We start from the raw sequence: 43,712 nt of genomic DNA, 5'->3' as shown, positions 1-43,712 counted from the left end.
ACGAACGGCAAAGAGCTATTGGAAGATTCCTCGCCTTCAGCTCGGAATGACAAAGTCACACACCATGTTAAAGGACCACGACCATGCAAAAATCGCCTCTCGTGCTACGTCCACGATACAACCCGTTAATTGGTTCATTCTTAAACAACGAAGCGCTCATTTCACAAATCGTATTAGCATGTGGCAGTCCAACAAGCGTGCTATTTCCACAAGCAATAGAAGCAAATGTGAAAGCGTTTCAGTCCGTGCTGGACGAATACACACTCAACAGCTCACTCTTCTTTGCGCACAAAGCCAACCAGTCAGACTCCTTGCTGAAGCAACTAGCCGTCTCCGGCGTCAATTGCGATGTAGCATCGGTCGGCGAACTAAAGCACGCGCTCGCAAGTGGATTTAGCGGCAACCGCCTGCAAGCAACAGGACCCAAAGATGTAGACTTCTTGCATCTATGCTTACTGCACGACGTTGCCATCAATGTTGACTGCGTTCAAGAGCTTAAGGACATCTTGTCGGTCAAGGAAGCTCTCGGCATTGCACGCAAGGCTCGAATTCTCTTGCGTCTGAGCAATTTTAAGTTCGGCGATGTCTTTGGTCTTCCTCCTGTTAAGCTAAGCCGCTTCGGCATACACTTTGCACAAATTGCAGAAGTACTAAGCTCCGTCATTGCTCCGCATCGAGATAATCTAGCATTGCTCGGTTTTTCATTCCATTTGGACAGCACCAGCGTTGAAGAACGATCGGAAGCAATTCGCTATTGCTTTGAAGCATTTGAGAAGGCCATTGCGTTAGATCTGACACCACATGTCATCAACATTGGCGGTGGATTTGGCATCAATTATCTCGCTCACGAAGAAGATTGGAGCCGCTATGTGGCAGCACTGAAAGAAGCGGCGCTGACAAGCCAGACAGGTGCACCATCGGCGATCACGTGGAACCACAACTTTTTCGGTCTATCTGCTGAAGGAGGGGCCTTGCGTGGATCTCTCAACGCCTACAGCTTCTTCAACCCCTTGCCTGGCAGCACCTTTCTCAAGGAGCTTCTAGCAAGCAAGTTGCAACCATTCGACAAATGCGCACTTGGAGACATGCTGCGAAACAACGAAATTGCGCTCTGGCTGGAGCCGGGAAGGGCACTTCTTGACCTGGCCGGTGTCACCCTTGCTCGCGTCAACTCGCTCAAGGGACCAAACAACGACATTGTCGGACTTGATATGAAACGCCAGGATCTGGCATTTCTAGATCAAGAAATATTTGTCGATCCCATTCAGATAAGAACTCTCGGCAAATCCGACAAGCGTCAACACAAAGGGTACTTCCTGTCCGGCAACCTCTGCTTGGAAAGCGATTTGATATTCAGGCGTAAAGTGTTCCTGCCGGAGTTACCGCGCAAGGGAGACATCTTCGCCTTTATCAACACGGCTGCATACATGATGGACTTCAGCGTCACTAATTCCATTATGCAGCCGACAGCGCGTCGCGCAGCAGTGGTTGAAGGAAAAGGCAAAGCTCTTATATGGATGCTCGATGAACAATACTCGCCAGTTTGGAAATTGCACTGAGGTACAACCATGCTCATCAAATCAATCACAGCGCTTATCGGGCAAACTCCCTTATTGGAGATTGACCCGAAAGTTCACGGTCTTAAAAACATCAATCTATACGCCAAACTTGAGCACTTGAATCCATTCGGGTCTCTCAAAGATCGTCCAGCGGGTGAAATCCTTGCAGAGGAATTCGAAGACATTGAAGCGTCCAAGCAGACGGTCATTGAATCATCAAGTGGCAATATGGCCAAAGCAATGCAAGTGCTTTGCTCAATGCGCGGGATTCCCTTTCGCGTTGTCGCTAACCGTTTTCCCGTGCCAGAAGTTAAGCACATCTTGCAAGTACTTGGTGCACAAATAAGCGAATTTCCAGCGATGTCATCTTGTCCCGATCCTAATGATCCCAACAACCCCATTGCTTACATTGAAAGGGAAATGAACGGCAAGCCTGGCAAGTACTTCCATACTTCTCAGTTCACTAACGAGAAAAACATGCGCGCTCACTTTTTTGGAACAGGATATGAAATCATAAGAGATCTACGCGCGCCTGTTGATTATTTCATCACCGGACTAGGAACCACCGGATCTTCACGCGGAGCCGGCGAGCATTTGAAATCAGTCAATACCAAATTGCAATTAGTTGGCGTTGTAGCGCGACCCGGACAATCCATTCCAGGCATTCGCAATTCCGACGAGCTGTTTGAGGTAGGACTCTTCAAGAAAGATGTCTACTCACGCATTGTAGAAACAAGCATCAACGAATCCATAGACGGAATGCTAATCCTTGCCCGCCAGCTAGGCGTCCTAGCTGGTCCGACAAGCGGTGCTTCGTATATCGCGGCACTTAAACACTTAAGGACAATTGATAAAAGGCTAAAACAAAAACGGAACGCCGTATTCATCGTCTGTGACAGGCTCGAATGGTATCTATCCTATTTGCAAAAGTATCGCCCGGAACTATTCGGTTACGCGACACGCAAGGACACACCACGAAATCTACCAGAAGATGTTTGCTCACAAGCGCCGCAAGTCAATGTGGAACAAGCACTGACATTGCTGTCTGCTAATCCCCACTGCCTAGTTGTAGATCTTCGTGGCAGTCTTGCCTTCAAATCCGGTCACATCGAGGGCGCGATCAACATGCCGTCTGATGTGCTGGAAGACCTTTGCGAAATGGGCGTGCCCTTTTCCAAGAAGCACCATGTCCTCTTCGTTTGCCCACAAGGAGACGATTCCCGCAAGTTCGCCGCATTTCTCACACAACACGGTATAACAAGCGCAAGTCTCTCCGGCGGCTTCGTCGCCTGGCGCGACGCTGGGATGCCAATTTTCAGGCCAATGTTACAACAGTAAACACCTATGTCATTTCGAGCGAAGGATGCATAGCATCCGTAGTCGAGAAATCTGCTGCATGGATTCGAAGTTGCTCGCGATCACGGGTAACTTCGGTTCGGTCTAGCAGATGTCTCGACTCGCCTTCGGCTCGGTCGACATGACAGTAAAACACGAGGTTCCTCATGCTAAACACAGACCAAATTCGCTCCCAATTCCCCATCTTCGCTCAACATCCGGACACCATCTTCTTCGACAATGCCGCAACCGCGCAAAAGCCTCAGACAGTAATCGACACCATCAATGCGTTTTACACCGAAAATTGCGCGAACGCCGGGCGAAGCATGTACAAAATGAGCACATTGCTCAAGACTCGTATCGAAGAAGCGCGCACTCGAGTTGCTACTTTCATCGGCGCCAACCCCGAAGACATCTGCTTCACCAGCGGCGCAACGGAAAGTCTCAATATCATTTCTCTAGCTTGGGGTTTAAACAATCTAAAGACAGGCGATGAGGTGATGCTTTGCTTGGAAGATCATGAATCAGCAGTTCTACCATGGTTTCACTTAAGAGACCAATTGCGCGCATTCGGAATAAAGATAAAGCTCATACCCATTCGCATGCACGAACATGGAGACTATGCGCTTAAACACATTGCCGCCTCGAAAACCGCACGTACGAGAATCATGGCAATGTCACACATCCACCATCTCTATGGCTTGGATATGGAAGTCAAAGAAGTTAGACAAATCCTCGGCAAAAACGTCCTAATTGCACTGGACGCCAGTCAAAGCGTTGGTCATTGCACAGTTGATGTCAACGAACTGCCGGTGGATTTCCTCGTATTTGGTGGCCATAAGATGTTCGCCGCCAATGGTGTCGGTATCCTTTGGGTGTCGCCCAAGCTACGCAAGAAACTCAATCCAGTAATAGTAGGCGGCGGCATGAGGATTGATCCATCCGGCAAAAAGCTAAAAATCCAGTCGAATACGCTTGCCAATGTTCTGGAGTCCGGCACACAGAATACTCCGTCAATTTTGTCTCTCGTTCCGGCTATTGATTTTATCGAAAGCATCGGAATCAATAATATCGAGCAGACAATCGACAGGCTTACCAAAAGCCTGTACTTTCAACTCAAACAACTTCCCGGCATTGAATTTTCGCCGGGCGTAGACCGTTGTAATTGCGCGCACGGCTACGGTGTCATTTCCTTCCGGTTTGCACAAGCAGCAACCGCAGATGTATCTGCCTTACTTTCCAGTCACAACATTCTTGTAAGAGCCAATAGCCATTGCCTTTTCAAGAAAGCCACGGGCGACAACTACCTGCGAATAAGTCTACACGTATACAACACCGAGCAAGAAATCGCACACCTCATAGAGATCCTGCGCAATAACCTGCTGTAAGCGTTTACGAGCTCAAATTTAGGAGAATGCCAATGTTAATGCCAACATTTCCAGTATCACGAAAGGATTTCACGGACCGTGTTTTGAAATCCACACTACCCGTAGTCGTCAAGTTCACATCTGCTAACGATGGTGCATGCCGCATCTTTACTCCTTATGTGAAGAAATTCGCTTCCCAATACAATTTTCAAATCAAGATCTATGAGATGAGTATTGATGTGCCCGAAAATAAGGCTATATTCGAAAGCTTCGCGACCACACAAGACATACCAGCTCTTGTGTTTTTCGACAAAGGCACTGTACTTCATTGCTACCAGGGTTTTGAACCAGGACAGTATGAGAATCTTCGCCAGATATTCGCGTCCTTCGTAAAAACAACGCGGTGCGAACAATACATTCCGCCAAAGAATCTAGAGGAGCGAGAAAAAGAATATCTTGAGCTGGTCAATGCAGCCGAAGCAATCTATCTGTCCGAATCAGCTGCGGCAATTAGAGAGCCTATGGACGCTATCTGGAATCAACTTGGAGCAGCTGAGACATTCCAATCCCTGCGACAAGCCGTCCTAGATGCTACCTCAGCACCAGAGAAGAAACTCATCTCAGCAGTGCATACTGCCGGACACGAATACTCACTAAATGGCACCAGCATCAAGAAGTCCGGATTGCCGCAGAAATTTATCGATGCTCTTCTCGGACTCGGACACCATACTGTCGAATCACTCTATGGAGCAATGATTGCAGCACCAGAGGCTCTGCGTCCGTACCTACAAAAGTTCGGACTAGACTACGACGAAGTCGGCCCCAAGCTGAAAGCAATGATTCCACAAGAAACGCTTGATGAATGGGACAAGTTAAAAGATCTTCCCTGTCCAACCGGGTTGCTTCTCGAAGATGACCCCAGTCGTCGTCGCAAGCGCAGATTCGGCGTGATACGTCGAGACGACGACAAGAAATAACTCTGCTAAAAAGCATAACTGCGCAGCAAGGATGGGGTGTGCTCTTCCCAAGCCACTCCGTCCTAGTCCTGCAGGAGCAGACTTTTTATTTACTAGACAAAGGAGAAAATGACTACGCCAGGAACAGATCCACCAGCACCGCCTTTCAATAAGAACAGCAACATGCTTCGCGAAATTGATTCTAAGATCGCTAACGTTGACGCCTACTTGCGGCTAAAGATAAACGATCCGAGCTATCGTCCAGGACAAAAACAGTACGAGCAGTTGTCTGCATATGAGCAGCAACGGCTATTACAGTTGAGCCGGGATTCTCGCGGCTAGGACAGCGGGCGCATGCAATGCGCCCCTACTTTTTTGGGCTGCTTTACGACGACCACTAGTAGGTGTCTAATGCCAGTTGGGAGATTTGCTGCCGGCTACGTATGTGGATTGTGCGTTTGTACTTGGACCGCGATGCTTGATGAGGACACTTACGGTTTGGGCGCGTACTTCGGGTGACAGTGATTGGTCTTGGAGAATGCCGCGCATTTGTTCTAAGCGGTCGTTGCCGAAGTCTGCGTCGAATATGTCGTCGGAGTCAACTACGCCGCATTGGCGAGCCAGTGAGCGTGTCTCTGGATCGAAGAGTGCGCTGGATACATTGCCGAAGTGTCTTTGATTGACTTGGTCAACAAATCTTTGAGCGGCGCTTGGTCCTGCCGGAATTGTCGGTGGCACAATTGTTGGAGCATGTGCTGCTAGTTGTTCGTCAGCAGGACGATTTGTCACTGGTGGATTTTGCCATTGGGCATGTTGTGTTTGATCAACAACCATCGGCAATTGACGCTTCTGCTTTGTGCGCACGCGCGGGTAGTTAATTGGTTCCACGTCTTGATACTGTTGCATCTGGGCAGGGTAGCGCGTTCCATAATAGTTGTATGGACGATAGCCATAGCCGTTATAGCCGTTGTTGTAGGCGTATGGACTAGCAATAGAATTCGCTGCTGAGTTTATGAAGTAGAGCGGATTGGTTCGATAACCATAGCCGTTGTAATAGTTGCCTTGTCCCCACAGCATGTTCAAGGGCCACATGCGCCACTTGTACCAGGGATATGGCAGTAAGCCCGTGTAATACTGCGCTTGCGCCGGCTGGGCAAGACTTACGCTCAAGGCGAGCACTGTGACGATACCGGCAAAAATCTTCTTGGTATTCAGCATTACCCTTTGATACCAGAAACAGAGCCGTGATCCATTAGACGGCACTAAGAATGACAGAGGGCGCATGCAATGCGCCCCTACAAATCAGGATGATATGACCCGAGGACAATTTAAGGTGGCAGTATATCGAAGCCTTGCTCGCGTGCTGGGTTCTGAACTGACTCCACTTCCACAATCACATCGTCTGTGAATGTGATAAGCGCTTCCTGCACTTCCGGAAAACAATCGTGCCAGCTCATGCAATTTAGATTGTCGCAATTGTAATAACCGATGGTTTTGAAATTACCGCCCTCGGGTTTTTCCTCCGGTCGGCAATTACCACCTTCCCAGCTCAGCTTGTCGCCCATGCGATAGCTGGCTTGCTTCAGCGCACCTGCGCGAAAGCCGATGCCTGAGTCTACTGCGCTGCCGCAGTAGGGACACTTAAGAGCGTGATAGAGCGTGTTAAAGCCGACGGTGTTCATTACCTACGACTTTACAGCAAGACGACCTTGTTTGGCATCAATCAAGCGTTGTTCAGCAACACGATCAGCTGCAACGTGAGGCGGAATGCCTTCGTCTTTCGAGCGTGTGAGAATCGAAGTGATTGTGTTGTAGATCTGGCTTACTTTGCCCAAGACAACTTCTTTGTTGTAGCCATCGAGTTCGGCGGCAACGTTAATTAAGCCACCTGCGTTGATTGCATAGTCAGGAGCGTAAACAACGCCACGCTTGAACAATTCAAAGCCATTGGATTCTGTTTCCAATTGGTTGTTTGCGCAACCGGCAATTACTTTAGCTTTCAATTGCGGGATTGTTTTAGCGTTCAAGATTGCACCCAAAGCGCATGGAGCGAATATTTCGCAGTCAACGCCATAGATTTCATCCGGTCCAACTGGTGTGGCACCGAATTCAGTGACTACTCTTTCAATTTGGTTTGGATAGATGTCTGTTACGTACAGCTTTGCGCCGGCATTGTGAAGGTAGCTGCTCAAGTGATAGCCAACGTTACCTACACCTTGAATGGCAACTTTGATGCCTTCAAAACTTTCGCCCAGTCCAGCAAATTTCAATGCAGCCTTCATACCTTGGAAGGTACCGAAAGCAGTCATGATAGATGGATCGCCGCTACCACCCTCGTTGCTGCCGCCGACTGCGTGCTTTGTCTGTGTACGGATGGTGTCGATATCATCAACCTTCATGCCGACATCTTCAGCAGTGATATAACGACCGCCTAATGAATCAACACAACGTCCAAATGCTTTTAACAGCTGCGGTGTCTTTTGGGTACGCGAGTCACCGATGATGACTGCCTTACCGCCGCCCAATTTCAAGCCTGCGACAGCCGCTTTGTAAGTCATGCCGCGAGCCAGACGGAGAACATCTCTAAGAGCCGCAGCTTCATCTGTATAAGGCCACATGCGGCAACCGCCCAATGCTGGTCCTAATACCGTGCTGTGAATACCAATGATGGTCTTCAAACCTGATTCTTTGTCCTGGAAGCAGGCGACTTGCTCGTGCCCGTAGTTTTCCAGTTCCGTAAAGATACCTACCATGCGGATCTCCTAATAATGCGGCTTATGGCGCCTAAGGATATTTTACGGTCATTCTACTGTCAATGTATAACTCCTGCTATAAGTGCGGCAAACCGTAAAACTGTTCTAACTCAGACCCGCTTTTCTTAAGCTTTCATTACGATGCTTCGACTTTCCTTCCCGAAATATGTTTTCGTTTAGCACTACTATTAGCAAATAGACTTGCGTTTAGTATGCGTCAACAGATATCTGTGGTGAAGAGAACTTGGGTGTGACAGCCGACGTGAATCCTTTGCCGTTCGCTTACGAAAGAAAAGGGCGCATGCAATGCGCCCCTACGATTCAGAACTAAACTTTGGAACTACTTGCGCAGCGGCAAAACGCGCATGCGTTTGATGCCGGCGCCGGCGGCGGCGTCCATGACGGCTACGACGTATTTTTGTAGAGCGTCGGCGTCGGAAGAGAGATTAAGTGGGAGATCTTCTGTGCCGGCTTTTTGTTGTTCGGCTTGAATGACTTGTTGCACGTGTTGCGTATCAACAGGAGCTACGTTTTGTCCGTTGACTGTGACGGTACCTGCAGCTGAAACGTTAACGTCAATTTTTGGACCTTTATCCGGCTCGGCTGGTCTTGAGCTGCTCGCGACCGGTGGGTCAACTTTGAGGACCGACATATTAACCAACGGCGCAACAAGAATCATGATGACCAGAAGCACCAAAAAAACATCCGTCAACGGGGTGACGTTGATATCGGTAAAAATCTCGCCGCTTTTCCCCATTGCCATAGGTCGAAGGTCCTCCAGACAAAAACTACGTATCGTTAATCTTAGCGCCTTTCCTACAGCCCGACTAGCGACAAAACCCTAGAGCGATATCAGCAGAAACATTATCGGACGAGCTAGCGCAAGCTAGCCGATCTGTTGAAAACCTAAAAATGCCCACAGACTGGCGTCTTAAGGATTCTTTCTGCGAAATTTGTTTTCAAGCGGATTTACTTGCCAACAACAAACTTGATAGGTTCAAGGCAAAGAAATTACATTTCCGTACTTATATAAATAGATCTCAACAACAGAACCAAACCTAAAGCCCCGCCAGTAAATAACTCTCTCGCCAAAGCATTGTGCTTTGTCGGGATTTTTGGCCGGCCACAATTTTTCAAGGAGACAACCATGTCCAAGAGAAAATCCAGCGCAAAATCCAAAACACAGAAAAATCTCGCTGCCGCATTTGCCGGCGAATCAATGGCTAATCGCAAGTACTTGTACTTCGCAAAGATTGCCCGCAAATTAGGCAACGAAGAAATCGCCCGGCTTTTTGAAGAAACCGCCAATCAAGAAACCGGTCACGCTTTCATTCATCTCGAGTTGCTTTATCCCGAATCCGAAATGACAGTCGAAAAGCTTTTGGAGATTGCCATTGAAGGTGAGCTGCACGAAACCAACTCGATGTATCCGTCGTTTGAAAAGACGGCGCTCGCCGAGGGTGAAAATGCAGCAGCCGCCGAGTTTGTCGAACAAGCCAAAGAATCACGCGAACACGCAGAAATATTTCAAAAGGCAGCCAAGCGATTCAAAGCATTGGGTCTTGTCGAAGCGTTTCATGCCGGTCGTTACCAAAAGGCACTCGACAAAGTCAAAGGCGCCAAATGAGCGTACAATAGTGAGATCAACTTTCATGACCCCTCTTAGGCGTAAAAGACTCTTGAACAAGCTCCGGAATTACCCAAAGCTGAATATCCACGAACACCTCGATTGTTCCTTAAGGCACAGAACAATTCTGCGTCTCTGGGACAAGAAAAATTTTGTTGGTGAAAGCGATACCACTTTTCCACCAGATGTGCTCGAAGATTGGCGTGAAGCTCAAAAGCTCAAACAATCATCGAACAAATCTGATATCAAGAAGGGCAATGAGCTGGAGGACCAAGCGGTTCATAAGTTCGAGCAATTTACAAAATCATTTGCCAGTCAGTCCCTGGCACAATACGTAGCAGCAATTAACAGCTTTATTCTTCCCGTGATTCAAGACAAGCAAAGCTTGGAGTTGATCACGCGCGAGCGAATTGAAGATGCTGTTGCCGACGGCACAATTGCAATGGAGTTGCGCTATGCGCCGCAACTCAGTACTCGCAATGGGCTCAATCTGCGTGACGTTATGGACTGTATCACCGGCGTGCTCGCCACATCGCCTATCCCGGTGAGTCTCATAGTATGTGCCCTGCGGCATGAAAACGGAGAGATGGCGGAAGAATTGGCCGACCTGGCTATCGAATACAAAAAATTCGGAGTCACGGGCTTTGATCTGGCCGCTGATGAGAAGGCATTCCCCGGTATTCCTGAGTGGTGGCTCAAACAAGCCATACGCACTCAGCAAGCCGGATTGAAAGCAACAATTCATTTGGGTGAAACAAATCCTGTTTCAGAAGAAGAAATTGCAATTCTCGACAAAAACAACATCACACGCGTTGGTCACGGTATCCGCATAGTCGAGCCGATTGACCAAGTATTCGAAGTTTGTTTGACTTCCAACGTAGTAACCGGCCAGGTTAAGAGCCTTGCCGAACACCCCGTCAACAGGCTATACCAAGACGGGAGACGTGTGTGCATCAACACTGATGGTTTGACCTTCACATTGAGCTCGCTAACCAACGAGTACGCACATCTAGTCGAACACTTCAACTGGGGAATGGAAGATTTCTACGCGGTCAATTTGACTGCACTAGAAGCCTCCAACTTCTCGCCCAAAACCAAAGTTGCCTTAAGAACAAAGCTGCGCGCAGCCTACGCACCTCAATCTTAAGCTCACAAGTTTAGACCCGCATATTCCCCACATCCTTTCGAGGACGTGGGGAATTTTTTTACGAGGACACAACTATGAACAAGAATAAGAACACCCGCCTGGATGAACTCTTGAAGGACACTCAAAAGAGATCCACCGAAGGCATTACTTTGATGGTTATCGGTGCCGGATTGATAACCTTGCTTCTGTCCCTGCAGTTGCACTCTGTATTGCCGATTATCGCGGTCGCCGTCGTTGCACTGTTGATGCGGTTTAAATCCGCCGGCAGCAACAAAGCGACGAACGACTGCGAGATCGTCATCAGATACAACGAGAAAGGCACTCCGCCTGAGCACAGAAAAGCCGACGGCTCGCCACTGGTGATCACCCGCAGAATGCAGGACGCGCTCATTTCCGTACCGCTGGGTACGGCAATCGAGTTCACCACAAATGGCATTCCCGCGAAGAAAGTTGTTCTGAAGGACTATGACAACACAGCGTTTGACTACGCTTGGTTGCCTAATGGTTTCCGCCTCACCGTCAAGAAGGACATTCCTGAAGGACGCGCTCGCACTACAGACATCGCTGTGAATGACGAGCCTTTCTGGCTGGAATTCGCCTTCAGTAAAGCCTGCGACTAATAGTTGCAGAGCAAACACTAGATCGAAAGGGGTTGCTTATGCAGCCCCTTTTTCTTTTTTGCGTTGTTCTCCGATGTTTTATAGTAGTACACAAAAAGAAAAAGGCGCATTGCGAAATGCGCCTTTAGTTCATCGGTTCAACTTAGCCTTTACCGTTAGCTTTATGCGAAGTGCTTTAGCAAGAGCCTTGGCCGTGGTAGTCGTCATGCCCATTTCGCGATAGGCACTTACTTCCGCTTCCTTGATGCCGCTCACAAAAGCAGGAACATCAAGCCAGGACAATCCACAATCCCAATAGTCCTGTTTTGTCTTATTCAACGCCAGCAGTTTTTCTTCTTGCAAGCGCTCTGCAAGTCTTTCGTAGGACATTCCTTGGGATTCTCGGACCGACATCAGCATCATTCCCATGCCACCGACTGAGCACCGATTCAGCTCCTGTGCTGCATCAAGTCTTTCAGCAACTACGACTGTCGTAACCGGCAATAGATCAAGCATTGCCTGCATACGTTGCGCTGTTGAGCCATGATATTCATTTTTCTCGTTAGTCCGCACCTTTTGCGCTGTGCAACCCAGCTTTTCGGCAAATTCTTCTTGAGATAACCCGGCGGCTATGCGAAAGCAGATCAGCATACGCGGAAGAGTTCCAACATCAAATGACTCTACTATGTTGCCTGCCTTCAGTTGTTCGTAGAAGGCAATTTCTTCCAAGCACTGTCTTGCGTAGGTTGCAGAAGGAGAGCGTAACTTTTCGCGCACTTCTAGCGATTGGGCTTCGGTGGCCCCTTCGCTTTCGTACCTTGCAAAAAGCTCTTCCCAATTCGACAACATCTTTTTCGCGCACGCATATTCCTCATCAGTAAGTATCAGCGACATACAAGCCTCCTTTTTTTATTTTTGTTTTGTGTTACTTGCACTCCTGCAGCGCTTCTTGCGCAAGGCGAATGTCGCGGCGGATGTTGTCCCAAGCGCTAACTACAGCTTGGAAGTTGCCGGAACGCATTGCGTTGTGAGAGTCGTCCAGATACTTTTCGGCATCGGCGACAAAGATTTGCGCCTTTTCGGACGGCGTCAAGCAAGCACAGTCCTTCTCGGTTTTTTCCTTGACTTTGGCCGCTGCGATTTGCTTTTTCACTTGCGCCAATTCAACCTTCATCTTGCGAGCGCGGTCCGTTGCGCCAAAGGGAATTTCCAACTGTTGAATAATCGGCAGCGGGATGGTCCATGGCGAGACTTCCAATGCTGCGTTAGCGCCGATGAAAGTGTTAACGGCAGTATAAAATGCAAGCACGCCGCTTCCCCACACGCCGGCCGTCTTCAGCAGCGCGAACAATTCTTGTTTGTCGATAACTTTCTTTTCCTTTTCCATTACTTTTTCTCCCTCATCAACAACTCGAACACAAGCATCTGGGCACACAAATAAATGGCCATTGCTTGAAGGATTGGATTCGCCGGGTGTGCAAGTGCTGCATAATTAAAGAGCACTCTGGCTAATTCTCCTAACTGCCCAGCAATCGGATAAAACACCGGAGCGGTGTATTTGATAATCCACACACCGATGTAGTCGGACAGAATCGTCGCCACACGCAGTGCGATCTCGCGCAAATGCACAAACACCAGTGTCAATACCGACACGACTGTGCTGAAATGCGCAACGGTGATCATTGTCGCGCGTTGCTTAGGATCGATGTGGTCCTTAATGGCCTGAAAAAGACGCGATACTTGCAGACCGACCAACACACCCATCACGAGAGCAATAACTGTAACCATGGGGATACCTCTTTTGATTTGGATTAGTAAAGGGCGCATGCAATGCGCCCCTACGAAGGACAGATATGAGCAGTGAAGTATCTCGCCGACATTGAAGTCGTGAGATCCTTCGCTTTGCTCAGGATGACGTGAGCTAAGATCAGCTACTTGATCTCGGAGATGTTAAAGACTGACGCAATTGCCAGCTTGATGATCTCCATGTAATACGGGATATTCAATTTGTCGACCGTATCTTGCATGCTGTGATAGTTGGGATTGAATGCCGTATCCGTGAACTCTTCAGAGAACATCAAAGCCGCATATCCGTGATCCAAAAATCCAGCATGGTCTGAACGACGATTCATTTCATCGTTGTGCGTGTCATAGGGCGTCAAGTCCAATTCGTATTGGTGACAGGCTCGCAGCACATCTTCGTAATACTTGTGTGCACCATTCTTGTTTTCACCATCATGCACATCCATGCGATTGCCTTCTGTGCCGTGATAGGCGACCATATCGAACTGAATCATCAGCACTAGACTTTCGCCTTCGTTTCTCACCTTGTCCGAATAGGCGTAAGAGCCTTCCAGCCCCTGCTCTTCATTGGTGAATATACAAAAGTCTATGTCGTACTTGGACGGCGGCATCTTGCTCAACGCGCGAGCCACTTCCAAAAGCAAGACCATGCCTGAGCCATCGTCGTCTGCGCCTTTGGTCTTCTCGTTTTTCCAGGTGGCGCCGGCAGTAGCATCGCCGTGGGCGCCCAAGATAATTCGCTTTTTGGAACTACCGTCGCCGGCAAGTGTCGCCACCAGATTGTAGTGACCCTTCGCATAGTCGTGATGCTCAGTCGTCAGTCCCAGTGCCTGAAACTGTTCGTCGATGAAGGGCATAGCCAAGTCGTACAGCTCTTTTGAATGTGAGCTGCGCGAAGTAATTGTTCCAGTGACTTTTTGACCATTGCGAGTAACAGTTACGGGAAGTTCTCCTGTGAGCTTTTTCAGGTTCTCCACAATGCGATCACGACTAACTTGGCTAAATGCCGCCAATACGCGTTGGTCTTTTGGTGGCAGATTGGTTAAGTCAACTTCAGGACGCGGCGCAAGGCTCGTACGTCTCTGAGCAGAGCGGTCGTATTTGCAATGACTGGTATCAGCCTTTGGCGGGTGACATTGATCCGGCTTAACTGAATTTGATTTTTCGCTCTTGTTGCGAGCAGACGCCATCAAAACGAGAATGGCGATTGGAACAGTAATTCCGATGAGTAAGACTTCAAACATGATGAGTACCTCCTAATGCACGCGAAGGCGCCAGGCACAAACACGTGCTGGAGCGGTAAATAACGAGGCAGAACAGAGGGCGCATGCAATGCGCCCCTACAACTTCGTGAGTGTGGGAAAAATCAGCAGGCTCTAATCAAAGCCCGCGCATGTAAATTTCAAATGACTGATTGGTTTCTGAGTTAGACCAAATGTGTTTCTGTTTTTCCGAATGAAAAAGTACTTTGACTCTAACAATTACCGAGCTTGCAAAGCAATAAGAAAAAGCCCCGTGCGCCAGCCGCGCCACATCTTATTAATCAGTAATTGCTAATAAAACTAGCTATCGAAATATATTTAGCACTATGGTGTGGAAGTTACGTAGTCACTAACTTCTCACACAAAAGTTCTCAAATTTAGACCCAGAGCACTTTCCACTCTTGTTTATTCCTCCTGCGCTGCAGGACGGATGATCTGGGACTAATAAAAAACACTCTTTAACAACTGGTCCAAATAAGGGCCACAGCCAATCGAAGGTCTGCCGGCGGCAGAGCTTACTCACTCACACGCACGCAATTGGCTGTGGCGCTGCCGCACGCCAAGGAGGAAAACCCATATGCGCAATCCGAATCTCACACCAAAAGACGAGCGCGAACTCCAGCTCCTTCGCGACGAAAAAACTCGGGAAAGACAAAATCTTGCCGAGGAACTTGGTCTTGCCGAATCAGTAAAAATTCACGGCAAACCTGAGCTGGATCTCCGTCCATATCTCAAATACAAACTTGCGGTCGAGCGTCTCGATAAGCTGGTCAAAGAACTCGAAGCCGACTTCGGCTCAGACGGTAACACCCGCACCCTGACATCCCCGATCGACCAGGGTGGTTTGTACAGCAAACCAATGCCTGCTGACGACGAGGGCGGCAAGCGCCAGCAAGCCTGGAATTGCCTGCGTAGTCTCGGAATTCGTGACACCATCCCAATTGACAAAGTGCATTTGAGAAACGCCGGAACCGAAGAGTACACGCAAGTCGTTGATGGCCCAAATGGCGAAAAGATCGAAGAAAAACGATTCATGGTCAAACTTCGTCAAGTCGCCAAAGTCGAAGGTCGCAAACAACCAGTCTGGTATCTCGGTGGTAACGCTGCTGTTCAAGTACACATGAACGAAGTAGGTGTTGTCTACAAAATCGACTCGACTCTTGCCCGTGGTGCACGTCCGCGTACGTTGAACGGCACCATCAGCGCAGAAGAAGCAGTTGATATTGCTAGACAAGCTTTCGCCAGTAAGTGCGAACAGATGGGCAAAGCTCGTCTGCGTTTCCAGAAAGACGGTCATCACTCCGATCTCGTCTATCTGGTCAAGCTGTCCGACAGACGCCTGCGCAGCAAGCGTGATCCGGAATGTCCGGAAGAGCTGAATGCGCGTACGGTCATTTACTTCGTCAATGCGAAAACTGGTGAAGTGAAAGAGCAGCATCAAACACTGCGCTACCACGAGCCGGTAGGACCGGATGGCAAACTTGTTGAAGTGAAGACGAAGTCTTTCGCCACCATTCCTTATGGTCGTCCGGACAAGCAGTCTCCCAACAAGGAGAAAGAGCTGTATGCCGAACTCGACAAGGAAAGCTACGATAGGCTTCTGACTCTTGCATCTATGGACAAGGACGGTAAAATCATTCTCGAGAATGAAACCTGCAAAGTCCACTACAACAAGACAAGTCAGGATCCAACTCGCAAGAAAGCCAAGTCCAAGAAGGCAAATGCCGACAGACCTGTCTGGACAACCAAAGTCGATCCGCTGCAAGATGGCACTTTCAACTACAAGCCCGGTCAGGAAGAATACGATGCAATTCTTATCTTCCTAGCGATCAACTTTGAGATCGAGTATCTCAAAGCGCGTGGTCTGAAGGCGCCGAAAAAGCCAATCACGGTATTCGTTCACGACGAATCAGTGCGCGACAACGCGTACTTCGATCCGGACAAGAATGAAATCCACATTGGCGTCGGCTCCGGCGGCAACTGGGGTCTGTTCAAGAAGATCTGCTTCGACCTTGGTGTAACCTGGCACGAAGCTGGCCACTGGGTTGTCTGGCTGCAGACACCTGGTCAAGATCTTCCTGGCGATGAAGGTGGTGCTATGCACGAATCTACAGGCGACATGATGGACATCATCATGGACCTCCTGTACATCGCCACCTATCTGAGCAAGATCACAGGCGAGAAGTTCACCAAGGATACGATTCGCAAATACCACTGGATCATCGGCTACTACTGCCTTGCTCCCGATGGTATCCGCAATCAGCGCGAACCGAAGAAAGTCTACCCGAAGGATATGGAGAACGAAGTCCACAACGATGGACTCATCTCCGGTCAAGCATGCGTGCAAGTTCTGCTCGACATGTGCGACGCCACCGGCGACGACGTCTCGGCTCTCGATATCCTGGATCACTTCGCCAGAATTTACCTTGGCGCTCTGGCCATCGTGCCTGCCGACAAGGTGAAGTTCGCCGACATGCTGCGCGCCATGATCACTGCCGATAGAGAAATCTTCGGCGGCAGATATCGCGAAAGCATCGAGCACGGCTGGAAAGACCACGGTGTCACGCTGGATTCATCCAGCAAGAGAAAGTTGGCTGCGTAACCAACTACGCAAAGCGGAGGGACTAGCTCTCTCCGCTTTGCACTTACGCTAGGTACACCGTTGGTAGTGGAAAGCCACCGGTCTTCCTCGCGTACTTACCAGTTCTTGATTTTGACAAGGAGATTCCTATGTTTAAGAACTTGTTCAACGCTCTGCGAAATGCACTCGCAGCACTTCGGCGTTTGCTCACTTTTGGTTCACGCAAAGCCGGCAGTCCGGATGAAAATCCCAAGCGCCGCTATGATTTGAACTGGAAACTGACCGGCTATTTCAACAATGCCGATCATCCAGCAATTAGCGCCGACTACGACCGACTTGCCAAAGAAGAAGGCGACGGCAATACCATCACCTGCTTCAACACCGACAAAGACTGGCAATGCAAAATGGGCGGCTGCCACGACCCGGGCACCGAGATAATCGAGCGTCCAGGATGGGAAGACGAAAACCGCACCGTAGCCAGCCGCAAAGGCCCGCCTCATCTAACGCATGCCGAGCGCAAGGCGTGGTACGACGAAGTGAAGGCGAAGCACAGCTAAGCCAAACGCATCAATGCAGAACCGGGAGTGAGGACAGCGGGCGCATGCAATGCGCCCCTACAAAGTACCTCGCAACCAGTTCTGCGTTTTTGCTTTTTTGACTTTTTGTACGATGTGCCGTAGTAGTTGCCACAAGAGCAAATCGCCAGCCGCGCTAGCTTGCTTACGCGTAGAATCCCCCATCTACACGTCCCACAGATCTATCATTCATTACTAACTAATTTGTTATGGTCGAGATAGACCATTTCAAATTCAATTTTGGAAAACAAGCACTTATAGCCTAAAACCCTATTGCTTCTTACATCGCAAACATCTGTCGCCTTACTTATCGCGACGGGTTTTCGGCTGCGCATTGTCTCGCATAACAATCAGAGGTCACCTTATGGACTTAACACAAGTACTCCTGCTCATTCTTGTCGCGCCATTCGGCGCCGGACTTGTTGCCTACAAGCTTTTGTTGTCAATAAAGCTGGCAAACGAAAAACATCAAGACGCTCTTGATCTAGCTATTTCCTTAGCCTGCCAACTCTCCTTTCTCTATCCATTTATCGGCGGAATAATGGGAGTCTTTCTCATCCCGTTTAAATCACCGATGATGCTCGTTTTTCTAGCATCCGTCTCATTTGCGATTGGCTTCTGCTTCGTACGCATAAACGCGGCCGATCGCGCAATAAAAGCACGCGAAAAACGCACAGTGCGCGTTGAGCTGGAGGAAGAAACATTTGACCAATTGAAACAGATCCAAGTCAAGACAGGCGTGTGGGTTGGCGACCAAGTAAAGCAAATCGTCGAAACTTCACTCCGGTGGAAATATCTTGAGACAAGTTCGCACGCCTGGAAAAAGCAGCTCTACGTCAAAGGACGCAAACTCACCGCAGCGACTGTCTGGACGACCATGGGAGCAAACAAGCTCTCAGTCGAGCAAGCCGCCGACAACTGGGACTTGCCGCAAGAAGCCATTGGAGAAATTGTCGCTTACTGCGAAGCGAACAAAACGCTTCTCAAAAAAGAAGCCGCGGAGGAGCTGCGCCTGATGAATGAAAGCCACTGCACCTTTAAGCCAAAGGAGAACTGACGATGACACACGAATCACCACTTACAACTGCAGCCGTTACTGCCGCCAGCGCTCTCAAAATGACCAGATCGGCAGCCTGGCAAACTTTCGCGCATGCGCAGCAAGAAGCCGTCAATGCAAAAGCACTGCTCATCGCACCGTCAGACTTGTTGTGCGGACTGTTGCTCAATGTACAAGCTGTCAACGCCCACGACGCATTGTTGAAGCTTGGTGTACAGCGCATCGACGAAACCCTGGCTGCCATTCGGTCTAATCGCACCATGCCGGCAACGATGAAAGACATCCTGCTCAGTCGTCTCTACGGGCACTACCGAGATGTCGTTGCGCGGTCAGTAAACGAAACAGAGAATCTTCTGGTTGAGAGACTGAAAACTTTACAGATGGACATCTTGCCGGAAATTGAAGAAATGGCTGCACAATCCATCAAGAGCTTTCGCGCATGCAACATAGACGATGATGAAGCAATTGATGCCGTCAGAGAGTTGCGTGAAGCAACCCTCAACGAAATCGCAAACATCCAATCTACCCTTCAGAAAACCAGCGCTTCGATTACTCAACGAGCGCTTAGCATCAACGAACCGGAAAAGCTGCTTTCATCGTGGCATTGGAGCATGAATAAAGGGTTTCCGCCGGCAGTAAATGCAACCGACATCGAGCATGTGTTCTCCAAAGAAAGTCAACACATTCTCTGTCTCGCGCGCGAAGTTGCTTGCGACAGCTGGATAGAAAACATGCACCTGCTGTACGCATTGGCAGCCGATTTCGAAGGACCCGGACAAAAAGCTCTCAAGGCAATCTCTGTTGATCCAACAATGTTGCGCTTACTTATTCAAGAACGCATGGCACCAAGTGAGGTAAACCCATGGAATTCATCACAAGAGAATTTGAGCTAACCCACAGACTCATTTCGATGATCAAGGACGCAGCGACAAAGACTCAACTCAACGAAGCCTGGGTCTTTGCCGCCCTCATAGAAGCCGGATTGAAACGTACAAGCACCGAAGACATTTGGTCGATTGAGACGAAGCGAAAGGGAAATACCTCTCTGCCAAAATACAGTGTTTGCATCAACACTGTACTCAACGACAAAATAAGAAACCTCGCTCGCCTGTGCAGCATCATCACGGATGACGGCGACTCCGACCTTGACGAGACAGCCGCCCGATTGCTCATTCTGGCGCTCACCGATCGAGAATCTGAATTCAAAGACAGCTTAAACCAGGATGACCTCGATCAACTCTTCTTGTCCAATCCGGAGCTGGGACTAAAAATTCGCAGCTAGCCTATTCAAAAGCGGAATCGACTTCATCGTCGATTTCTCTTTTGCTTAATTATCACTATGCTATATAGTTGCTAACCGCAAAAAAGTTCAAGAGCATAGCCAACAACGCTCTTGAACTTAAATTTACTGCAAATGCGCATCCAACCAGAAGTTGAGCACATCAATGATGCCGGGCTCAATCTCGGTTGTTTCCACTAGAAGGTGTCCCTTGTCCTGCAACAAGACTAGGGTCTTGTCCGAATTCAACATATTTCCATATTGCTTGATAGTGGACTTCGGATTGCATAGACGATCCTTCTTGCCGACAACAAAAAGCACCGGCTCATCCGACGGAATTGAAGCAACGCTTTTTCTGCCCTTCATGTTGAAGAAGAGACTTTGAAAAAGGTCGACTATCGATTGATTGTTGCGACTCAACGGGTCGTTGATTTGTGCAAGCGCTTGCTTGCGGTCGTCAGACAAGCGATTCTTCAGGTATGGAGCTACACTCAAACCGCCATGCGGGCTTGTGAGTCCACGCGCAAATGTCACAAGCATGTACGGATGGAAAAACAAATGCGGCTTTACGTAGGGATTAATCAGAACACCACCGGCAACCAAGTCTGGAGCATCAGCCAAAAGCTTTTCAGCCATATTTGCGCCAAGACTTTCGCCAAGCACAAACACCGGTACATTCGGGAAATACTCGTGCAATCTTTGGATGATTGCAACTGAATCGGCTTCGCTCTTGGCGTAATTGAATCGTTTGTCTTCGGATGTACCAAATCCCTCATGCACCCATTTGCCGTAACCACGCATATCCAAGGACACAAGCATGACATTTTTCTCGGCCATGGCCTGTCCCAAAGTACGGAATGAGCGGCCGTGCAGGCAACCACCATGAAGAGCAACTACGATTGCTTTTGGCGATGAATTCGTGAGCATCCAAGTATAGACCGGTAAGTGCATGTCCTGAAAAAGTGTGGAGTCAAAATCCTCAACCACTTGCGACTGAGCAAATCCAGTCTGCGATGAGGCAAACAGAAGAAAAGTAGCGACGAAGAGTGATAAGAGTCTTGCCGAAAATGAGCGGCAAGCAACAACAAGCTGTCTCATGATGACACCTCTGGTAAAAATTTTGGGGCTAGATTCTGGTGAGTTGGCTTTAAAGTGAGCCCACTTTTCGTGGGCTCACTTTAACTACACGCTCTTATGGTGCAATATTGGTCTCAGGATTTGTGTAGGTGTGCGTCATGCCATAACGCAAAAGATCGGCATAACGAATTGCTTCTTGCGTAAGCTTTTCCCTGTCAGGAAAACGGTCACCTCCTTCGCGAGTTCCATAACGCAGAAGCAATGCGTGCAAAGCCACTTGCGCTGAATACACTCTGTCACGCTCAAATCTCTCCTTTTCGGAAATCTTCGCATCATATCTGTTCGACGGATAAGTATTTGGTGCGTAACCATAAGGCGGCGGCATGTCGTTTGACTTTCCATACTGCTGCACATGCTGGCTATAATGCATCAAATACTCAGGCGAAGCTTGCTGAGAGTAATTTTGCACTGGGTAGGGATTTGTTCTTGGTCCATAGCTATAACCATACGTGTTACCGTAATAAGCAGCATTGGGAATATTACCGTCGATGTAATACTCGTTGGGATTTTGCCTTTTCGGTATTGGATAGCCATAGAACTCAGGTCTTTTCGGTCTGAAGTCCTTGTTAGGAAGACCATAAGGAATGCTTACTGTCGCTTTCTTTGTCACCTGCTTTTTGGCAGGTGTTTTCGCTTCCACTGCCTCAACTGCCGCAAAAGCAAAACTAAAAGCCAGCAATGCTCCTAGAATTCGCACTTTTCTTACCATGATTTTTCTCCTTCAAAATTGCTAATGAAGGGAAAACTGAACAGCGGCTGTGTTTCAACAATGCTGTTCAGTTGTTCCGCTCAGTAGCTGATTAGAGACGATGACGTCCCGTGAAGCGGGATTTGTAATCGTCGTTTTCATTCAAGATTTCGCCTCGAACGAATTTTCCTACACCGAATGTTTCGGGTAGGTTCTGCAACTCGAGTTTCTTCTTAGACGTTGCAGTAAAGCTCAACTCAGATTCAGTGATGGCAACGGTCAAACTGCCGGTACCAAACTTGTCTTCAAACGACTGGGCTGTTTTCTCAACCAAAGATTTTGCGTTTCTCACCTTGTCCTTGAGGGTATAGGTGACTCGGTAGTTAGGATTTGCTTTGGGTGGAACCCAGCCTTGTGGAACTAAACTCATATTGCTTTCCTCGCAATTGGGGATGTGCACTGAAACAAGCACCAGAAAAACTAGGCAACACAAACCGCCAGGCACTTGCCTGCGATAAATGTCTTGTGTTCCTAACCTGTACGCTTTTCTAGCCGATCAATGTTCCAATAACTAAATAGTTATATATAGGCCTTGAACCTAACAAAATTGGAACTTCAAATTCAAATTAACGCTTTGTCATTCTCCGCGAAGTACTCCGGCGGTCTGTTGACCGGGTCGTACTGTCTGGCGAGGATTTCGTTTTCCATCTTCGCGAGCATCTTTGGTTGCGCTTTATATTCACGGCCTACAAGGCGACGAAGCGTCCGCCATACGGCGACAACCGACTTCACCAACGAAAGTCTCGGTCTGTAGAAGAAAAGCTTGCCCCAGTGCTTCAGACGGAATCTGAACGACTTCAAATAGAGCAGGTCATACAACATCTTGTCGAACGAATAAAGCAAAACATCGGCATCTGGAAGAGCCTGCTCAAGCGGCTTCAAGTACAAGCGCGCCGGATACTTCGCGGCAAATATTCTGCCGGCTTGTTCATAAAGCGCTACTGTCTTAGCCGCGATTTCCTTACGCTGAAACTCGTCTAACACACGCTTGCGTGCGTTAACCGCAAGTCTGCGACGCTCGTTTTCGTCTTGCAACAACTTCAGCAATGACGCGGCTATTGCATCAGGGTCACGAGGCGGAATAATTATTCCCGACTCACCGGCAACGATGTACTCTTTCGTACCGCCGCCTGACGTGCCAATTACAGGCAATCCGCAAGACATTGCTTCCAAGCAAGTGTACGGCGAATTGTCATAGACAGACGGCACGATAGAAATATCAGCCGATCGATAATACGACGGCAATTCCGCCAAAGGCACACGGTTGATAAATTGCACATGCTGCGTGCAGCCATGCGCCCGCAACGAGTCTTGCAGTTCAGCAAGCACGGATCTCTGTCCTTTTGCGTTGTTGGTGTCATCACCAATAATCACAAAACGCACATTGGAAAACTTCTCTATTACTTTCGGAATAGCATTGACCAGATCACCAATACCCTTGCGTTCTTCCAAGCGTCCTACAAATAGAACAGTCAACTTACCGTCGCTAGCGAGCGATTTCGGACCTTCCGGAGAAAACTTATTTGGATCAATTGGATTTCTGACTATAGTAATTCGCTCGCGCGGATAATGCATGTCTTCAGCGACAAAATCAGCCAAATCTTCACTCGGCGATGTAATTACATCAGCAGAAATCATCGCCATTCTTTCAAGCATGGCGACAAACTGGTGATCAAAATTCGGACTGACATTATGCAGTTTCTCTGCAATAAATTTCGAATGGGGCGTATACAGTCTCACCAACATCGGCACAGCCTTAGTTACCGAAGGCACGAGTCCTTCAGCCAACAACTCCGGCGTATCGACAACATCAAAAGGCTTCTCTTCGTGAAGCTCAATAAATTTCTGCCAAAGCGCAGATGCTACTCGAATTACGTAGCGGCTGTACGGCATGCAAATCGAAACAGCGCCGAGGTCACCATAAATTTGGTGGGGCACAACTCTATGAACTTTTATGCCGTCTTGCTCGACTGTTTTTGCTTCGTCCTTAGCCAGAGCAATAACCACGACTTCGTGCCCGAGCTCTTTCAGCCCCTGGGCCAGGTGGTTGGCAAACGTCGCAATGCCGCCCCAGCCGGTATCAGGCGGATACTCCCGCGATATCAAGCAAATTCTCATGCCGTTATTTTAGATCATAGGAATTCAACCTAATTGAAACCTTTCTCACGGACGGCAGGCCGTTGATTTACTAGTACTTGACAACGCTTGGCGGCTAACTAGATTTGCTATATACAAGGTTCTCTACTTATTGCCGTGATATCATCGAGCACTCTTGATTACGGGGCTTGCCTGGCAAAAGCATGCTGTTTAACAGTTTTACCTATCTCGTATTTTTGCCAATCGTCGTCGCACTTTACTGGGTGTTGCCGCCTGTTTTTCGTCGCACACTTTTACTAATCGCCAGTTATCTCTTCTACATGAATTGGAAGCCTGCTTACGGCTTGCTAATTCTGGCACTGACCGTCGTTAACTATTTCCTTGGCTTAGCGATCCACAAATTTACCGACAAGCGCAAACCAATTCTGACGCTTGGGCTTATCTTCAACTTGGGCTGTCTCTGCTTTTACAAGTACGCGAATTTCTTGCTTGATTCGGCATGGCAATCTGCAACATGGCTACATACCAGCTTGCATTTGCCGATGAATCTTCCGGCAACAAGTCCGGCGCTGGATATTATTCTTCCGTTGGGAATTTCCTTCTTCACTTTTGAATTCATTCATTACATAGTTGATGTCTATCGCGGCAGCAAGCCTGTAACAAACTTCCGCAATTTTGCCTTGTTCGCAGCATTTTTCCCATCACAAATTGCCGGTCCAATTAAGCGCTTTCAAGATTTTGTTGAGCAAATGCTCACAGAGCCTGTGTTTAAACCTGCATATTTTCAATCGGGAATGTTTCTGATTTTCCTCGGACTATTCAAGAAAATCGTCCTTGGTGATAATCTCGGTCGCGTCGTAAATGCCGGATTTGCGCACCCTGAAACATTAGGCACAATGGATGCCTGGATAGCGGTTGCCGGATTTACTTTCCAAATCTTCTTTGATTTCTCAGGCTATACAGATATCGGTCGCGGCTCTGCGTTGTTGTTCGGCTACAAAGTGCCGGAGAATTTCAACTGGCCGTTTCTTGCAGCTAACCTCACCGACTTCTGGCGTCGCTGGCACATTTCCCTTTCAACATGGTTGCGCGACTATCTATTTATTCCTTTAGGTGGATCACGCGTTAGCCCATTACGCCAACAAATAAACGTCATGATCACGATGGTTCTTGGTGGTCTCTGGCACGGCGCTGCCTGGCACTATGTCATCTGGGGTGCATTCCACGGCTCAGGACTTGTGCTCAGTAAAGAATGGCACAATCTGGTAAGCCGTCTGCCTTGGTTGGCGCGTTTCAGACCGCACGCAATTTGGCATTATTCAGGCGTTGCATTCACATGGTTTTTCCTTTTCATGGCCGGCGTTATCTTCCGTGCCGACAATGTGCCGCACGCGTTGAATATGACCAAGCACATGTTCACGCTGGCTCCTTCGTATGCAGTCACTCATCAATTTTTGATGTCAACCTTGCCTATCACCATTTCACTTTATTTGGTATTTCTCTTGCTCTGCGCTTGGCGCGACAGCGTCGCCAGAAAGGGCGAGCACGCCAATGCTTCCGTTAAGAAATTCATGACCAGCACTGCCAACTGGTGGCAAGGTTCATGTCCCGCGCAAATTGCCGTATATGCCGGCATGGCAATAATTATCCTAGGTTTTGCTCCGCGCCAGGTGGCGCCATTCATCTACTTCCAATTCTGAGGAAACATGTCACCTGTAACCACATCACCAACTGTAAAAACACCAGCCGAGAGCCTCAAGAAGCCTCGTTCAAAGTGGCGCATGGCTTTGGAAACCACAGCGTTTCTAGCAGTGAGCGTTGCATTACTCGAATGGTTTCTACCAATTGCTGGTGTTGGACAAGAAGAGTTCTTGCAACCGGATACAAAGCTCGGCTGTCGTCACATTCCAAGCAAATATGTTGTCTGGCGTATGGAAGGTTTTTCCAGAGGACATTTAAACAGCACCGGATTGCGTGATGTTGAACACAATATTGAAAAAAAACCAGGCACAATACGAGTTGCCTTGCTTGGTGATAGCTCCACAGAAGGACTGCAAGTTCCACTAGAGGACACTTACGCAAGAATCGTTGAACAACAACTGAATGCAAACGGCACTCAGAAGTACGAAGTGATCAACTTCGCATGCTCCAGCTATTCAACCGGACAGCAACATGAGCAATTCTTGAACGAAGTGACCACCTACAAACCGGACATCACCGTTTTACTCTACAACCGTGGAGACGCCGTTGAGAATATTCGCAAGCCAGGCAAGTTGAATGTAGAGCCGCGTCCGTATTTCTATCTTGACCAACAAGGCAATCTGCAACCGGATAACTCTGTACTTAACTACAACAAAGCCAAGCTTTCTCCAAACCCGGTTTTTGATTTCTTGAGAGCGCACAGCAGCATCTATGGCGTCTTAAGCTCAACACATCTGGCACTTTGCACCAACGAACCGCTTTACGGCAAACTCAAAAATGCCTTTGATTGGCTTTCCAATTTGGGCAACACTAATAAGAATGTGTCCAATGTTTTGTATCCCGAACAAAACGCCTTTGAAGTAACACGCAGCTTACTCCTGGACTTAAACAAATCCTGCAAAGCAAACAACAGCAAATTCGTACTTTTAGTTTTTCCAAATACTTTAGGTGATCTGGATCTTGCCTACCAGGCTAAGCAGTTGCTCACTTTGAGCAAAGAAGAAAACTTCCCAAGCTTCGATCTGACGCAGTCTTTCTACGACTCGGGAAACCCCGGCGCGCTTTTCCTCGAATACCACTTCTCGTCCGCCGGACACAAAGTCGTCGCTGATCAGCTGACAAAACTTCTTCAGAAAACATAAAACCCTCCGCTAACAGCGCGAGGACTCCTTGGAGCTTTTCTCTTCAAGGTAGTCAACAATTATAGTTTTAAGGCCCTGTCTTATTTCTATTATGTATTTACACATGAATAAACGACTAAAACACAGACAGGTACCAATTAGCTTCTAACCCACACCCATAGCTCATTTCCGAAAACCACTCGGGGCATTTTGCTCTCCGGGTGGTTTCTTACTTGCCTGACTCATTCTTCGAAGATCACTAACGAGGAGCAATTCCGTATGAAGAAAAACAACTATCTCATTACCCTGGTTCGTTCAAACCACTCTCGTGATGTCTACGTGCCCAGCTTGGCACGACCCGAGAATGCAGCAATCATGAAGTCATCGGAGTTTGCTCAAACGGCGTTGCAGAAGGTCGCCAAGTCAGCAAACTGCAAGCTTAACTTCGTCTCGAATCCAGATGAGTTTGGCATCATCGGTGTCACCTGCGACGTTGCCACAGCAGAAGCAATACAGAAACAAACCAACCTGGTTGCCTCCGTTCTCAACATTCACGAGCCTTGTGTGACAGACCCTTGGGACTTGCTCGACGTTCTAAGAGACGAACAAACGCGCATCGGCTTTGCCGAGTTGCGTAATGAGCGGCGTTTCCAAAAAGACGTCGAAGCGGCCTTCTCCCGAATCAATCGAGCAAGCCTCAGAGAATTCTGCGCCGACTTAATTAAACTGTCCGGCGGAGAATTAATTCACCTCGATTTACCGGCAATAGGAAATTACTTGGGCTTGTCGCAAGATGAATTGAGTCAGTTCATGATTCTCTCGCCCAATACTCTGCAAGCAACCTTTCCCAGCCCAGGCACTTCCGCAACCGTGATCAATCGAGCATACGCGCTTCTGGTAATTGCTTATCATCTGCGCAAAATTTTCGAAAGGCACGATCGCGCCACTGCCTGGATGCTGCGCACACAGCCGGAAGGCTGGCAACACAAAGGCCTCTCGGCAAAGGACTGCCTGCTGAACGGCTATTACATGCCAGTTTACAGTCACCTCACAGAAATAACTAGAAGACCTGACAGACCACTTGTTGGAGGAACACACGGATGTTCACACGATTATTTTCACGCCTCAAGACGTTTTTAAAGAAAGGCGAAACAACGACGAAGAAAGAGCAAGATGCGCCTTCTTTGGTTGACTACAGCGAAGAGCTCGTCAATTTCCAAAGCGGCACTCTTCGCATTTGCGGTACACTCACCCGTCCCAATACTGACCGTTTGTGTCCGGCAGTCGTGCTCATCCACGGCTCCGGACCACACACAAGAGACGAAGTAATCGGACCACACAAGCCATTTCAATTGCTGGCCGATTACTTAAGCCGCCGAGGAATTGCCGTGCTGCGCTACGACAAGCGCGGCATTGCTTATTCTGACGGTGATTATTCTGCGTCCACCTTTTACGACTTTGCTGATGATGCCGAAGCTGCATTCAAGTTTTTACATTCACGCGAAGATATCGACACGCGGCAGATAGGACTTGCCGGACACAGCCAAGGTGGATTAATTGCCCCTATCGTGGCGAGCCGAAATTCCTACGTCGCTTTTGTCGTGTTGTTGGCAGCGCCGGCTATAAATGCCGATGCGTTGCTCAAATCGCAACTTAAGACCTACGACAAAATTCGAGGACTCGACGACAGGCACATCAGGCACAACTTGCGCCTTGCCCAGAAAGCAAACGACATCGTAAGAGCAGAGCCGAATAATATAATCGCCGCGCAAAAAATAGCGGACTTGCGCAGGGGTCATTTCTATGAAGAAATTCACAGACCCTTCATGGACAGCAGAATAGAGGAGCTTACAAGCAATGGACATCGCTGCTTCCTCAATCATGACCCACGCCCAGTTCTTTCCACACTCACATGTCCGGTGTTGGCACTGAATGGCGAAAAAGACATGCAAGTATTTGCCGATGAGAACCTTTCATCAATCAGATCTTGTCTATCACGCAACAAAAAAGCTCTAGCCATAAAACTAGCCGGCTTAAATCACATATTCCAAACCTGCAAAACAGGTTTGCCAGACGAGTACGAACTACTGCCAGAGACCCTGGCACCAACAGTTTTGCAACTCATCAGTGACTGGATAACCAAAACAACCAGTCACTAACTCAACGCTTTGCATTCTGCGTATGCAGAAGGAGGCCATTATGAGCAAAGAACATTGCCACGAGATCGAAGTAAAGTACAAAGTGCAAAAAGACAAAGTCGAAAAAATAATTGCTTCTCTGGAGAAACTTGGCTTCACATTCAAGTCAACCACTAAAGTCATGGATAAGTGGCTCCCAATGGGGAAAGAATGGATACGCCTTCGCGAACAAAAGAAAATCAACGGCGGAAGCAAGCATCAAATCGCCAGCAAAAAGACAATCGAAAAAGACGGCGGACTCAAGAACAAATGCGAAGCCGAGTCTGACATCGACAAATTCACGTCATCCGTTTTGCTCAATCTAGCAAAACACATTCGACGCGCTCTCCCTACAGTCCACAAAACACGCACGACTTTCGCTGCCACCATCAACGGTCGCAAGTACACCGCTGTAATCGACCACGTTGAAAAACTGGGCAAATTCAACGGCTACTACTTCGAGCTGGAAACACTAGTCCCCTTCAAGGTGGACGATCCAACCGCCAAGTCAGACGTGAAAAAGCTAGCCTTCAAGCTGCTGTCCCTGGCTTACAAAGGCGTCAAAGGAAAACCAACAAAGTGCGAGTTGATGTCCTACCGCAAAATGGCTTTGGCTCAACAGGCCAAACAGCGCCGAGCAAAACAAGTAAAGCTCAAGCTAAAGCCAGCCAAACCAAAACGCGCAGTTAAGCGACAACCAACTCACCACTGTCACTAACCTTCGGGATGGTGATCTCCCATTCTGCCCTGAAAGGGCGCATTGCATGCGCCCTTTCGACAGACCACTCACAGACATTGCAGGCACCTGGGCATTTAATCCACCTTTCAGCTAAGGAATCAGATCAAACTGTCGTACATGCCTAGGTCTATAAACGGAAAAGTCCCTCCGGTCAAGCGTGAAGATAGTTTTGACTGATCGTCTTTCAGCAATCACCAATATCTCGGCGTCGGCAAAGTCCATCGGCAAATCGATGTACTTTTCCATTAGTTCAAACGCTCTAGACAATTCATGCCCTTGAATGTATTCGAGGGCAAGCGGGATACCCATCAGCAATGTCTCTACGGCCCTGATGCTCGACACAGAACTCGGTAATACAGCAAACACCTCTGCCAAAGCTGATACTGTCGTTACCATCCTTGCCGTCGGCGGCACGGCCTTTAAGGTGGCAACACACTGGGCATGCTTGCTGTCTCGCTGGCGAGCCAGTGCAATAAGCGGCCCGGCATCAACGATTATCTCGCGAGGCTCTTTCACGAAGCTTCTTTCTCCTTACCTGCTGATTACTCGCGAGGTCAATATCAGCCCGATCATCAATCGGCTTGAAACCGGCATCCACAAGACGCTGATAAGGACTTTTGTCGGTGGCCGCCACTAGTTCCGAACAATACTTGCTTAGAGCCTGCCGAATTATTTGCGAGCGCGACTGCCCAGTGTTGTTAATAATTCGCTGAAGCAAGGATTCCAACTCCGGATCCAGTCGAAACGAGCTTGTCATAAAAGCTATCCTCTGTATTACATTCGATATTACAACAAAACTCGACGGCTGGCAATGACAGCCGGCTAATCCAGGCCCTTGCCCAGACGCTTGCTGATACCGCTTGCAATGAGCGACTCCATCGGCAGGCGTGCGCATCAAGGAATGTCTATCACGAATACAACTTCAATGGCACAAGTCGAGCTATTCGCTGAAAATCCTTGTCGCCAGTAAAGAGTTGACAATCATATCGAATAGCAGCGGCTGCAATTAGCGCATCTGCCGTACTGGTCGTAACGCCCTTAGCCCGACATGCAGCGCTAAGGTCAGCTGCGTATAAGTAATCATCTCTGCTTAGTTCGAGCAAGGGAAACCAGGAAAGCCGCTCGATCAACTTGTTCCTTTCCTTCGACGCCCTAAATCCTCTTACGACCTCAAACAAAATTATGCCAGTAAGCAAAATCGCATGTTCGCTATCAATAAGTGAGCTTAACTTGTCAGACAAAGAGTTAGCCGACTTGCCCTTTTCATTAAGCGCATCAAGCCAAACAGATGTATCGACAAGTACCTTCACCGTTTACGCCTCAAGGCTTTGTAATCATAGCCTTGCTCAAGATGGAGCTTGCCGAATAACTGGGCAATCTCTTTACGCTTGCGACGGCTAATGTATTCCTCTAAGGCTTCATTAACCGTCTCGCGTTTTGTCTTGCGTCCACCGACGCGAAGGGCTTGAGCAAGTAGCTGTTCGTTAATATTCAGGTTGGTGGCCACAATTCTTACCTCTGTGTAATATTCTACACAATAGGCCACACATTGGCAACAATATGCCGAATCACACACTGTCCAGATGCTTGCTGATCCCGCTTGTATGAGCGACTACATCAGAAGGCGTGCGGTCCCGAGTTGATTCAGCAACTCAGGGGCTCAAGCACCTTTAGAACACCGACACAGAAACGATACTCAATTATATTCAGCGAGGACAACACAATGGCTGACACCACTGGATTTGGTCACTTACCAGGAAGTAACGCCGGAGGTGGACCCTTGAATCGGGCAATTGTCGATGAGCGACTCTTAGCTATGTTCGATTCAAGCTCGCCACCTCAAGACACTATATTTATTTTGCCGGTGCATATTATCTTCGACGAAAAAGATGGATATGTGTCACCACAGGCTCTGCGCAACATTCAAAAACATGCCTCTGAGCTTGAACATTGGTTCGGCAATGGGTACACGGGAGAGACCTTTGCTTTGCAAGGCAACTTATCGAGACGACAGCTAGCGTATGTATCTAGACAACCAGGAGTTAAGTACATATGGCTCTTAGCGGATCGTTGCAGATGGACATACTCCTGGCCAACTAAATAACAAGGGAGCACTAACATGAATTCAAAACTCGTTTCTACTATGTACGGAGAATCAGTGCCGTGCTGGATCAACAAATCAAAAATTCACTCAGACCTACTGCACCTGTACGAAAAGCCAAGCATTCTGACTTACGCTTACGAATTATTTCCCGTGCACATAACTTTCGACGAAAGCAGCGGTAGCCTTGATGAAACATCACTCCGAGCAATTCGTGAACTCGCGATATTCGAGAAATATCACAGGGGAATGGAGACCTGGACAGGCAATGGCTGGACAGGTGAAACATTTGCACTAAGAGGCGTCGTTGATAGAGCAAGCCTTCAATATATCTCTAACATCCCAGGGGTCAAAGCCATTTTCAAAATAATCGAAGTGGACATAGAAGACCTCAACACCCAACATTGGCAATAGACTAAGGAGAAACATCATGAAAATACTGAAATTCTTGGGCGACTTCGCAATTAGAGCTGCGCTGTTTGTATTGGACGTCTGTGATTACGCAAGCATTGTCTTGCACGGCTGGTTACTGGCTGCTCGCAGACGCATGGCACCGGCCGCTGCGTAGTCGCTCACATAGTCCAAATTGAACGCACGCTTCGCACGAAGCGTGCGTTTTTGTTCAGGAGACCCAAAATGATTCAGAATTCAAAGATAACAGCAGACATGTACACAGCCGCATCGCAGTCAGACCTGGCAACTTATGGTTACATCTTCATGGTCACCGACCAGGGAGTTACCTGCTACGCTCCGGCAACCCGAATCGAAGAAGCGCGAGATTTCATTCAGCGGATGAAGGCGATTAAGGTCACAGGTGTCAATCATGTCGACTGGGAAATTAGCAAAGCTAATATTCCGCAGACAAGTAACAAGAACGTACTTGCGTTACAAGCGGCGCTTGATGCAGCAAAGCTTTCGAAGCAAGTGTTGGTGTTTGCCAATGACGGCATTAAAGTCAACACGAACGGTCCGACATTCGAAGTGCATCTGGCGCTTTTCCTTTTGAGGACGGCGAATATTCCCGTCTACGAGAACGGCTTTTTCACGCACGGGATGTAACGCATGCGGTGTAGGGGCGCATTGCAATGCGCCCGTTTCGAAGAGTCTCACGACTTTAACACGTGAGACTCTTCGCGCCTTACAGCCACTCAGAATGACTGGTCTTGGACAAGGGCGCATGCAATGCGCCCCTACGAGGACAGTACGCAACGGCGGATTCTTATTTGCAGAATTTACACTATACGACCTAGTATCTATCCTTGCGGTTTTTCACATAGACAAAGCGTTTTACTTATTGCATTCTGTACTTCACTGGCGGAGAACATTTGTGTCTGGACCATGGGATGCTCTTAAACGACTTACGCGAGGCGCTGACAGGCAGTCTCAGGACACAACGCCGTTTCAGGATTACACGTCTCATCCTCAAGAACGCAAGCCGTTTGTATTAAACGGAAAAGTCGAGGAGATAGGCACCGCAACATATCCTCAGCAAGGACGCGTGCAAGAGCAACCACGCATCCCGCTTCAAGCTCAATATGGGCGACAGGAAACCTTGCAAGGACGCGCAGAGCAGACTTACATACCGGCGGGCATAGACCAATACCGAGAAAAAGACGGCTACAACGTTCAGCTTTATCTCGAGAAAAATCCTCAACATCCGGTTATTGCCGGCTTCAAAAAATACTTCGTCGACTACCAGGAAGTGTGCGTTTCGGAAGACGAAGACCTCAATGGCATGGCCACATACATGCAGCGCGCTTTAGAGCGGCAGGGAATTAACCTACCAAGGCAAACGCTAAGAGTTTTACACCAATTCGACATGGCAATTCCTGTCGGCATGCCTGATGGAAAACGGATTTATGGCAGCTACCAGCGCCTAAATACATCGGACAGACAGGTCGACACAATCTCGACTGAGGGTGAGCTTTTCACCGATCGCAGCATTGATGGTCGCCCACACCGCTTCTTTGTGGGATTAGCCAAATTCGATAAGCTGGACGGTACGTGCAGTTACACCAGAGCGGTAATTATTCCGCTAGAGCGTACTTATCCAAACAGGCCAACGGAAATTGAGTCATTTAGATATTGGAGTAGCGACATCAATAGACCCGGTGACGACCAGAGCATGAGAATGCCGCAGCTTGAATCACTTCCGCCACATTTGCAGCGAGTGATAACAGGCTATCCGGGAATGCTGTTCAAGCGTTAAACACTTAAGTTAAGCAGCTAAACGATTATCTACGAAGTTCAGAAACTTGTTGGTGTTGGTGTCGCGCTTACCTGCTAATTCGTCCTGCGCACCAAAATCAATGTAGCCTTTTTCGCCACCAACAACGCTGGCTGCTGGAAAACCTTGCGGTACTTTCGCATCAGCAACTTTTGTATCTTGCTCTACTTTGTTAGCACCACGCAGTTCCTGGGCATACGCCTTGCCGTAAAGTCCTTCATCCATCATTTCCATGAAAGCTGCGGCCGCTCCACCAGATTTTTTGTCCGTAGCAGAAGCTTTAGTTTGTGGTCCATCCCAAACGCCTTGAAGCAAGCGAGCTGTGCCAGCGTCGCTGCTGTTTAGTAATTGACTTTGTATTTGCCTTGCGTCAGAAGATAGCACGCCTTGGACTCCTATCCATATTGGGTCAATTAAACCACGAAAAGAGTTGATGTCAAGCAGAATTAACTGGGCAAATCTTTGGGTCCAAAAGACCTCGTAAGCAGCTCTGGCAGACGGATTACGGTCACGGAGCCATTACCGGCATCGACAATAACATCTATCTCCGGAGCGAATTCATTTAATACCTGACGGCAGATGCCGCAAGGCCAACAATCGTCGGTTTCAGAACAATGAACGGCAACAGCCACAAATTTGCGACATCCTTCAGATACAGCTTTCTGAACAGCTGTTTGCTCGGCGCATCTTGTCGCTCCGTATGAGGCGTTTTCAACGTTGCAGCCGGAGAATACTCTCCCGTCGTCTCCCAACAAAGCTGCTCCAACTGGAAATTTAGAATAAGGAGCATACGCGCGTTTTGCCGCTTCTTTTGCTGCCTTCAGTAACTCAACATATTTCGGATTTGTCTCTGACATAACTTGCCCTTCTAGTGAGCTATTACATTGTTGGACTCGACCGTCCTGCTAACTGTTCATTTTGCTGTTGGTTGTATTGTTGTTGGATTTGTTGTTGCTGTGGCTGTTGATGATCACACTGATAGTGATCGTCGTAATAAATATTATGATCACCTGCGTATCTCATGCGATTGCCATAGTTTGTAACCACATGCTCAGGCTGATTCACAACAACATCTGTTGCCACATACGGAGCAGGCAATGCACGCAATTCTGCCAAGCCGGCAATGCAGCGAGCTTTCAATTCTTCGTCGTCACCTGCACATGCCCAAGCTGACTTGTATTCATTGATAGCAACATCAACATGACCGTGATAGCGATGCGCTTGTGCTAATTGATAGCGAGCTTCGCCATCGTATGGATGACGCTTCAAGTGATGGGATATTGGTGTAATTGGAATATCCCAACGACCGTGTCTAACAATTCCCGGAGTCAATCTGCCGATGTGTCCAACTTCTACATCATGCAACTCTTCGAGATCCGGACGCTTAAGTGGAGGACCACTGTACATCACTTTCGCTTCTTGCACACCGAAGCTTTCTTGTGGTGATGCAAAAACTAGAGAGGTGTACGGCGCGTAAGAATAAGCCGTGCAGACATTACCTTTGTTATCGAAAAGGCGATGACCATTTGGTCCGTACAAAGACGCGAGGTCGGCCATTCCCAGAACATTTCCCTGCATATGAATGATGAAGTTGGATGTGACTACTTCACCAGGGCTTCTTTCAAATTGGTGTAGTTCGTATGTTACTTGGTGTGTTGCGTTGTACCAGTAATAAGACTTTCTTTGGCCAAAGCGCTCTGAGTTTTCGTTGAATGGTCTACCGATTAAATGCTCGAAATAATCCAGATGCATAAACTCCGGACGCTGCGAAAGTACATCAAGCAATTCTTGATTTACACCAGTGATTGCCTGACACGGAAGTGCAATTCCGCAAGCGAGGAAGAGGAAAGCTGCTATTAAAAATAAACGTCTCATCATAATTTCTCAAAGCGCAGTGCCGCGCGGCTTTCAATTATACCTTGTCCGGTTCTCTGTCCGTTGTAGGGGCGCATTGCATGCGCCCTTGTCCATACTAGCGAAGCTGCGTCAGAGGTATGTTGAGTTACCCCTTGGCGACCTGCTTCTATAGAGCACTTCAAAGCACTAAGGTAAAGCTATAAATTACAGCTTCGTTTTCCAGTTAGAAAACTCTATTTAGCTAAACCAATTCAGCATTTCCAAAACCCCTGCACCTTGCCTTAGCAAGTCGGGGGTTTTCTCACATCGTCCTACCGCAAGTTCTTGCCACGCGCACAGCGCAAATGAGGTAACCATGAATCTAGCCAAAACACTAACCTTTTGCCAGCCGCCAGGTCGCAACTATGTTCTTCCCAACGGCAAAATCGCAGCCGCATTTTTTGATTTCGATGGAACAATTGCCGAGTGCGAGCCTGACTTTGTGCGCGCCAAGAAAATGTTCTGGCGTTTTTTGCGGCACCTGGGCTTCAGCAAGCATGAAGCTGCCGAAATGTTCGCCAAAATTGAGCACGAGAATATGAGCCTCAAAGGCTTTGAAGTGCACATGCTCGGCGAAGCGATGGCTCAAACCTATCGCGCACTCTGCAAACGTCACGGCAAGCGCGTCAATTCCGACGACGAACTCATCTGTCGCGAAATCGGACGTCACCCATATTGGAGAAAGCCGCGCGAGTTCAAAGATGCGTTGCCTGTGTTGAACCGCACTCAACACAACTTCCTGATGGTGTTGGTGACAATCGGCAATCGAGAAGCGCAAAAATACAAAGCAAAAATGCTTGGACTGCAGTTCGATGAAATGATCATCACTTCAGAATCCAACAAAAGATTGCTTGTAGCTAACGCTATCAAAGATTGCAACATCGATCCAAACTACTCATTCATGAAGGGCAACAGCGCTCGATCTGACGGAGATGTCGGTCACGTGACCAACGTCATCTACAATCCGCTGGAAACAGGACTGAAATTCGATGAAGCCGAATTGCCGAAGAATACAGGCTTCGAAGTCTTCATCGTGAAAAGCTGGCGCGAAGCCGAAGAACAAGGCATCATGCGCCTGGTGCGCAGACGCCGCTACTTGCTTGGCGATCAGCACACGTATGCCGAATCTGCCGAAGACGGCATGAGCCAGGATATGTTCAATCCGATTGTGTAACGTCGTTCCCTCTTCCTCTTTGTCATTTCGACCGACTGAGCGCCAGCGAAGGAGTGGAGAAATCTGCGTTGTGGAATCATTGACGGTGTTGATCAACAGCAACGTCGATAAGCCATAGCGGATTTCTCGACTACAGCTGCTACGCAGCTTTCGCTCGAAATGACAAGGGAGGGGACAAAATCATTTTTTTGATCTGGTTTACTACCAGCCATCGTAGAACCCAATCAACTTCCCAACAACACCGGCTGCTCGTAAAAGTCATGCTTCGGTAGCTGTTCGTGCAAGTAAGCCGAAATAGCTTCATCCGGCTGCTTACCTTGCCTTTCGGCATCCATTACCAAAGTCTTTTCAGTGGTTTCACTCAAGCCAAGCAACTTCGCCGACTCGTTGTACTCGTGCAACAGAATTTCATGGCCTGTTACACCGCCATGCTCAACAGCTTCTGGCAACTCAACATGGTCCACGTGACCGTGCCCAAGTTGAGCCGGTTCCGCGGCCTTTGCCATTTCAGAGACTGCCGATTCGACGGCACTGGCTTGTTTCGAGTTGTCTTTCTTCATAAGTAGCGCTCGCAGTATCCGATATTCTTTATACCCAACAAAGAGTATTAGCGCACTGTAATTTTGCGCACTATAATGAATCTCGACACAAAAGAATTGGCAACACAATTGCTGCGTCTCATAAATCTAAAGGACTGGCTCATGAAACCGAGAACCCTCGCTACAGCGCTATTGACGGCAACTCTTGCACTTCAGGTAACCTTGCCGGCATTTGCTCAAGACCCGGACTCGCAAGCGGCGAGGGGCGTAGTAATTCTTGGACAATCCAGCCAATACACAACGGCCACCAATAAGCCGCAACGCTTTATGGACTACGTTGAACTCACCGCTGATGATGCCAGCTTGCCTTTGACTCTAAATATTCTCAACGGCAACACTGTGTCCCCCGGTTTTAATTGGATACGTGTTTCTCTTGCCGGCAAAACACTTTTCACACAAAATAATGTCCTGAACAAAAAACAAATTCCGTTTTCCGTCAGTGGTCTTTTGACAGGCGGCACCAGTCAGATAGTTGTAGAAGCCGGCGGCATTCCAGGATCAACTTTGTCCTGGAAATTAGTCGGTGCAAGAGTTGCTCCCGTACTGCAGTCCGGCAAGCCTGACAAAACCGGCACCGGCGACATCATTACACTTACAGGTTCGCATTTTGGCTCAAAACCGACTTCAAACACCGTGACTTTTGGTGGCATCAAAGCTGAAATTAAGACGGCTTCAGAAACCTCTCTCGATGTAGTAGTGCCGAGCAATGCAAAAGCCGGCGACAATAAGGTAACCGTTACCACAGCTGGTGTAACATCCAACGCAATCACTCTCATGGTCATTGCGCCGCCGGAATTGGAAGGTCTCAGTCTCATGTCAGGGCCGCCAGGACAAGAATTGACTATCAGTGGAAGAAACTTCTCCGCAAAAGCTTCGGAAAACACGGTGACAATTGCTGGCGCACAGGCAGAAGTAATTTCGTCGAGCACAAATAGCTTGACCGTCATAATTCCGGAAGTGTTCAACCCACAATATGCAGTGCCTGTTGCAGTGGAAGTGAACGGAGTTAAAGGGAAAAACTCCCTGACGATGGACATCTACAATCGCGTTTACTAAGTGTCGCGCTACAAATTTCATGGGAATATCCCATCACAAATCTGCGTTGCGCTAACTTCGCTAATTCAACACAAGTACCTCAGAGGGCACCCGTGGCAGGCTTTACACGCTTGTCAACACCCCAAAATGCCAACCTGAGCCAAATTTCAATTGCTTTACAACTCAAATTTAAATTACGTTGTAGCTATATATAAATTGGAATTTTTATTGGAACTGACTAGGACTTAAAAAACCAATTGCATTTGAACTTGAAACACATTGATTAGCCATTTGCTTGGTGCGTATCAATTCACGGCCCAAATTCCTTGGGATGCACTTGGTGCATTGCCATGAACACAACAGTTTTTTGTAGGGGCGCATTGCATGTGCCCTTTCTTGCTACCCCGCTGAGGTAATCCGTCATGAAAAGAAAAAACGCAATTCGGCAACAGCTAACGCCGCCGGAATTGTACGCAGTCATCACAGAAGCAATTTCTCACTATCACCTGAAACCAGCCGAGATTATTTCTCAGCTCTCACAAATCAAACCGGACTTTTCTTCGGACAAAGAAGTCGTTGACCAATTCCATCACGTCTTCGAACAAGTGGGTGATCCTTACAGCTGCATCGTAAAAACCGATGACGCCGGGGCCGACATTGATCCAGAAGATGACGACGACACTCCGGACGTAACGTTCGAGCGACTAGAGGCAAAACTCGGCCTCGTAAGAATTAGCAAGTTTCGACATAACACTTGCGCAGACAACTTTGCGTACGCCCTGAAAGCCCTCTCAGACTGTCGGGGTCTAATTATCGACTTGCGAGATAATCCAGGCGGATTGCATTTGGAAGCTTTGGACATTTCCCAGATGCTGCTTGCCGAAGGCAATCTCGGCGGACAGGCAATGGCCAGCAAAGACGGCTTCAAATCCGTTGACTACACACTGACCGCCAAGAAACTGGTTATAACCACCAGCAAATTGGACGGAAGTAATAAAAAGACGACTACGAAAAACCGCCGACAAAATTTGTTCGGTAATAAGCCCATCGTAGTTCTGGTTGACGAAAACACTAAGAGCGCCTCTGAGGTGCTTGCTTCTGTCTTGCAGGAGAACGGGCGAGCGAAGCTAATCGGTAAGAGAACTTTTGGTAAAGGACGCGGGACTAACAACTTAAGCGTGCCAAACGGCTTCGAGCTACAAGTGCTCGGATTCTATTGGTTCACTCCTAACGGTCATTGCATTGGAGCAAGTGCTATCGATCCGGACAGAGGAATTGTTCCGGACTACGATGCTAGCGACGAACTCCAATACATGACTCAAGCGCTTGAATTGCTGACGCAAGCCTAATAACACAAATCATGTCATTCCCCAAGAGCCGGTACACATTGTGCCGGCTCCGCATCTTTAGGTAAGTTTTTATGAAAATCAACATTCCAGCATACGCAATGAGCCTTCTCGGCTATCGCTCAGAATACGAAGGAAAACATGGCAACGTTTACCGATTGGTGTCCAACGGCATGCCGGTAATTCTTTGTCCAATTGAAAGTTCGAGCACCGTCGTCGTGAACGTACCCTACTGGGTTGGTTCACGCAACGAGCCGCCATTTGGAGCGACGCACTTCTTAGAGCACCTGATGTTTAAGGGCTCGAGAAAATTCAATCCGCGCAACGGCAATGATATTGAAACGGTGCACAAGAAGATAGGCGCCAGCAACAACGCCACCACCTGGTTGGACAGAACGCACTATTACACTCGCGCACGCTCGAAGTATCTCAAACTACTTCTTGAGATTGAAGCGGATCGCATGCAGTATCTCGAGTTCACTCAAGAAGATCGTGACTCTGAAATGACGGTGGTTCGCAATGAATTCGAAATTGGCGAGAATAATCCTCGGGAAGCATTGTCAAAAGCTGTTTGGGCCGCAGCCTTCACGTCACACCCGTATAAAACTTCGACAATTGGGACATTGGAAGAAGTCGAAAACGTAACCGTAGCTCAGCTCATGCATTTCTACAATACGTTTTACGCACCCAACAATGCAGCTGTTCAAGTAATCGGGAAATTCAACCCACTGGAAGCATTGACTTGGATATCGAAGTTCTTTTCACCCATACCTGCCAAGCCGATTCCGCCAATGATTTCGGTAGAGCCAGAACAGCAAGGCGAAAAGCGCGTCCTTGTTAAGCGCGCCGGAGACTCCTCAATAGTTCATATCGTCTACCATATTCCGGAAGCTCGACATGAAGACACCTATCCATTGGCAGTACTGGCGCAAATTCTCGGCTCATCGGCGACAAAGTCCGGTGTTTTGTACAAAACACTTATCGACACCAACATGGCCATCGAAGCAGACTGTGTAGGCAATCAGAACCGCGACCCTTCGCTGTTTGAAATCGTCGCGACTGTTGCTCCAGGGCAAAATCCTGAAGCCGTGGAACAAGTCATCCTCTCTCAACTAGATAAGCTTAAGAGCGAGCCCATAGAAAAAGGCAAGCTCGCTGATACCAAAAAGAGTATCAACAAGCATCTTATTCAGATGGCTGACGATCCAAGCAAACTGATGTGGCCATTAACTGAGGATATGAGTGCTGTGGGCTTTGAATGGTTTGATACTTTCTCCGATCAAATCAATAAAGTAACCAAAGAGCAGATCATGTCGGTCGCACAAAAGTACTTCAAGCAAGACAATCGCACAGTCGGCTACTTCATTCCCAAAGATGAAGAAGACGAAGAGCCTGAGCAACCAAGCCCACCGGATGATGACGATGAGACCCCTGAACTTACAAAAGGGCTTCAACGCGCGACATTATCCAATGGTCTAAATCTTGTTGTGCTGCCCAAACACGGCACCGGATTAGTCTCAGTTGCAGCAAAATTCCTCAACGGCGGCAATTATTTTGTCGACGAAGGTAATGGCTATGCACCTTCGATGGTTGCGAATATGCTCATCTATGGCTCGCAAGGATTGGACAAAAATCAACTTGCTACCGCTTTAGAAAAGCTGGGCATAGCTGAATTCGATTTTGCAGCAGGCACCTTTTTCAGCGGCATTTATGGCGGCGGCGCCAAGGTCGTTAAAGAAGATCTGCCGAAGTTCCTTTCGCTCTTTAGCAAAGTAGTTACAAAACCCACCTTCGACGAAGCCGAGTTGAAGAAGCTTTGTGAACAAACCAAGGGCGAGATTGAGAACACGCGCACAGATGAGGATTCACTTGCGGAAACAGCATTGTGTCAGTTGCTTTACGACAGCAAACAACCCTACTACCAGCACGACGTAGAGGAAAACCTGTCAGAGCTTTCGTCATTAACCAGAGATGATCTTGTTGAATTTTACAAGGCTCACTACAGCCCGAAATCCACTATCATTTCTATTGTTGGCGACATCACGACTGATGAAGCTGTCACTTTGATGGAAAAATACTTCGGTCAATGGTCGGGTCCGGAAGCTAAAAGTATTGCTGTCGAAGCTGTACCGCTGCCCGATAAGGCCACGCGCAAAGAAGTATTCGTCAAAGACAAGACTAGCGTGTCCATAGTCTGTGGACTACCGGCAAGCTTGAAGTTGACTGACGCGGACTATCCTGCCGCCTGGATAGCCAACTCTTGTCTTGGTGGAAACACTATCGATTCACGGCTTGGCAAAGTCATTCGTGTACAAGAAGGACTTACCTACGGCGTCAGGAGCAAGTTTGAAGATCTTTCATTCGGCTTTGCACCTTGGTCGATTGAGTTGACCGTCAATCCGGAAAATCTCGAGAAGGCTCTTGAACTTGTTCATCAGGTCACGCGAGATTATGTCGAGCATGGCATGACACAAGAGGAGCTTGATGACGAGAAAAGCCGATTGGTGGGCTACCACTACATCAGTCTCGACAACACGGCCGATTTGGCAAGTAGAGTCGCATCTTACGAGGCGCTTGGTCTTGGAGCGGGAGCCATTGACACTTTCGCCGAAAGGCTAATGGCTGTGACTCTTGAAGAAGTCAATGCAGCTATTAGGAAGTACTTCACGCTGGATCATGCCGTCACCGTCGTGGCAGGCACACTACTGAACCGATAAGCAACTCAGACAATCAAAGAAGCGCTCTCCCAAGGGCGCTTCTTTGTCATGTCTACAAATACACATCATCACCCTAAGGATTCCCTATGCAAAACAAACATCGACGAACACCAATGACTCGAGACGAAAAATTGAGTCGAGCCATTCAAGCACGCAAGAAACATCGCGATCTTAAAACAGCTGAAAAGCTCATCAACAGCGTGATGCGTTCACTGAAGACCGAACCAGATCGGAAACTAGCCAAAGAATACCTGATGAAGTCCTTCGAGCAACTCGGCTTGATCTATTTCGCGCGTGGACGCAACGGCCGTTCGCTCTACTACTTCAATAGAGCACTTAAGCTCGCCAAAGAAATCGACACACCGAAGACATATAACTACGAACTAATCCTTGCTCTATCCACAAGAGTTTATGTTGCGCGAGGCCGACGTGATTTAGCTGCCGAAATATTTGCGAAAATCATCGGCAGACTAATAGGAAGGGGCATCTTTCGGTTAGCCGCGGTCATTATCGACCTATACAAAGAGTTTCTGCGCGCAAACCACGAAAAGGAAGCTAGTTAGCAATCTGAAAAAGGCGCCGGCTTGAGAAGATCCCGGCGTCTTTACCAGCAACTGCTACTTCGACCAGCAGTTTCGACAAGTTGAGTCCGTAGCTAAATCCGTGTCCGTTACATCCGACGGCAAAATAGACATTTGGCAATCGCTCGAGCTCGCCGACTAAAGGCAAGCCGTCTTCAGTAAACGCCATAATGCCTGACCAACGATAATCAATTGGAACGCCGGCAGCTTCCGGGAAGCGATCTTTGATGTAGGATTCTAAAGAGTCCTGCACTTGTGGCGATGTGCAATCTGCATAACCCACTTCCGTATCCTGGAAGCACTGACGGCATCCACCTAAAAGAAATCTGTTATCTGGCAATTGGCGGAAGTACTCCCAACCATAATTGGCATAACAGACTTTTTCAAGAATGCGCTTGCGCAGAGGCTGCGTGACT

49 protein-coding genes (1 of these 49 only partly in view) are annotated in these 43,712 nt (G+C 48.3%); 28 read left to right on the top strand and 21 right to left on the bottom strand.

Annotated elements, in window-relative coordinates; all coding sequences use genetic code 11:
- The first annotated feature begins 83 nt into the window (after nt 1-83).
- The 5 genes from K2Y22_15290 to K2Y22_15270 all read left to right on the top strand — a co-directional run bounded on the left by K2Y22_15290 (nt 84) and on the right by K2Y22_15270 (nt 5,559).
- A complete protein-coding gene (locus tag K2Y22_15290) occupies nt 84-1,559 on the top strand; it encodes a hypothetical protein (protein MBX9879821.1) in 1,476 nt (491 codons plus the stop codon).
- Nucleotides 1,560-1,568: 9 nt separating this feature from the next.
- Entirely contained in the window at nt 1,569-2,897 is a 1,329-nt protein-coding gene (locus K2Y22_15285; protein ID MBX9879820.1) for a pyridoxal-phosphate dependent enzyme, read from the top strand.
- Between the two features lie 164 nt (nt 2,898-3,061).
- Nucleotides 3,062-4,282, top strand: coding sequence for an aminotransferase class V-fold PLP-dependent enzyme (locus K2Y22_15280; protein MBX9879819.1), 1,221 nt, complete (start codon nt 3,062-3,064; stop codon nt 4,280-4,282).
- Between the two features lie 32 nt (nt 4,283-4,314).
- A complete protein-coding gene (locus K2Y22_15275; GenBank protein ID MBX9879818.1) occupies nt 4,315-5,238 on the top strand; it encodes a hypothetical protein in 924 nt (307 codons plus the stop codon).
- A gap of 108 nt (nt 5,239-5,346) precedes the next feature.
- Complete coding sequence (locus K2Y22_15270) at nt 5,347-5,559, top strand: hypothetical protein (GenBank protein ID MBX9879817.1); 213 nt, start codon at nt 5,347-5,349, stop codon at nt 5,557-5,559.
- 66 nt (nt 5,560-5,625) lie between these two features.
- Here K2Y22_15270 and K2Y22_15265 read toward each other — a convergent pair whose 3' ends face one another.
- The 4 genes from K2Y22_15265 to K2Y22_15250 all read right to left on the bottom strand — a co-directional run bounded on the left by K2Y22_15265 (nt 5,626) and on the right by K2Y22_15250 (nt 8,733).
- Entirely contained in the window at nt 5,626-6,435 is an 810-nt protein-coding gene (locus K2Y22_15265) for a hypothetical protein (GenBank protein MBX9879816.1), read from the bottom strand.
- 110 nt (nt 6,436-6,545) lie between these two features.
- Nucleotides 6,546-6,899 (bottom strand): hypothetical protein, encoded by a 354-nt coding sequence (locus K2Y22_15260; GenBank protein MBX9879815.1) that lies wholly within the window; start codon nt 6,897-6,899, stop codon nt 6,546-6,548.
- Between the two features lie 3 nt (nt 6,900-6,902).
- On the bottom strand, nt 6,903-7,970 hold the full coding sequence (locus K2Y22_15255; protein MBX9879814.1) for a leucine dehydrogenase: 1,068 nt from the start codon (nt 7,968-7,970) through the stop codon (nt 6,903-6,905).
- 340 nt (nt 7,971-8,310) lie between these two features.
- The gene (locus tag K2Y22_15250) at nt 8,311-8,733 is read right to left on the bottom strand and encodes a biopolymer transporter ExbD (protein MBX9879813.1); all 423 of its coding nucleotides are present in this window, start codon (nt 8,731-8,733) and stop codon (nt 8,311-8,313) included.
- A 384-nt stretch (nt 8,734-9,117) separates the two neighbouring features.
- On the opposite strand from K2Y22_15250, the gene K2Y22_15245 reads away from it, so the two are divergent.
- From K2Y22_15245 to K2Y22_15235, 3 genes are all read left to right on the top strand, one after another.
- Nucleotides 9,118-9,597, top strand: a complete 480-nt coding sequence (locus K2Y22_15245; protein MBX9879812.1) for a rubrerythrin family protein — start codon at nt 9,118-9,120, stop codon at nt 9,595-9,597.
- Nucleotides 9,598-9,649: 52 nt separating this feature from the next.
- Nucleotides 9,650-10,744 carry a hypothetical protein gene (locus K2Y22_15240; protein MBX9879811.1) on the top strand — a complete coding sequence of 365 codons (1,095 nt, stop codon included), beginning with the start codon at nt 9,650-9,652 and terminating at the stop codon, nt 10,742-10,744.
- A gap of 74 nt (nt 10,745-10,818) precedes the next feature.
- Nucleotides 10,819-11,364 (top strand): hypothetical protein, encoded by a 546-nt coding sequence (locus tag K2Y22_15235; protein ID MBX9879810.1) that lies wholly within the window; start codon nt 10,819-10,821, stop codon nt 11,362-11,364.
- A 129-nt stretch (nt 11,365-11,493) separates the two neighbouring features.
- Here the strand turns inward: K2Y22_15235 and K2Y22_15230 are convergent, their stop codons facing one another.
- The 4 genes from K2Y22_15230 to K2Y22_15215 form a co-directional block, all read right to left on the bottom strand.
- Nucleotides 11,494-12,237: a hypothetical protein gene (locus K2Y22_15230; GenBank protein MBX9879809.1), complete on the bottom strand. Its 744-nt coding sequence runs from the start codon at nt 12,235-12,237 to the stop codon at nt 11,494-11,496.
- 31 nt (nt 12,238-12,268) lie between these two features.
- Nucleotides 12,269-12,730 carry a hypothetical protein gene (locus tag K2Y22_15225; protein MBX9879808.1) on the bottom strand — a complete coding sequence of 154 codons (462 nt, stop codon included), beginning with the start codon at nt 12,728-12,730 and terminating at the stop codon, nt 12,269-12,271.
- Complete coding sequence (locus tag K2Y22_15220) at nt 12,730-13,131, bottom strand: hypothetical protein (protein MBX9879807.1); 402 nt, start codon at nt 13,129-13,131, stop codon at nt 12,730-12,732. Before K2Y22_15220 ends, K2Y22_15225 begins: the two co-directional genes overlap by 1 nt.
- 143 nt (nt 13,132-13,274) lie before the next feature.
- The gene (locus K2Y22_15215) at nt 13,275-14,390 is read right to left on the bottom strand and encodes a M28 family peptidase (GenBank protein ID MBX9879806.1); all 1,116 of its coding nucleotides are present in this window, start codon (nt 14,388-14,390) and stop codon (nt 13,275-13,277) included.
- 595 nt (nt 14,391-14,985) lie between these two features.
- Between K2Y22_15215 and K2Y22_15210 the strand changes: the two genes are divergently transcribed.
- The 5 genes from K2Y22_15210 (at nt 14,986) to K2Y22_15190 (ending at nt 19,903) form a co-directional block, all read left to right on the top strand.
- The gene (locus K2Y22_15210) at nt 14,986-17,010 is read left to right on the top strand and encodes a PepSY domain-containing protein (GenBank protein MBX9879805.1); all 2,025 of its coding nucleotides are present in this window, start codon (nt 14,986-14,988) and stop codon (nt 17,008-17,010) included.
- A gap of 128 nt (nt 17,011-17,138) precedes the next feature.
- A complete protein-coding gene (locus tag K2Y22_15205) occupies nt 17,139-17,546 on the top strand; it encodes a hypothetical protein (protein ID MBX9879804.1) in 408 nt (135 codons plus the stop codon).
- 382 nt (nt 17,547-17,928) lie between these two features.
- Nucleotides 17,929-18,621, top strand: a complete 693-nt coding sequence (locus K2Y22_15200; protein ID MBX9879803.1) for a hypothetical protein — start codon at nt 17,929-17,931, stop codon at nt 18,619-18,621.
- 2 nt (nt 18,622-18,623) lie between these two features.
- Nucleotides 18,624-19,514: a hypothetical protein gene (locus tag K2Y22_15195; GenBank protein MBX9879802.1), complete on the top strand. Its 891-nt coding sequence runs from the start codon at nt 18,624-18,626 to the stop codon at nt 19,512-19,514.
- A complete protein-coding gene (locus tag K2Y22_15190) occupies nt 19,484-19,903 on the top strand; it encodes a hypothetical protein (protein ID MBX9879801.1) in 420 nt (139 codons plus the stop codon). The genes K2Y22_15195 and K2Y22_15190 overlap by 31 nt, the downstream gene beginning before the upstream one ends.
- 123 nt (nt 19,904-20,026) lie before the next feature.
- Here K2Y22_15190 and K2Y22_15185 read toward each other — a convergent pair whose 3' ends face one another.
- The 4 genes from K2Y22_15185 to K2Y22_15170 form a co-directional block, all read right to left on the bottom strand.
- A complete protein-coding gene (locus K2Y22_15185) occupies nt 20,027-20,998 on the bottom strand; it encodes a lysophospholipase (GenBank protein MBX9879800.1) in 972 nt (323 codons plus the stop codon).
- A gap of 94 nt (nt 20,999-21,092) precedes the next feature.
- Complete coding sequence (locus K2Y22_15180; GenBank protein ID MBX9879799.1) at nt 21,093-21,746, bottom strand: hypothetical protein; 654 nt, start codon at nt 21,744-21,746, stop codon at nt 21,093-21,095.
- A 91-nt stretch (nt 21,747-21,837) separates the two neighbouring features.
- A complete protein-coding gene (locus K2Y22_15175) occupies nt 21,838-22,155 on the bottom strand; it encodes a hypothetical protein (protein MBX9879798.1) in 318 nt (105 codons plus the stop codon).
- A 191-nt stretch (nt 22,156-22,346) separates the two neighbouring features.
- Nucleotides 22,347-23,891, bottom strand: coding sequence for a glycosyltransferase family 4 protein (locus tag K2Y22_15170; protein MBX9879797.1), 1,545 nt, complete (start codon nt 23,889-23,891; stop codon nt 22,347-22,349).
- Between the two features lie 194 nt (nt 23,892-24,085).
- On the opposite strand from K2Y22_15170, the gene K2Y22_15165 reads away from it, so the two are divergent.
- The 5 genes from K2Y22_15165 to K2Y22_15145 all read left to right on the top strand — a co-directional run bounded on the left by K2Y22_15165 (nt 24,086) and on the right by K2Y22_15145 (nt 29,599).
- Complete coding sequence (locus K2Y22_15165) at nt 24,086-25,582, top strand: hypothetical protein (protein MBX9879796.1); 1,497 nt, start codon at nt 24,086-24,088, stop codon at nt 25,580-25,582.
- A 6-nt stretch (nt 25,583-25,588) separates the two neighbouring features.
- On the top strand, nt 25,589-26,725 hold the full coding sequence (locus K2Y22_15160; protein MBX9879795.1) for an SGNH/GDSL hydrolase family protein: 1,137 nt from the start codon (nt 25,589-25,591) through the stop codon (nt 26,723-26,725).
- A gap of 258 nt (nt 26,726-26,983) precedes the next feature.
- Complete coding sequence (locus K2Y22_15155; protein MBX9879794.1) at nt 26,984-27,844, top strand: hypothetical protein; 861 nt, start codon at nt 26,984-26,986, stop codon at nt 27,842-27,844.
- Entirely contained in the window at nt 27,805-28,863 is a 1,059-nt protein-coding gene (locus K2Y22_15150; GenBank protein ID MBX9879793.1) for an alpha/beta fold hydrolase, read from the top strand. The genes K2Y22_15155 and K2Y22_15150 overlap by 40 nt, the downstream gene beginning before the upstream one ends.
- Before the next feature lie 40 nt (nt 28,864-28,903).
- Nucleotides 28,904-29,599, top strand: coding sequence for a hypothetical protein (locus tag K2Y22_15145; protein MBX9879792.1), 696 nt, complete (start codon nt 28,904-28,906; stop codon nt 29,597-29,599).
- Between the two features lie 111 nt (nt 29,600-29,710).
- Here K2Y22_15145 and K2Y22_15140 read toward each other — a convergent pair whose 3' ends face one another.
- The 4 genes from K2Y22_15140 to K2Y22_15125 form a co-directional block, all read right to left on the bottom strand.
- Complete coding sequence (locus K2Y22_15140; protein ID MBX9879791.1) at nt 29,711-30,136, bottom strand: PIN domain-containing protein; 426 nt, start codon at nt 30,134-30,136, stop codon at nt 29,711-29,713.
- Nucleotides 30,108-30,377, bottom strand: a complete 270-nt coding sequence (locus K2Y22_15135) for a ribbon-helix-helix protein, CopG family (protein ID MBX9879790.1) — start codon at nt 30,375-30,377, stop codon at nt 30,108-30,110. Before K2Y22_15135 ends, K2Y22_15140 begins: the two co-directional genes overlap by 29 nt.
- 151 nt (nt 30,378-30,528) lie before the next feature.
- The gene (locus K2Y22_15130) at nt 30,529-30,930 is read right to left on the bottom strand and encodes a PIN domain-containing protein (GenBank protein MBX9879789.1); all 402 of its coding nucleotides are present in this window, start codon (nt 30,928-30,930) and stop codon (nt 30,529-30,531) included.
- Complete coding sequence (locus K2Y22_15125; protein MBX9879788.1) at nt 30,927-31,127, bottom strand: type II toxin-antitoxin system VapB family antitoxin; 201 nt, start codon at nt 31,125-31,127, stop codon at nt 30,927-30,929. Before K2Y22_15125 ends, K2Y22_15130 begins: the two co-directional genes overlap by 4 nt.
- A 216-nt stretch (nt 31,128-31,343) precedes the next feature.
- On the opposite strand from K2Y22_15125, the gene K2Y22_15120 reads away from it, so the two are divergent.
- The 5 genes from K2Y22_15120 to K2Y22_15100 all read left to right on the top strand — a co-directional run bounded on the left by K2Y22_15120 (nt 31,344) and on the right by K2Y22_15100 (nt 33,930).
- Nucleotides 31,344-31,724: a hypothetical protein gene (locus K2Y22_15120; protein ID MBX9879787.1), complete on the top strand. Its 381-nt coding sequence runs from the start codon at nt 31,344-31,346 to the stop codon at nt 31,722-31,724.
- A 15-nt stretch (nt 31,725-31,739) separates the two neighbouring features.
- On the top strand, nt 31,740-32,135 hold the full coding sequence (locus tag K2Y22_15115; protein ID MBX9879786.1) for a hypothetical protein: 396 nt from the start codon (nt 31,740-31,742) through the stop codon (nt 32,133-32,135).
- Nucleotides 32,136-32,151: 16 nt separating this feature from the next.
- Nucleotides 32,152-32,289, top strand: a complete 138-nt coding sequence (locus K2Y22_15110; protein MBX9879785.1) for a hypothetical protein — start codon at nt 32,152-32,154, stop codon at nt 32,287-32,289.
- A gap of 68 nt (nt 32,290-32,357) precedes the next feature.
- Nucleotides 32,358-32,780, top strand: coding sequence for a hypothetical protein (locus tag K2Y22_15105; protein MBX9879784.1), 423 nt, complete (start codon nt 32,358-32,360; stop codon nt 32,778-32,780).
- Between the two features lie 268 nt (nt 32,781-33,048).
- The gene (locus K2Y22_15100; protein ID MBX9879783.1) at nt 33,049-33,930 is read left to right on the top strand and encodes a hypothetical protein; all 882 of its coding nucleotides are present in this window, start codon (nt 33,049-33,051) and stop codon (nt 33,928-33,930) included.
- A 9-nt stretch (nt 33,931-33,939) separates the two neighbouring features.
- Here the strand turns inward: K2Y22_15100 and K2Y22_15095 are convergent, their stop codons facing one another.
- The 3 genes from K2Y22_15095 to K2Y22_15085 all read right to left on the bottom strand — a co-directional run bounded on the left by K2Y22_15095 (nt 33,940) and on the right by K2Y22_15085 (nt 35,826).
- Nucleotides 33,940-34,332 (bottom strand): hypothetical protein, encoded by a 393-nt coding sequence (locus tag K2Y22_15095; GenBank protein ID MBX9879782.1) that lies wholly within the window; start codon nt 34,330-34,332, stop codon nt 33,940-33,942.
- A 62-nt stretch (nt 34,333-34,394) separates the two neighbouring features.
- The gene (gene cdd / locus K2Y22_15090; GenBank protein ID MBX9879781.1) at nt 34,395-34,805 is read right to left on the bottom strand and encodes a cytidine deaminase; all 411 of its coding nucleotides are present in this window, start codon (nt 34,803-34,805) and stop codon (nt 34,395-34,397) included.
- Between the two features lie 22 nt (nt 34,806-34,827).
- Nucleotides 34,828-35,826, bottom strand: coding sequence for a hypothetical protein (locus K2Y22_15085; GenBank protein ID MBX9879780.1), 999 nt, complete (start codon nt 35,824-35,826; stop codon nt 34,828-34,830).
- Between the two features lie 334 nt (nt 35,827-36,160).
- Between K2Y22_15085 and K2Y22_15080 the strand changes: the two genes are divergently transcribed.
- A complete protein-coding gene (locus K2Y22_15080) occupies nt 36,161-37,018 on the top strand; it encodes a hypothetical protein (protein ID MBX9879779.1) in 858 nt (285 codons plus the stop codon).
- 224 nt (nt 37,019-37,242) lie between these two features.
- Here the strand turns inward: K2Y22_15080 and K2Y22_15075 are convergent, their stop codons facing one another.
- On the bottom strand, nt 37,243-37,578 hold the full coding sequence (locus K2Y22_15075; GenBank protein ID MBX9879778.1) for a hypothetical protein: 336 nt from the start codon (nt 37,576-37,578) through the stop codon (nt 37,243-37,245).
- Between the two features lie 141 nt (nt 37,579-37,719).
- Between K2Y22_15075 and K2Y22_15070 the strand changes: the two genes are divergently transcribed.
- From K2Y22_15070 to K2Y22_15055, 4 genes are all read left to right on the top strand, one after another.
- Nucleotides 37,720-38,673 carry an IPT/TIG domain-containing protein gene (locus K2Y22_15070; protein ID MBX9879777.1) on the top strand — a complete coding sequence of 318 codons (954 nt, stop codon included), beginning with the start codon at nt 37,720-37,722 and terminating at the stop codon, nt 38,671-38,673.
- Between the two features lie 401 nt (nt 38,674-39,074).
- Nucleotides 39,075-40,001 (top strand): S41 family peptidase, encoded by a 927-nt coding sequence (locus K2Y22_15065; protein ID MBX9879776.1) that lies wholly within the window; start codon nt 39,075-39,077, stop codon nt 39,999-40,001.
- A 71-nt stretch (nt 40,002-40,072) separates the two neighbouring features.
- Nucleotides 40,073-42,715 (top strand): insulinase family protein, encoded by a 2,643-nt coding sequence (locus K2Y22_15060; protein MBX9879775.1) that lies wholly within the window; start codon nt 40,073-40,075, stop codon nt 42,713-42,715.
- Nucleotides 42,716-42,801: 86 nt separating this feature from the next.
- Entirely contained in the window at nt 42,802-43,278 is a 477-nt protein-coding gene (locus K2Y22_15055; protein ID MBX9879774.1) for a hypothetical protein, read from the top strand.
- On the opposite strand, the gene K2Y22_15050 is transcribed toward K2Y22_15055, so the two are convergent.
- On the bottom strand, nt 43,271-43,712 hold the end of the coding sequence (locus K2Y22_15050) for an FAD-binding oxidoreductase (protein ID MBX9879773.1). Its footprint extends 713 nt past the window's final position; the window shows 442 of its 1,155 coding nt (coding positions 714-1,155); its start codon lies beyond the right edge, outside the window; its stop codon occupies nt 43,271-43,273. The two genes, K2Y22_15055 and K2Y22_15050, sit on opposite strands and share 8 nt — an antisense overlap.

Source organism: Candidatus Obscuribacterales bacterium, assembly GCA_019744775.1.
Taxonomy (GTDB): Bacteria; Cyanobacteriota; Vampirovibrionia; order Obscuribacterales; family Obscuribacteraceae; genus SBAT01.
This window is presented reverse-complemented; position numbering and strand designations above follow the sequence as displayed.

Bases quoted from the DNA above. Each gene is read 5' to 3' on its own strand.
- K2Y22_15290 (MBX9879821.1), top strand. From the start codon at position 84: ATGCAAAAATCGCCTCTCGTGCTACGTCCACGATACAACCCGTTAATT.
- K2Y22_15285 (MBX9879820.1), top strand. From the start codon at position 1,569: ATGCTCATCAAATCAATCACAGCGCTTATCGGGCAAACTCCCTTATTG.
- K2Y22_15280 (MBX9879819.1), top strand. From the start codon at position 3,062: ATGCTAAACACAGACCAAATTCGCTCCCAATTCCCCATCTTCGCTCAA.
- K2Y22_15275 (MBX9879818.1), top strand. From the start codon at position 4,315: ATGTTAATGCCAACATTTCCAGTATCACGAAAGGATTTCACGGACCGT.
- K2Y22_15270 (MBX9879817.1), top strand. From the start codon at position 5,347: ATGACTACGCCAGGAACAGATCCACCAGCACCGCCTTTCAATAAGAAC.
- K2Y22_15265 (MBX9879816.1), bottom strand. From the start codon at position 6,435: ATGCTGAATACCAAGAAGATTTTTGCCGGTATCGTCACAGTGCTCGCC.
- K2Y22_15260 (MBX9879815.1), bottom strand. From the start codon at position 6,899: ATGAACACCGTCGGCTTTAACACGCTCTATCACGCTCTTAAGTGTCCC.
- K2Y22_15255 (MBX9879814.1), bottom strand. From the start codon at position 7,970: ATGGTAGGTATCTTTACGGAACTGGAAAACTACGGGCACGAGCAAGTC.
- K2Y22_15250 (MBX9879813.1), bottom strand. From the start codon at position 8,733: ATGGCAATGGGGAAAAGCGGCGAGATTTTTACCGATATCAACGTCACC.
- K2Y22_15245 (MBX9879812.1), top strand. From the start codon at position 9,118: ATGTCCAAGAGAAAATCCAGCGCAAAATCCAAAACACAGAAAAATCTC.
- K2Y22_15235 (MBX9879810.1), top strand. From the start codon at position 10,819: ATGAACAAGAATAAGAACACCCGCCTGGATGAACTCTTGAAGGACACT.
- K2Y22_15230 (MBX9879809.1), bottom strand. From the start codon at position 12,237: ATGTCGCTGATACTTACTGATGAGGAATATGCGTGCGCGAAAAAGATG.
- K2Y22_15225 (MBX9879808.1), bottom strand. From the start codon at position 12,730: ATGGAAAAGGAAAAGAAAGTTATCGACAAACAAGAATTGTTCGCGCTG.
- K2Y22_15220 (MBX9879807.1), bottom strand. From the start codon at position 13,131: ATGGTTACAGTTATTGCTCTCGTGATGGGTGTGTTGGTCGGTCTGCAA.
- K2Y22_15215 (MBX9879806.1), bottom strand. From the start codon at position 14,390: ATGTTTGAAGTCTTACTCATCGGAATTACTGTTCCAATCGCCATTCTC.
- K2Y22_15210 (MBX9879805.1), top strand. From the start codon at position 14,986: ATGCGCAATCCGAATCTCACACCAAAAGACGAGCGCGAACTCCAGCTC.
- K2Y22_15205 (MBX9879804.1), top strand. From the start codon at position 17,139: ATGTTTAAGAACTTGTTCAACGCTCTGCGAAATGCACTCGCAGCACTT.
- K2Y22_15200 (MBX9879803.1), top strand. From the start codon at position 17,929: ATGGACTTAACACAAGTACTCCTGCTCATTCTTGTCGCGCCATTCGGC.
- K2Y22_15195 (MBX9879802.1), top strand. From the start codon at position 18,624: ATGACACACGAATCACCACTTACAACTGCAGCCGTTACTGCCGCCAGC.
- K2Y22_15190 (MBX9879801.1), top strand. From the start codon at position 19,484: ATGGAATTCATCACAAGAGAATTTGAGCTAACCCACAGACTCATTTCG.
- K2Y22_15185 (MBX9879800.1), bottom strand. From the start codon at position 20,998: ATGAGACAGCTTGTTGTTGCTTGCCGCTCATTTTCGGCAAGACTCTTA.
- K2Y22_15180 (MBX9879799.1), bottom strand. From the start codon at position 21,746: ATGGTAAGAAAAGTGCGAATTCTAGGAGCATTGCTGGCTTTTAGTTTT.
- K2Y22_15175 (MBX9879798.1), bottom strand. From the start codon at position 22,155: ATGAGTTTAGTTCCACAAGGCTGGGTTCCACCCAAAGCAAATCCTAAC.
- K2Y22_15165 (MBX9879796.1), top strand. From the start codon at position 24,086: ATGCTGTTTAACAGTTTTACCTATCTCGTATTTTTGCCAATCGTCGTC.
- K2Y22_15160 (MBX9879795.1), top strand. From the start codon at position 25,589: ATGTCACCTGTAACCACATCACCAACTGTAAAAACACCAGCCGAGAGC.
- K2Y22_15155 (MBX9879794.1), top strand. From the start codon at position 26,984: ATGAAGAAAAACAACTATCTCATTACCCTGGTTCGTTCAAACCACTCT.
- K2Y22_15150 (MBX9879793.1), top strand. From the start codon at position 27,805: ATGTTCACACGATTATTTTCACGCCTCAAGACGTTTTTAAAGAAAGGC.
- K2Y22_15145 (MBX9879792.1), top strand. From the start codon at position 28,904: ATGAGCAAAGAACATTGCCACGAGATCGAAGTAAAGTACAAAGTGCAA.
- K2Y22_15135 (MBX9879790.1), bottom strand. From the start codon at position 30,377: ATGACAAGCTCGTTTCGACTGGATCCGGAGTTGGAATCCTTGCTTCAG.
- K2Y22_15120 (MBX9879787.1), top strand. From the start codon at position 31,344: ATGGCTGACACCACTGGATTTGGTCACTTACCAGGAAGTAACGCCGGA.
- K2Y22_15115 (MBX9879786.1), top strand. From the start codon at position 31,740: ATGAATTCAAAACTCGTTTCTACTATGTACGGAGAATCAGTGCCGTGC.
- K2Y22_15110 (MBX9879785.1), top strand. From the start codon at position 32,152: ATGAAAATACTGAAATTCTTGGGCGACTTCGCAATTAGAGCTGCGCTG.
- K2Y22_15105 (MBX9879784.1), top strand. From the start codon at position 32,358: ATGATTCAGAATTCAAAGATAACAGCAGACATGTACACAGCCGCATCG.
- cdd (MBX9879781.1), bottom strand. From the start codon at position 34,805: ATGTCAGAGACAAATCCGAAATATGTTGAGTTACTGAAGGCAGCAAAA.
- K2Y22_15085 (MBX9879780.1), bottom strand. From the start codon at position 35,826: ATGATGAGACGTTTATTTTTAATAGCAGCTTTCCTCTTCCTCGCTTGC.
- K2Y22_15080 (MBX9879779.1), top strand. From the start codon at position 36,161: ATGAATCTAGCCAAAACACTAACCTTTTGCCAGCCGCCAGGTCGCAAC.
- K2Y22_15075 (MBX9879778.1), bottom strand. From the start codon at position 37,578: ATGAAGAAAGACAACTCGAAACAAGCCAGTGCCGTCGAATCGGCAGTC.
- K2Y22_15070 (MBX9879777.1), top strand. From the start codon at position 37,720: ATGAAACCGAGAACCCTCGCTACAGCGCTATTGACGGCAACTCTTGCA.
- K2Y22_15065 (MBX9879776.1), top strand. From the start codon at position 39,075: ATGAAAAGAAAAAACGCAATTCGGCAACAGCTAACGCCGCCGGAATTG.
- K2Y22_15060 (MBX9879775.1), top strand. From the start codon at position 40,073: ATGAAAATCAACATTCCAGCATACGCAATGAGCCTTCTCGGCTATCGC.
- K2Y22_15055 (MBX9879774.1), top strand. From the start codon at position 42,802: ATGCAAAACAAACATCGACGAACACCAATGACTCGAGACGAAAAATTG.